The following is a 51,719-nucleotide window of genomic DNA, read 5'->3' on the forward strand; positions in this document are numbered from 1 at the left end:
TGGGCATCGCCGCCGCCCGCAATGACCACGCGCAGACCGTCACAGTCACCCTGCGCCGCGCCGTCTTCCTGCTGGTGCTGGGTTTGTGCAATATGCTGCTGTTCGAGGCTGACATCCTGCACTACTACGCCTTCTACTTCCTGTTCGGCGCATTGCTGCTGAGCTTGTCATGGCAGGCGCTGGCGGCCTGCATCGTCGCCCTGGACCTGCTGTTCGTCGGACTGGTGCTGACGCAGAACTACAGCGCCGGCTGGGATTGGCGCACCTACACCTACAGCGGCTTCTGGACGCCGTCCGGCTTCGGCCGCAACCTGCTGTTCAACGGCTGGCATCCGGTGTTGCCGTGGCTGGGTTTTCTGCTGCTGGGGATGTTGCTGGGACGGCTGCCGTTGGCGCAGCGCGCGGTCCAGCACCGGCTGATCTGCTGGGGCACCGCAATCCTGCTGACGGCGGAAGGCGCCAGCCTGCTGCTGCGCGCCGCCCTGCCCGAGTTGTCCGAACTGTTGACGACCAAGCCGATACCGCCGATGCCTTTATATATGCTGGCCAGTTCCGGCGGCGCCGTGCTGGTGATCGGCCTGTGCCTGCGCAGCGCCGCCTGGCTGCAGCGCAAGCGCGTGCTGCAGCTGGCCATACCGGCGGGCCGCCAGACGCTGACGCTGTACATCGCGCACGTGTTGCTTGGAATGGGAGCGTTGGAAGCCCTGGGCCTGCTCAGCGGCCAGGGCGTGGCGACGGCGGTGACGGCCGCGCTGTTGTTCTGCGTGGCCGCCAGCGCCTATGCCTGGTGGTGGTCGCGCCATTTCCAGCGCGGCCCGGTCGAAGCGCTGATGCGCAAGCTGGCCGGCTGAAGCCTTAGCCGACGATGCGCAAGGAGTAATCCGTTGCGCGCACATCCTTGGTCAGGCTGCCGATCGAAATACGGTCCACGCCGGTCTCGGCGATGGCGCGCACGGTATCGAAGTTGATGCCGCCGGAAGCTTCCAGCAAGGCGCGGCCGGCGTTGAGCCGCACCGCATCGCGCATCATGTCGAGGCTGAAGTTATCCAGCAGGATCGAGCTGGCGTCGGCCGCCAGCGCCTCCTCCAGTTCGGCGATGCTTTCCACTTCCACCTGGATCGACACGCCCTTCTCCAACCGCTTGGCCGCCAGCACCGCAGCGGTGATGCCGCCGGCCGCCGCGATATGGTTTTCCTTGATCAGGATACCGTCGTACAGCGCCAGGCGCTGGTTCTGGCCGCCGCCCACGCGCACCGCGTACTTCTGCGCCAGGCGCAGGCCCGGCATGGTCTTGCGGGTATCGAGGATGGCCGCGCGGGTGCCGGCGATGACGTCGACATACTTGCGGGTGGCGGTCGCCACGCCCGACAGCAGCTGCAGGAAATTCAGCGAAGCGCGTTCCGCCGTCAGCAGCGCGCGCGCCGGGCCTTGAATCGTGCAGACCAGGCTGTCGGCCTTCATCAGATCGCCTTCGGCATATTGCCAGTCGATCTCGATGCCAGCCTGCATGCAGTTCATGATGCCTTCGAACCAGGGCGCGCCGCACAGCACCGCGTCCTCGCGCACGATCACGCGCGCGGTGGCGCGGCCGCCGTCCGGCACCAGCAGGCCGGTCAGGTCGCCGCTGCCCACGTCTTCCAGCAGGGCCGCCAGCATATTGCCTTCAAAGGCGGTCTTCAACGCATCGTCGAAAGGTGCAAAGGTGTTGACTAAGGTACTCATGCCGGACCGATTCCCGAAAACAGTTTAGCTTCTTTTGCCAGGTCAGCGCCCGGCTGCACCTTGGCCTTCTTGGCCGCCGCGAAATCGAGCATGCGGTTGATGGAGGTCACCGCCTGCTTGCCGATTTCCGGATCGACGTGGATCTCGTGGTCGGTGTTGTTGTCCATGTTTTCCAGCACGTCGGCCAGGTTTTGCAGGCCGTTCATCGCCATCCACGGGCAATGCGCGCAGCTCTTGCAGCTGGCGCTGTTGCCGGCGGTCGGCGCTTCGATGAAGCGCTTGCCCGGCGCGGCGGCGCGCATCTTGTGCAGGATGCCGTTGTCGGTGGCGACGATGAAGGTATCGGCGTCCAATTCGACGGCGGCGTTGATGATTTGCGTGGTCGAGCCGACCACGTCCGCCAGCGCCACCACATTGGCCGGCGATTCAGGGTGCACCAGCACCTTGGCGTTCGGATATTCGGCCTTCAGCAGATCGAGCTCGATGCCCTTGAACTCGTCGTGCACCAGGCAGGAGCCCTGCCACAACAGCATGTCGGCGCCGGTCTGCTTCTGGATGTAGGAGCCCAGGTGCTTGTCCGGCGCCCACAGGATTTTCTTGCCCTGCTCGTGCAGGTGCTTGACGATGTCCAGGCCGATCGACGAGGTCACCATCCAGTCGGCGCGCGCCTTGACGGCGGCGCTGGTGTTGGCGTACACCACCACGGTGCGGTCCGGATGGGCGTCGCAGAAGGCGGTGAATTCATCGACCGGGCAGCCCAGGTCCAGCGAGCAGGTCGCGTCCAGGTCCGGCATCAGGATGCGTTTTTCCGGGCTGAGGATCTTGGCGGTCTCGCCCATGAAGCGCACGCCGGCCACCACCAGCGTCTTGGCCGGGTGGTCGCGGCCGAAGCGCGCCATCTCCAGCGAATCGGAGACGCAGCCGCCGGTTTCTTCGGCCAGGTCTTGCAGATCGGCGTCAACGTAATAGTGGGAAACGAGCACGGCCTGCTTTTCTTTCAGCAGGCGCTTGATGCGCTCCTTGAGTTCAACGCGTTGTTCAGGCGATGGAGTCGCTGGCGTGCGCGCCCAGGCGTGGGCGGTGCAGCTGGCTCCGTCTTGTGGATGCTCGTACTCGACGGATTTGATGTCTATGGTTTGCATGGTGTTCGGTGACGTGATGCGAAGAACTACACTATCGCACATTGCAAAAAACCTTGCCGACGCCGCGTCATTCCCGCGCACGCGGGAATCCATAGAACGCCGGCCAGGATGCTCAGTATGGGTTCCCGCTTGCGCGGGAACGACCGCTTATCAGTCGATGCCCTGGCTGGTCAGGTAGTCCTCGTAGTTGCCGCGGAAATCGACGATCTCGTTTTCCTTGATCTCGATGATGCGGTTGGCCAGCGACGACACGAATTCGCGGTCGTGCGAGACGAAGATCAGCGTGCCGGCATATTTTTCCAGCGCGATGTTCAGCGACTCGATCGACTCCATGTCCATGTGGTTGGTCGGTTCATCGAGCAGCAGCACGTTGTGGCGGCCCAGCATCAGCTTGCCGTACATCATGCGGCCCTTCTCGCCGCCGGACAGCACCTTGACCGATTTCTTCACCTCGTCGCCGCCGAACAGCAGGCGGCCCAGGATCGAGCGCACGGCCTGGTCGTCGTCGCCTTCCTGGGTCCAGTCGCCCATCCAGTCGGTCAGCGTGATGTCCTTGGCGAACTCTTCGGTCGGATCCTGCGGCATGTAGCCGACGTTGGCGTTCTCGGCCCACTTGACCATGCCGTGATCGGCGTGCAGGTGAGCGATGTCGTCGCCGCCGATGCAACGCAGCAGCGTGGTCTTGCCGGCGCCGTTGGCGCCGATGATGGCGATGCGTTCGCCCGCTTCAACCATGATGCTGAAGTTGTTGAACAGCTGGCGATCGTATTTCTTCGCGATCGAATCGACCTCGACGGCCAAACGGTGCAGCTTCTTCTCGCCGTCGAAACGCACGAACGGATAGGCGCGCGACGATGGCTTGATGTCGTCGACCTTGATCTTCTCGATCTGCTTGGCACGCGAGGTGGCCTGGCGTGCCTTGGACTTGTTGGCGGCGAAGCGGCGCACGAAGTCCTGCAGTTCGGCGACCTTGTCCTTGGCCTTGGCGTTGTTGGCCAGTTGCTGGTTGCGCGCCTGGGTCGAGGCGAACATGTACTCGTCGTAATTGCCCGGGTAGATCTTCAGCGTGCCGTAGTCCATGTCGGCCACGTGGGTGCAGACCTGGTTCAGGAAGTGGCGATCGTGGGAAATGATGATCATGGTGGAGTTGCGGTCGTTCAGCACGTCCTCCAGCCAGCGGATCGTATTGATATCCAGGTTGTTGGTCGGTTCGTCGAGCAGCAGGATGTCCGGATTCGAGAACAGTGCCTGCGCCAGCAGCACGCGCAGCTTCCAGCCCGGCGACACATTGCTCATCGGACCCTTGTGCAGGTCGATGGCCACGCCGGCGCCCAGCAGCAGTTCGCCCGCGCGCGATTCGGCGGTGTAGCCGTCGTACTCGGAGACTTTGCCTTCCAGCTCGGCGGCCTTCATGTAGTCGTCGTCGGTGGCTTCCGGGTTGGCGTAGATCGCATCGCGTTCCTGCATCGCCGCCCACATTTCGGTGTGGCCCATCATCACCACGTCCAGCACGCGCATTTCTTCATAGGCGAACTGGTCCTGGCGCAGCTTGCCCAGGCGCTCGTTCGTATCCAGCATCACGTTGCCGCCCGACGGATCCAGATCGCCGCCCAGGATTTTCATGAAGGTGGACTTGCCGCAACCGTTGGCGCCGATCAGGCCATAGCGGTTGCCATCGCCGAATTTGACGGAAATATTTTCGAACAGCGGCTTGGCGCCGAATTGCATGGTGATGTTTGCTGTGGATAGCACGGATAAGGCCCTTAATGCATGGATTTGATTAACCGGGCATTTTACCACTAGCCGGGCCAGGCTGGGAAACGCAGTGCACCGGACGCCAGGATTGCCGCCAGAGCGGAAAGTTCGCCCCACACTGCTGAGGCAACTCAAGCGTGCGGTGTTGGCAAATATCTAAAATTTATCGGCCTCTCGCCTGAATAACGTCAAGAGACAAAAACATGATATTTAGGGAGGGTGTGACGATGGTCTTCAGCTTGCGCGCGGTGCCGCTGGTGTTTTTCATGGTCAGCACCGCCATCATGGCCGAGCAGACAGCGATGACCACGGCGGGCCAATTCTGGGTCGATACGATGGGGCGCGCTAACTACAAGGTCCCGATACAAATTCCTCCCGGCACTGCCGGACTGGCGCCGGCCATCGCAATCAGCTACAGCAGTCATAACGTAAACGGCATGGTCGGCATCGGTGGCGCCATCACCGGCGTATCCACCATCTTCCGCTGCCCCAAGACCAAGGCGCAGGATGGCCAGCAGTCCTCCATGAACTTTTCCGGCAACGACGCATTTTGCCTGAACGGCAGCAGACTGGTGCCGGTCGATGGCACTGTGGACGGTGAATCCTATGCCGAATACCGGACGGAACGAACCGACTTTACCAAGGTGATCTCTTATGGATCGCGCCACCCCTGCGTCAGGAATGCGGACACCGGGGCCACCTCCTGCGGAACCGATCCCGGCTGGTTCAAGGCCTGGACCAAGGACGGTCAAATCCTGGAATTCGGCAATACCGGCGATTCCCGCATCGCTATGCAAAACCTCCCTTTGGGACGGGTGTGGGCACTCAACAAGATGCTGGACGTCAGCGGAAATTATTACACGATCAGCTATACCAAGGACGCCAGCGACGGCGACTTCTACGTCCGGCGCATTGACTACAGCGGTAACAGCGCCACCGGCAAGCCAGCGGACAATTTCATCCAGTTTGTGTACGAAGCTCGCCCCGATCCAGTGATCGTCCACACCTCGCTATCCAAAATCGAAACCAAGCTCCGGTTGCAGCGCGTAGCGACCTTTGCCGGCGCGGCTCCGGTGAGGGAATATCGTCTTGCCTACGCCGTCAGCCCCCAAAGCGCCCGTTCCGTGCTGAAGAGCGTTACGGAATGCGAAATGCAAGGCGGGACATGCATGCCGCCGACCTCTTTCGACTGGGAGTTCCAGGCTGCCGGGCTCAGCACGCAACGCTGGGAGACCCGGGCCGGCGCATATTCGGAAGCACAGCAATGGTTCGTGGCCGACGTTGACGGCGACGGCAAAACCGACTTCATCAACGTATCCGACGATGTCAATCACACGTTGAGTGTCGACGTCCATCTCAGCAGCGGCAACGGCTACACGATGCAACGCTGGGCCACCCAGATCGGCGCCGACCGCGAAAATGTCAAGCTGTTCGCGGCAGATCTCAACGGCGACGGCAAAGCCGACCTGCTGCGGCTTACGCGCGTGGGGAACAGCATCTACGCCGAGTCGCTACTGAGCACCGGACACAGTTTTTCGGCTCCGGCCGGTAGCGACTGGCTTACCGACAGCGACGCGAAGCGGTTGTGGTTTGTCGCCGACATCGATGGCGACGGACGTCAGGACATCGCCAGCGTCGGCACCGACTCCGCGCCGAGTCATCTGGGCGTGGCATTTTCCAGAGATGGCGCGACCGCCGGCAGCGTTGCGTTCGGGGCGCTGGTTGGTCGCGACGTCCCCCAGGGCGCAGCCGCCGAAGCCCGGCACTGGTTCGTGGCAGACGTCAACGGCGATGGCCGCGCCGACTTTGTCTGCGTGCGCAACGACAACGGCAGCGCGACGACCGATGTTTTTCTCAGCAATGGCACGACTCTGACCCCGGCCATAACCTGGGAGACCCGGGGCGGCGGTTTCTGGAGTACGCAAAAGTGGATGCTGGCCGACGTCACCGGCGATGGCCGCCCCGACCTGATCAATGTTTTCGCCGAAGACGGATTGACCACCGTCGACGTGCACGTCAATGTCGGTGGCGGCTTTCGCCTCAATCGCTGGCAAACCAAGACCGGCGCCTTCGTCGATACGCAAAAATGGCTGGTGGCCGACCTGAACGGCGACGGCCGTGCCGATCTGGTCAGTATCCGCGACGATGACGGCCTGGCCACCATCGACGTGCAGAAAAGCAGCGGCACCGCATTTCAGTGGCAGAACTGGGAAACCCGCAGCGGCGGCTACCAGGACACGCAACGCTGGTTCGTCGCCGACAGCATGGGCCAGGCCAGCCCACATCTGGTCCATGTGTTCAACGATAACGACAGCGTCTCCATCGACGCACACCTGTCCAACCGCGTGGGCGACCGCCTGACCAATATCATCACCGGTCTGGGCGCAGTCTACGTCATCAACTATAGTCCCCTGACCGACGGCGCCGTGCACGCGGCCGACGCCGACGCCATCTACCCGCTGATGGACGTGCGCTGGCCTTTGTACGTGGTGTCCGCGCTGACCGCGCCGGACTGGGTGGTCGGCACGCGCATTACCAAGTATCGCTACGGCGGCCTGAAAGCCGAACTGAACGGACGCGGCCTGCTGGGTTTCCGATGGATACAGTCGAACGATCTCGGCAGCGGGGTCGCCGTAAGAACCGACTACCAGCTCGACTGGCCATACACCGGCAGCGTCAATCAGGTCACTACCTCGATCGTCGGCGGCGGCAACGACGGCCTGTTGAAGCGGCAGCGCAACACTCACGGCTGTGTCCTGCTGGGCGCACATGCGGCAACCAGCTGCAAGCCGGTGGCCGGTGGCGTCTATTTTATCTACGACAGCGACAATGTCAGCGAGAGCTGGGACGGGAATGGCGTCGAGCTGAAGACCATCACCAGAACCACCCAATACGACAACTGGGGTAATCCCACCCTGCTCCGTCAAAGCGACGCGGGTGGCTCGGTACTGCAGGTCAGCACCAACTACCTGAACGACACCGACCGCTGGATCATAGGCCGCCCGACGCAGCGCGCCACCGCGAGCCGCACCACGGTCTACCAGTACGACACCGCCACCGGGCTGCTGCTCAAGGAAATCGTCGAGCCGGGCAACGCCACGTTGCGTGCGGAAACGGCCTACGCCTATGACGCGTTCGGCAACATCACGACCACCACACTGTCCTCGCCGGCGGCCACCAAGACCGTCGGCGTAACGTATGACAGCCGGGGCCGCTTCCCCGTCGCGACCAGCAACGCCCTGGGCCAGCGTGCCAGCATGATGATCGAGGGGCGCTATGGCAACGTCACCTCGATGACCGACGAGAATGGTCTAAGTTACAGTTGGCAATATGACGGTTTCGGCCGCCGGCGCCGGGTCATCCGGTCGGACGGCGCCCAGAACGACTGGGACTATCTGTACTGCGTCGGCGTGGCGGAAGGCACAGCCAGTTGCCCACCCGACGCAAAGTACCTGATCCAGCAACGCGCGCTGGCGGCCGATGGCACCACCGCAAACGGCCCGTGGATCAAGCATTATTTCAACCTGCTGGACCGGGAAATCGCCACTGAAACAGCCATTTTCTCCGGGACGGGCGGACGGGAATGAGCAGCTGACATTTCAGCGCGGCCAGGTGCGCTCACGCGTCGTCGATGGCCCTATTACTCCGCCACTGGTATTTCATGAAATTGTCACATTTCACACAACCACCGACACATTTGACATCGATCAAGGAGCGCATTTCATGGCGTTTTAGCATCATGTCTCCACACCAATAACCGTAAGGGGAACTTAATGAAGAAAGCAGTTATCGCCGCGGCAGCCGCCGTCGCCTGTTTCGCCAGCACCGCCGCCAACGCCGACACCTATGCCCGCGCGTACAATGAAATCACCAACCTGGTTATCACGTCCAACAACGGCGCCGGCGCCGGCCTGTCGGTCAATAGCTCCTTCGCCACCGCATGCCTGCCCAACAGCAATTGCGTATCGAGCGGCGGCGCCGGCGTGACCGACAGCGCGCCTGCCCAACTGGGCTGGGCTGGCTATGTCAACAACAGCTATGCCAGCAATGCGGCATCCGGCACCTCGTTCGCCGTGGCCGATGCCTCCATCGACCAACTGCAATTGAATGGCGCCCCGTTCACCCGCGCCCGCAACTTCGCCGAAGGCAAACTGATCGGCAACGGCACGGCCAACGCGGTCGCCGGCAACTCGTCCTCGACCCTGCTGACCACCACCGTCGTTGCCGGCGCCGGCGACAAGCTGAGCTTCCACTTCGACGCCCTGCCCTACATCCAGGCTTACCTGAGCGGCAATGCGATCGCGCCGTCGCAAGCGCAGGGATCGATCGGCCTGAACTTCAACCTGATCGACAACTCCGGCAACATCGTATTCAACTGGGCGCCGGACGGCATCGCCGGCGGTATCCAGGGCGGCACCGAAACGGCCGACGCCTTCACGCTCAACACCTCGTTGACCGCGCTGAACGGCAACGGCGGCCCGCTGACTTTCGCACCGACCAGCTGCACCGTCGGCGGCGCAGGTTGCTTCAGCGCCTCGACCAACGCACTGGCGGCCGGCGTCTACACGTTGAACCTGACGATGCATGAAAACGTCTCGCTGCAATCGGCCGTGCCCGAGGCCGATACCTACGCCATGCTGCTGGCCGGCCTTGGCATCTTGGGCGTGGTAGCACGCCGCCGCAACAGCTAAGCGCGGCGCGCTCCTGGTCCGCCCACGTCGCCGCCTTGCGGCGCGTGGGGGATTTACCACGACAAAATATCATATTGGACATTAAGTCATCATTGAGATTATTATGGCAACTCTTTTGCAATAATAATACCAAGGGATGTCATTAATGAAGAAATTAGCAATCGCCGTAATCCTGGCCGCCAGCACCCTGTCGGCACAAGCCGCCACCGAACTGGTTGTCAACGGAAATTTCGAAACCGGCACCTTCGCCGGCTGGACCAAGTCGGGAAATACGTCCCTGTCGGACATCATTTCCAACACCGTCACCTCCAACCACACCTATGTTTGGCGCAGCGGCGCGACCGGTTCGCCGGCCTACATCAGCCAGAGCCTGGCGACTTCGGCGGGTTCGACCTATACGCTGAGCTTTGATGTGTTCAATTCCGCCACCAGCAACACCAGCTTTGAAGCCGATTTCAACGGCGCCAAGATCTATGGCTTCTCAAATGAAGTGCGCAACTGGACCCACGTCACGCTGAGCGGACTCGTGGCCACCAGCGCGGCGACCGAACTCAAATTTGGTGCGCGCAACGATCCGAGCTTCCTCCGCCTGGACAACGTCAGCGTGACCGTGTCGGCCGTGCCTGAGCCGGAAACCTACGCCATGCTGATGGCGGGCCTGGGCTTGGTGGGCTTCGCCGCCCGCCGCCGTCAGCGTCCTAACGTCGGATAATCGCTGATCGTCAGATCGAACCCGCGTTCGGTCGACACCAGATGCGCCATGCCGCCGTAAGGCAGCGTGGCGCGTTCTTTTATGTGGCCGAATGGCAGGCCGGTCAGCACCGGCATCGGCAGACGTTCGCGCAGGTAAGCCAGCATGGTCTCAAAATCATAGCCGTTGTCGAAGGCGCTGAGCTTGTAGCCGGAGAAGTCGCCCAGCACCAGCGCCCGCTGGCCTTCCAGCGCGCCGGCGTACAGCAGTTGCAGCACCATGCGCTCGACCCGGTAAGGATGCTCGCTGATATCTTCCAGGAACAGAATGCCGTCCGGCTGGGACGAGAAATACGGCGTGCCCAGCAGGCTGACCATCATCGCCAGGTTGCCGCCCCACAGCTTGCCGCTGACATCGACCAGCGGATTGTCCGAGCCGCCCTCCGCCACCGCCCCGCGCACCGCGTGCACCGGACCCCGCAGGCAATCCCAGAACTGCCGCATGGTGTAGTCGACCGGCGTCTCGCGGATAAAATCGTCGCACATCATCGGGCCGCCGAAGCTGATGCGGCCGGTCTGCTTCATCAACGCCATCTGGAACGCCGTGAAATCGCTGTAGCCGACGAACAGTTTGCCACTGTCCGCCATCGCCCGAAAATCAATCGACGGCAGCAAACGGCTCATGCCATAAGAGCCGCGCAGCGCGATCACCACCTGCACATCGGGATCGGCGGCGGCCGCGCTCAGCTGCGCCAGGCGACCGGCGTCGGTGCCGGCGAAGCGCTGGAATTTTTTATCGTCGTCGTAATAGTTGTGAACCAGATGACCTTGCTGACGCAAGCGTTCGATGCCGTTTTGCAGTGCTGCGTGATCCGGCGCGTAGCCGCCCGTGGCCGCGATCGCGATGCCGATAGTGGATGTGCTCAAAGTGTCTCTGTCAGTGATGGGTGCCGCTGCCGGCCCGGCGGGGCGTCAACGGAGGAATGTCCGGCGACATATTACCGCGCAGGTGTTGCTCAAGCAAGGCAAGCAGGCGCTCGATCAATTGCGGCGGCAAGTCGTGGCCCATGCCTTCGATCACGTGCAGGCGGGCGTTGGGAATCGCGGCCGCCGTGTCGGCGCCGCAAGCCAGCGGCACCAGCGGATCGGCGGCGCCGTGGATCACCACGGTTGGACAACTGATCTTGCGCAGCAGCGGCGTGCGGTCGCCGGACGCGACGATGGCCACCATCTGCCGCGCCATGCCGGCCGGATAGACGCTGCGGTCCAACGCGCGTTCGATGTTGTCGCGCAGCTGCCGCTCCGGCGTCGGGAACGACGGGCTGCCGATGATGCGGTACACCTGCACCATGCGGTCGACCACCTCGCGCCGGTTGTGCGGGCTGGCGGGCGCGCGCATCAGCGCGTTGCGCGCGGCCGGGGTCGGTCCCGGCAGGCCGCGCCGGCCGCTGCTGGACATGATGGAGCTCAAGCTCAGGGTGCGTTTGCCGAAACGCGCGGCGAAGATCTGGGCGATCATGCCGCCCATCGACACGCCGACCACGTGCGCGCGGGCGATGCCCAGCGCGTCGAGCAGGCCGAGCGCGTCGTCGGCCATGTCGTTCAAAGTGTAGGCCGGCGCCTGCCTCCATCCCACCAGCGATTTCAGGTAGGCCAGCATCAGATTGGGTTGCTTGAGATGTTCGAACTTGCTGGACAGGCCGATATCGCGGTTGTCGTAGCGAATCACGTAATAGCCCTGCTCGACCAAGCCGTCGACCAGGTCCTGCGGCCAGGCCACCAGTTGCATGCCGAGGCCCATGATCAGCAGCACCGGCGGGTCCAGCGGATTGCCGCTGGCCTCGTAAGCAATCGTTATTCCGTTAGCTTGTGCAGTAGCCAAAACGACCTCCCTCGATGGTGCCAGTATCAGTGCCGGTATCAGTAGCTTGAGCATACCATTTTTACCGGACCGGCGAACCGCTGCTATTCTGAGGTGTTGCGCTTTGCGGCAGCTGCCGCTGCGCGGCGTGCCGCAAAGAAGGATTTCAGCATGGCGCCGCACTCATCGGCCATGACGCCGCCGGCGATCGCGGTGTGATGATTGAGCTGCTCCTGCTCGAACAGATTCAGTACCGAGCCACAGGCGCCGGTCTTGGGGTCGGTGGCGCCGTACACCACCTTGGCCAGGCGCGCGTGCATCATCGCGCCGGAGCACATCACGCACGGCTCGAGCGTCACATACAACTCGCAACCCGGCAGACGATAATTGCCCAGCGCCTCGGCGGCCGCCCGCAGCGCGACGATCTCTGCGTGCGCGGTCGGATCATGCTGGCCGATTGGCTGGTTGTAGCCGCGCGCGATCACCACGCCGTCCTTGACGACGACCGCGCCGACCGGCACCTCGCCCAGGTCCCATGCGTGCTGGGCCTGTTCGAGCGCCTGCCGCATAAAATCCTCGTCAGGCATCGGTGATTTCTGCCCAGCAGTTAGGGGTTTCGTGCAGCACCAGCTTGTGCAGGTGCAGGCCGGTGCCGTAGCGGTCCTTGTAGGCCGCCTTCAGGATGCCGAAAGCCACGTGGGCCAGGTTTTCCACAGTCGGAATACGGTCGATCACCACGGTCTTGTGGCCCGGCAGCGTGGCCAGGAAGTCGCGCACCGCGACATCCTTCTCGTAGACGATGAAGGAATGGTCCCAGACGTCGACCAGATGTTCCTTGGCCAGCGCCTTGATGTCGGAAAAGTCCATGATCATGCCGTTGTCGGAATTGCCTTCGGCCGTGATGATGTTGCCGGTCAGCGTGATTTCCAGCGTGTAGCGGTGACCATGCAGGTTGCGGCACTGGCTCTTGTGATCGGGAATGCGGTGGCCGGCGTCGAACTCCAGCTTGCGGGTAATGGTCAGCATGATTAGGGTATCTGTAAAAGTTTATGGGTTTGCAAGCTCAGCTTCCATTTCGGATTGCGCTTGCAGGTTTCGATCGCCAGTTTGATATTGAACTCGGCCAGCGGGCCATCCATCGCCTGCACAAAGAAATTCTCGAAGTCCAAATGCTCGTAGGCGCTCAGGTCCTGGCCGGTTTGCGGGATCACCACCTTGATTTCGCTGCCCTTGGTCACCACCAGCTTGGAACCCATTTTGGGGCTGACGCAGATCCAGTCCACGCCCTCGGGCACCGGCAGCGTGCCGTTGGTTTCAATCGCGATCGTAAAGCCGACCGCATGCATCGCGGCGATCAGCGCGGTATCGAGCTGCAGCAGCGGCTCGCCGCCGGTGAACACCACGTATTTGCTGGCGGTGTAACTCTCGGGCCACAGCGCGTTGATGGTGGCGGCCAGGGCTTCCGGCGTGCTGAACTTGCCGCCGCCCTCGCCGTCGGTGCCGACAAAGTCGGTATCGCAGAACTGGCAGACGGCGCTGGCGCGGTCGCTCTCGCGTCCGGTCCACAGATTGCAGCCGGAAAAACGGCAGAACACGGCGGGACGCCCGGCGTGGGCGCCCTCACCTTGCAGCGTGTAAAAAATCTCTTTGATGCTGTACGTCACGGCAGTTCCCAATAGGACAACCCTCAATTATATCTTACGCTACACTTTTCGGTCTATGCCGGTGGAAGTTGACATTTCACAATGCTACCGCACAGCAACCACGATATGTTGGTCTGGTGGACGCTAACTGGGGAAGATCTATCATGCGCTACGCTCAACCGTTGCTGGAAATCGATGTCATCATTGCCGGCGCCGTCGTGCTTGCCGGCATAGCCCTGTTGCTGCTGTGGCGGCAGCGGCGCCTGCACAACACCCGGGTCCGGCTGGAAAGCAAGCTGGACGAAGAGCGCGGCCGCCGCGAGCTGGCCGAACAGGCGCTGGGCGATACCCGCCTGCAAGTGTCGCGCCTCAGCGCCAGCCAGCAGTCGCTGCGCGACGCCGAGCGCCGCCGCATCGCCCGCGACCTGCACGACGACATGGGCCAACATCTGCTGGCCATATCTTTCGACATCGCCGACCTGGCACAGCGCCACGAAAACCTGGCCGAGCCGCTGGCCCAGGTCGAGGCCAGGCTGCAAGCGGCCACCCGCGCCCTGCGCACCATTGTGCGCGATTTACAGCCGGAACAGCTGGAAAGCGGCCTGCAAGGCGCGGTCCAGCAACAGGTGGAACAATTTTCGCGGCTCAGCGGCATACCCTGCCGCCTGGAGGCCGAGCCCGCCGCCTTCAGCATCCCCGCCGACGACCTGATGGACGCCGTGGTGTTCCGCATCCTGCAAGAATCGCTGAGCAATATTGCACGCCACGCCCAGGCGTCCGAAGTGTGCATCGGCCTGTTCCGGGTTGCCGACAGCCTGAGCCTGACAGTGCGCGACAACGGCGTCGGCCTGCCCGACCCGCCGGCCCGGCGCGGCTGCGGCCTGCGCGGCATCGCCCAGCGCGTGGCCGAGGCCGGCGGCCGTTTCGATATCTCGAGCCAGCCCGGCCACGGTACGGCGCTGACCATGTCTTTCCCGCTTCAATAAACAAACCGACAACGGGGACCACCCATGCCCACTCAAAAAATCCAGCACCTGATGGAGTACCCGCAAGCCGATATGCAACACGGCTTCGCGCTGAAACTGATGGAATTGCTGGTCATCCCGACCTTCGTGATCGACATCCACGGCAAGGTCATCATCTGGAACCGCGCCTGCGAGCGCCTGACCGGCGTCGACGCCTGGGAAGTGCTGGGCACCGCCGACCACTGGAAGAGCTTCTACCACGAGCAGAGGCCGACGCTGGCCGACCTGGTGATCCAGGGCCGCGACGCCGACGTCCAGACCCTGTACCACCAGCACGCCCGGCGCAACGACAACGACAGCGGCCTGCGCGCGGAAAACTGGTGCGATATGCCGCGCGTGGGACGGCGGCGCTACCTGGCGGCGGACGCCAGCCCCATCCTGGACGCCGACGGCAAGCTGGTGGCGGTCGCCGAAACGCTGCGCGACGTCACCGACGAGAAGCGCGCGCAAGTGGCGCTGGAGCAGCTGGCCACGCGCGACGGCCTGACCGGCCTGGCCAATCGCCGCTGCTTCGACGACACCCTGCAAGCCGAGTGGCAACGCGCGCTACGCCAGCAGCAGCCACTGTCGCTGCTGATGGTCGACGTCGACAACTTCAAGCAGTACAACGACGCCTACGGCCACCTGGGCGGTGACGAATGCCTGCAAAGAATTGCCTGTGCGGTGTCGAGCGAAATGCGCGCCAACGACCTGGTGGCGCGCTACGGCGGCGAGGAGTTCGCCGTGATCCTGCCCAACCAATCGCTGAAAGGCGCGGCCATCGTGGCCGAACGCATCCGTTGCAGGGTCGAGCAGCTGCACCTGCCCAACCTGGGCAGCGCGCAACATGTGGTGACGGTGAGCATAGGCGCGGCCACCGCGCTGGCGGCGCCGGGCAGCGACCCCAGCCAGCTGGTGGCCACGGCCGACTCGGCGCTGTACCGCGCCAAGCACATGGGCCGCAACCGCATCAGCCTGCCGGAACAGCCCTAGGGATTAACCAGGTATTCGAAGCCGTTGACGATGGACCCGACCACATGGGCGACATTCTCCGGCGATTCGGAAATGTCGGCCAACACCGCCGCCCGCGACGCCGCGCCGATGGCGATGTTATGCACGTAGAACTGCGCGCCGCCGGCGTCCGGCTCGCGGTCCAGCACGTTGCGATACACCTGGTTGACGAATTCCGTATCGGTCAGGCTGGCGCCGTAAGTGCGAATGAACTCCTCGCTGGCCATGAAGTAGCCCGCCACCTGGGTCAGCGTGTAGCCGACATCGAGCGCCTTGATCCAGAAGCCCAGGCCGCCGGCGTCCGGCGCCCGATGGAATGCCGCCTGGTATAAGCGATATGCTTCGCCGCCAACCTGGTAGCGGCCGATATCCAGTCCGATCGCGTTGCCGCTGTCAAAGTAAAGCCGCTCGACGCCGGTCAAGGTATCCTGTCCGCCCGAACCGGTGTTATCGGTCACGATAAAATCGTTGCCACTGGCCACGACCGTGTAGTTGCTGTGGGTCCCAGTATAGTTGACGCTATCGCTGCCCGCGCCGCCGTTGATGACGTCGTTGCCAGCGCCGGCAACCAGCTTGTCGTTTGCGGCGCTGCCGTTTAAAAACTGGCCGCCGTTGGACAAATCAATGGTTCTATCGCTGAACTGCAACACTTCCACGCCACTCAGCCGGTCCGTGCCGTCGCCGCTCACCACCAGGGCCGCGGCATTCCCGGACAGGGTGTAATGCGCGTACGCACCCGAAAACACCACCGTGTCCCTGCCGCCGCTGCCGGCGATCGTATCGCTGCCGGCGCCTTCGTAGACGACGTCCGCGCCGGCGCCGCCGGTAATCACATTGCCGCTGCCATTGGCATAAATCGTCGAACCGCCCGAGCCGGCAACCGCCCCTTCGATCGTCACGTTGTAGGCGATCGAGATATTGTTATAACCGGGCGCGGTCGAACTGAAGCTGCCGGCGTTGAGGTTGATGGTCACGGCGCCGGTGCAGCCGGCGAAATTGAACGTATCCGCGCCACCCGCATCCCAGATGCACTGCAATGGCGAGCTTTGCACAAAGCTGTAGCTGTCGTTGCCGGTATGGTAAGTCATGTTGGCGCCGTACAGATACTGCATCGCCTGGATATCGTAGAGCGCAGGGGTAATGCCGTACTGATGATTCAACTGGTAGCCGGAGCCGGTGTTGTAGGACATCTGGCTGTAATCCAGGTTGTCCGTCGCCGCCGGCAAGAATGGCCCGTCGATATCGCCACCGGTGGAGTTGTAGTTGCCCGGATGTTTCAAGCCCAGCGTATGACCCAGCTCATGAATCAGCACCGACGGGCCGAAGCTGCCTGGTGTCAGGACGCTATTGTTGCTGTCGGCATTGTTAGTGAACAGATAGGTGGGATCGCTACCGTTCGGCAGATACGCATAGCCACTGCTCTGGTTGCCCTGGTTGTTGGTCCCCAGCTGAATATCCCCGCCCGAAAACACTTCGGTGAATTTGATATTGGCGACAGCCGCCCAACTCGCCAGCGCCGTGCGCACCGCCACTTGCTGCAGGGTCGACATTGGCGCAAAACCGTTGACGTCGTCGGCGCTGCCGTCGCTCGGCGCCGCATTCATGAAGCTATAGCTCAATGAAATGGCCTTGCCGGGACTGTTGGCCCAGCTGCTGTAGACCAGCGCGTCAATCGAATTATTACCTGTCGTGAAGAAAGTCATGATGTAGCCGAGGCGAAGTATTACGATTGCATCATAGTATCACCGGTACCCACCTAGTCAAAGGGATTCGGCACCGTTACACGTGGGGCCGGCGGCAACTTGGCGGGCAATTTCTGCGCCTCCAGCCGCGCCACCACGTCGCCCAACAAGGCATGCAGCGCGCGGGCGTCGGCCAGCCCGGCCTGGTCGGCTGTCAGGTCGACATCGCCGTTGAGGGTGATGCGGTCCAGCCGGTTCTCGATCGACAGCTGGCCGATGTTCAATACGTCCGATTCATTGGCGTAGGGTACAAATTTACTCATGACAGGCTCCGGGATTTACGTGGTTTGATCTTCGGCAGGCGCAACATCGTCTCTTTCTGGTTCGCCGGCAGCGACGGCAGCAGGTTGATGCCGACCCGCGCCTCCAGCTGCGCCACGCTCAGTGTTTCATATTCCGCATCGGCGCGGTTTTCGATAAAGAACGCAGCCCCCGCGCGCTGGCGCGGGCTGTACACCAGCTTGTACAAATGGCTGGGCACCAGCACATTGCCGGCCTTCTGCAAATTGCCGCCGATGAAGGCCGGGCCGGTGATCACGTACAGGTCGCCCTCCTTCTGCGCCAGCTTGCGCACGGCGCCTTCGATGCCGGCCCAGACGTGACGGTTATTATCCGCGTCCTGCGGCACCATGTTCGCCAGCGTGAAGCTTTCGTGCTGGGTCTCGCGGTCCGGCATATCGCCGTTCGGCGCCATGTGGCCGCGATCGTAGCCGCTGCGGGCGTAGTCAGACAGCTCGGCGCGCAGGCTGGCGGGCAACTGCTGTTCGGTATGGAAGGAGTTCTCGCGCGACAGGGTCTTGGCGGCATCGATGTTGTCGGCGGTCAGGTGCTCGGCCGACCACAGCGGCGTGCGCGTGATCCCCGAATGCATGACGCCGAACACGCCGTAGCACAGCTCGGTGGTGGCGGCGGTCATCTTGGCGTTACGGATTTCCGGCAGGCGGCCATCGACATAATGCGCGGGACAGTTGCCGGCCCAGGCCAGGCTGGCGCCCAACAGCCCGCAAGCGAGCGCCGCCGCAGCGACCGATCGTTGAATCAAGTGCATAGTTCCTTCGGATAATTTGTCGTGGCGGCATTCTAGCGGAGCTTGGCCGCCCGCAACAAGCGCTCGGCAACGGTGTGCAGCTCGTCGCGCAAGGCGGCCGGCTCCAGCACCGTGAACGGGAACGGCGCCGCCGCCAGCTGCCGCGCCAGCCAGCCCAGTTCGTCGGACTGGTTATGCAGCACGATGCCGTCCGCCGTTTGCTCGAACAGGCCGATGGTGTCGATGAAGGCGCGGCGCGCGCTGGCCAGGTCGGTCTCCAGCAAGATCGTGGCGGCGAACTTGCGCGGCAGCGAAGCCACCGACTGCCGCAGATGCTCGAGCGCGTCGAAACCGGCCGGCAGCTGGAAATTGCCACACGCCGGCGCCACCTGCAGCACGCGGTCCAGGCGGAAGGTGCGGATGCCGGCGCGCAAATAGCAATGGCCGACGGCGTACCAGAAGCCGCCGTAGTACACCAGGCCGTAGGTATCCACATCGCGTTCGCTGTCGACGCCGCCGGCGCGGTAGTGCAGATGCACGCGCCGGCGCGACTTGGCGGCCAGGCTGAGCGCGGTCAGCGCCGCATTATCCTGCGGCACCGCGGACGACTCGGCGATGGAGCGCAAATCCAGCCGCACCGTCTCGTCGATGGCGTCCACGCGCTGCCGCAAGCCGTCCGGCATGATGCGCCCCAGCTTGGCCTGCGCGCTGGCAACCGCCGGCGCCGCCTCGGCCAGCCCCAGTCCGCGCGCCGCCAGCAAGCCCAGCGACAAGGCCAGCGCCTCGTCGTCGGTGAACATCATGGGCGGCAGCTTAAAGCCGGGCATCAGCGCATAACCGCCGTGGCGGCCGCGCTCGGCCGTGATCGGTATGCCGATATCCTCCAGCATGACGATGTAGCGGCGCAAGGTGCGGCCGTCGACGCCCAGCCGGCTGGCCAGGTCGGCGCCGCTCAGGCGGCCATGGGTTTGCAGCAGCTCCAGCACTGCCAGCACGCGGGTGGTTGGATGGTACATGCCGCAAAGATAGCAGATTTATAGGGCCAAATCCGTCCTATTTAATCACTAGACTGGTGCAAACACACCAACAAAGGAGCAAGACATGAGTCAAACCGCCAACCTGGGCCTGTATTTTGTCGTGGTATTCGGGGTGGTTGCCCTGCCCGGCCTGGACATGGCCTTCGTCATGGGCAGTTCGATGCTGGGTGGGCGCCGCTCGGGAATGGCGGCGGTGGGTGGCATCATCGCCGGCGGCTTCTGCCACCTGTGCATGGGCGCCTTGGGCGTGGCGGTGGTGCTGCAATGCTGGCCGCCGCTGTTCAAGATCATGCTGCTGGCGGGTGCGGTCTACATCGCCTGGATGGGCTACAGCCTGCTGCGCAGCGACAGCATCTTCCACCCGACGCCGGGGGCCGAAGCGATGGCCGATGCCGTCATCTTCCGCCGCGCGCTGACCACCAGCCTGCTCAACCCCAAGGCCTACATCTTCATGCTGGCGATCTTCCCGCAATTCCTCAAGCCGGGCCAGGGGCCGCTGTGGGTGCAGTCCGGTGTGCTGGGCGGCATCACCGCGCTGACCCAGCTGGGGGTCTACGGCGCCTTGGCCTACGCCGCCAGCGGCGCCAGCGGCTGGTTCGCCAGCCATCCGGCAGCCGCCACGGTCGTCGCCCGCATCATGGGCGCGCTGCTGATACTGACCGCCGTGCTCAGCGCCAGCCAGGCCTGGGCCTAAGCCTGGGCCTGAATGCAAAAAGGGCCGGAACCTCGACGGTTCCAGCCCTTCCAAACATCCGCCCTACCAGAGGCTCAGTTTTATTTCAATAGCGACAACTCTGCTTACTATTTTACATCGTTTTGCCGTAAATGGGTAGAAGTTATGGTCAAGACGGCTTGTTGCGGCGCGCGGTCCGCGTGGTATTGGCGCGCCGGTGCCCGGTGCCGCCACGGGGAGCCGGCGGCTTGCTGTCCTTGGTCTCGCCGGCCTCGGCCCGCTGCTTGTTGACGATGCGGGCCGCCACCTCCTCCTCGCGGCCCGGATAGCGGCCTTCCTCCTCGAACTTGTGCTCCAGTTCCTTGTACTCGCGCTCGCGCTTGGGACTCGCTCCTTTAGGCATGATCGGCTCCTTCACTCTGGTTTGCAGGACCATGCTACCGAAAGCGCAACACTGTCGTCGCACGGCAGCGGAATATTGCTAAAAGTTATAGATTCGCACGACCGTTCGCTGATACACTTTCCGTTCCCCGGAGCAAATACCGGGTTTTACAAATATCATTACAAACATAAAAAAACACGAGACATGAAGATAGCCGATATCAAGATAGGCCACCGCCTGACAATTGCCTTTTCACTAACAACGCTGATGCTCGCCGTGGTGGTCGCGGTGGGCACGCTGGGCCTGCGCGCCACCAGCCTGGAGCACGCTGCCGGCAACGCCCAGCAGATCGCCTCGTTCTACAGCACGCTGATGATCGCCCTCGGCCTGGCCGGCGGCGTGATGAGCCTGTTCACCGCCTGGTTCATCACGCGCGGCATCGTCGGCCCGATCCGCCATGCGGTGCGGGTGGCGCGCACCGTGGCTGGCGGCGACCTCAGCTCCAACATCGAAATCCGCTCGCGCGACGAGATCGGCCAGTTGTCGGCCGCGCTGAAGGAAATGAACGCCAGCCTGATCGGCATCGTTTCCGAAGTGCGCGGCGGTACCGAGGCCATCAGCACCGCGTCGGCCGAAATCGCCGCCGGCAATATGGACCTGTCGGAGCGCACCGAGCGCCAGGCCGGTTCTCTGGAAGAAACCGCCTCGTCGATGGAGGAGCTCACTTCCACCGTCAAGCAGAACGCCGCCAATGCCCAGCAGGCCAACCAGCTGGCGGTGTCGGCCTCCGCCGTCGCCGGCCAGGGCGGCGCGGTGGTGGCGCAGGTGGTGGAGACCATGGCCTCGATCAACACCTCCGCGCGCAAGATCGTCGACATCATCGCCGTCATCGACGGCATCGCCTTCCAGACCAATATCCTGGCGCTGAACGCCGCAGTCGAAGCGGCGCGCGCCGGCGAACAGGGACGCGGCTTTGCCGTGGTGGCCAGCGAAGTGCGCAGCCTGGCGCAGCGCTCCGCCGCAGCGGCGCGTGAAATCAAAGGCCTGATCGGCGATTCGGTCGACCAGGTCGATGCCGGCGCGCGGCTGGTCGACCAGGCCGGCGTGACGATGACCGAGATCGTCGCCAGCGTGCGCCGCGTCACCGACATCATGAGCGACATCGCGGCCGCCAGCCAGGAGCAGCTATCCGGCATTGAACACATCAACGGCGCCATCGTTGAAATGGACCAGACCACGCAGCAGAACGCCGCGCTGGTGGAGCAAGCCTCGGCGGCCGCGGCCACCATGCGCGAGCAGGCCGCGCACCTGCAAGGCGCGGTGGGCGTGTTCAAGCTCAGTGGCGATGGCGCTGCAAGAAAGAGCGCCAGCATCAAGCCACTCAAGGCGGCGCGCCGCGCCGACGCGCATCCGTCGGAGCACTTCGCCGAGCTGGAAGCGCCGCAGGCGCGCCGCGCGTAGGCCCGCTAGGCGGCGATCAGCAGCTCGATCTCGGCCAGCAGTTGCGGCATGGTGTCGACCACGCGCCAGGCGCCGGGGAAGTCATGGCCGCGCGTGAGCGCGTTGCGCAGGATGATGCAGCGGATGCCGGCCGCCGTCGCAGCTTGCAGGCCGCGCGGCGAGTCTTCCACCACCAGGCAGTCGCTGGCCGGCATGTCCAGCCGCTCAAGGCCCAGCAGGTAAGGCTCCGGCGACGGCTTGCTGGTCGCGTAGGATTCATGCGTCAGCACGAATTCAAAATGCGGCAGCAGATCCAGGCGCTGGTGGATGATCTCGAAATGCTCGCGATTGGAACTGGTGACCACGCCCATGCGCAGGCGCGGCGACAGGCTGGCCAGCACGGCGCCCACGCCTTCTATGGCGGGTATGTGTTCGGAAGCCAGCGTGGCGGCATAGCGGCGATTGCGCTCGCTGCGCCAGGCGTCCATCCCGGCTTCGTCCACCTGGGGATCGAGCAGGTGCCACGCGCCGCAGTTGTCGGCCAGGTACCAGTCGAAGAAGTGCTGCTCGCTCAGCTCCAGCCCAAGCGGCAGGAACAGCTCCCGGTTCGCCTCGTAAAACAGGCGTTCGGTGTCCACCAGCACGCCATCGTTATCCCACAAAATCGCCCGCAGCATCGTCACTGTCCCGTGTAAATCGTCACAGTCGGCATTGTACCCGCTGGCCTTGCACGGCCGGGTATGTAATACTCCGTTCAACATACTAAAAACAGAGCAACATGGCCGGTTTAGCACTGCTGCCACGCAGCCTCAAATTCCGCATGACGGCGGTGGTCGTCATGCTGGTGCTGGTTGCCACAGTCATCGTCACCTGGGTAGCGCTGGTGCTGGCCGAACGCGATATGAAAAGCGTGATCGGCAACCAGCAATACGCCCTGCTGTCCTCCGCCGCCGCGCAGGTGGACGCCCAGATCACCGCTAAGAAAGCCCTGCTGGCCAGCCTGGCCGACGCCATGCCGCCCGATGCCGGACAAGACCCCGAGCGCATGAGCGCCTTCGTCGCCCGCCATCCGGCCGTGCGCAAGGAGTTCCTCAACCTGCATATCTTCAACCGCAACGGCGTGCTGATACACACCGAGGGCGAAGGCGCCGCCGTGCTGGCGCTGGACGAACGGCCGCGCGTCTACATGCAAAAGGTGCTGGCCGGCGGCCGCGTGGTGGTGTCGCCGCCGTTCAAGAGCATCCTGTCCGGCCGTCCCGCCATCATGATCATTCATCCGGTGCTGGACGCCCAGGGCAAGGCGGTGATGCTGCTGGGCGGCAGCATCGACCTGATCAACTCCGATTTCCTGGCGCAGATCGCCGAGCAGAAGCCGGGCAAGACCGGCTACGTGTTCATCATGACCACCGGCGGCATCCTGCTGCACCACCCCAATCCCAAGCGGCTGCTGGAGCACATCAATACTCGGCCCGGCTACAACCGCGCCACCGAAATGGCGCTGCAAGGCTTCGAGGGCTGGACCGAGGCAACCAACAAGGACGGCAGCGAAGGCATCTACTCGTACAAGCACCTGTCCACGACCAACTGGATCATCGGCGCCCGCTTCCCGGTCGACGAGGCGTTCGCGCCGATGATCGAAATGCGCCGCCACGCGATGCTGGCGGCGGGCGCCTTCGCCGCGCTGGCCGGCCTGATGGCGTGGCTGGCGATCCAGACCCTGCTCAAGCCCCTGGGCCGACTGCGCCGCAACATCAGCGACATCCGCAGCGGCGACGTCAGCATCGGCGTGCTGCAACGGCGCCGCCGCGACGAAATCGGCGAATTAAGCAGCGCCTTCCACGAGCTGATGGCGGAGCGCGAACAGGCGCAGGAAGCGATACGCGACAGCGAAGCGCTGATCGCCGCCAGCGAAAAGCGCCTGCGCATGATCGCCGACAGCATCCCCGCCATCGTCGCCTACATCGACCGCGACAACCGCTACCACTTCACCAACGAATACTTCCGCACCATGCTGGGCCTCGATCCGCAGGCGATGATAGGCAGGACCATGTCCGAAGTGCTGGGCAAGGATTTCGTCGCCTCGATCGCGCCGTTCCACGATGCGGCGATGCGCGGCGACCGTATGCACTACGAGCGCGAAGGCCGCAAGGATGGCCTGCCGCAGCAGGTGATGGGCGACCTGATACCGGACATCGCCGCCGACGGCAGCGTCGCCGGCGTCTACCTGATGGCGGTCGACATCACCGAACGCAAGAGCGCAGAACTGCGCCAGGCCGCCAGCGAAAAACGTCTGAAACTCCTGACCGATAACCTGCCGGTGTTGATCTGCTACCTGGACGACAAACGCCGCATCCAATTCCTCAACGCCACCTTCTTCCAGTGGTTCGGCGTGGAGCCGGGCAAGCTGATAGGACGCCACCTGGTCGACGGCATAGGCCGCGACCACTACGAGCACGCGGAGGCGCACCTGGAGCAGGCCTATCACGGCCAGAACGTGACCTACGAACTCAAAGCGCAGATCGACGGCAGCCTGCACACGCTGGAAACCACCTTCGTGCCGGAGCTCGCAGCCGATGGCACGGTGGTCGGCATCTACTCGCTGACGCACGACACCACGCGCATGAAGGAAATCGAAGAGCGCCTGACGCAGCTGGCCCGCATCGACTCCTTGACCGGCATCGCCAACCGCCTGATGTTCGAAGAGATCCTGCAACTGGCGGTGGTGCGGTCCAAGCGCAATCGCCGGCCGCTGGCGCTGGCCTACCTGGACATCGACCACTTCAAGGGCATCAATGACACATTGGGCCACGGCGCCGGCGATGCCGTCTTGAAGGAGTTCGCTTCGCGGCTGGTGGGCAATGTGCGCGCCTCGGATACGGTGGCGCGCCTGGCGGGGGATGAATTCGTGATCGTGTTCGAACAGGTGGACGGTCCCGGCGAGTGCGCGCGGCTGGCGGCCAAGATCATCGAATCGGTGCGGCGGCCGTTCGACGTCGCCGGCAAGCCGATGCTGATCACCACCAGCATCGGCATCGCGCTGCACGCGCGCGATGCCGAAACCCCAGCCGAACTGGTGGCCCGCGCCGACTGCGCGCTGTACGCGGCCAAGCGCAATGGCCGCGACGGCTACGCGCTCGCCGACTGACGTCATTCCCGCGAAAGCGGGAACCCATACTTCGCGTGGTCGGTGGCGAAGTATGGATTCCCGCCTGCGCGGGAATGACGAGCTATATCAGGCAGCGATGCCGCTCGCCTGTGGATTCGGCAGCGGCTCGGACACCTTGAACAACAGGTTGCGGTCGACGTGGTGGAACGGTTCTTCCTGGCCGCGTATCATCATCACGGTATCTTCCTCGTAGCCCCAGCTGCCGTCGTCGTTGATGGTGACCTTGATGCGGTACTCGACGGTCTTGAAGCCGTATTCCAGGAATGGGTTGGAACGGATGCCGTAGGTATCGGACTCCAGCCGCGCCACCAGTTCAAATTCCTTCGCGTCCGGCGCCACCACGGCCGACGCCATGGCGATCTGGCCGCGCGGGATGCCCAGCGTCTGGATCACTGTGCTGGTGGCCGGCTCCCACAACCAGTAGCCAACCTGCTCGTGGTAGGTCTTGGCCTGGCCAGGCTTGTTGATGATGATCAGGTAGCGCAGGCCGTAGAACAGCTGCGGACCATTGGTGACCGGATCGATGGGATACAACTCGATGCGCTCGACGTAGGCCTGCTTGCGCGGACCGTCCGCTTTCGGCTTGATATCGAGGCCGCGTTCGCCCTTCCAGATACCCGCCATCGGCGCCAGCGGGCCGAGGTTGTTCAGGGTGTTGATGTCGATCGGGGTTGGCTCGGTATAGATATCGCTGGAAAACTCGCTCATGCATAAATCCTGGTGGTTGGTGATAGCCACTATTGTAAGGCGATCTCGATGCGGTTGCGTCCTTCATGATAGCGATAGGCCACCGCGCTTCCCAACTGGCGTATCAGCAGCAGCCCGACGCCGCCCACTCCCTGCTCCTCGATGGACCGCGCCGGATCGGGCGCCGGCGGGCCTTGCGCGAGCGGATTGAAGGCCGGCGCTTCATCCTCGTACACCAGGAGCGCGCCATCCACGCCGACCCACACCGAATGGGCGCTGTCGCCGCCGTGGCCATGCAGGATGCTGTTGCGCAGCAGCTCCTCCAGTATCAGTTCGGCGCGCGCGACCACGCCAGGCCCAAGGCCGGTCTGTTGCAGCGCCATCGCGGCAAACGACATCGCGCCGGCGACCGCATCCAGCCGCGCCGGAAACCGCAACAGGTGCGCAATACCGGTTTCTTTTCTGTCCATTCGAGCATATTATCGGAATGCTCATCTCAGGAGAAGAATCATGCACAACTTAAAAGCCGCCCTTGCCACAGTGGCCGCCGTCCTCGCGATGGGCGGCGCCTGCGCCGCCGAACAACCGGCGGGCATGGTCAAGACCACCAAGGGCGCGGCCTCCATAGAGCACGCCGGCAAACAGACCCCTGCCACCGCAGGTGCCGCGCTGATGGCCAGCGACCGCGTGGTCACCGGCGCCGATGGCAGCGTCGGCATCACGCTGCGCGACGAGACGCTGCTGGCCGTGGGCCCGAACAGCAATGTGTGGCTTGAAAAATACGCTTTCGATCCGACCTCGCACGAAGGCGTGTTGAATGCCACCGTCAAGCGCGGCACGCTGGGCGTCATCTCCGGCAAGCTCTCCAAGCAATCGCCGGGCGCGGTGCAGTTCCGCACCCCGACTTCCATCCTGGGAGTGCGCGGCACCGAATTCGTCATCGATGTCAAAGATGGAGAGTAAAGCATGGGCATGCTGATCTGGATCGTCTGCCTGCTGGCCGCCGTCTCGCAACAACAACGCGGCCCGACCGAGCAAGTCACGCTACTCCCCAGCCAGGACGGCAAGGCCAGCGCGGTGATCATCACCACCGCCGGCGTCGATACGGTGCTCGACCAACCCTACCAGACCGCTGCGATCGACAGCAAGGGCGCCACCGTCAGCGCCAGCAACGGCACCGAAGTCGGCAACCGCTATGCAAGCACGCTGACCGCGATGCCACAACGGGCCGCGGTGTTCACGCTGTACTTCGTCACCGACACCGACACACTGGTGCCGGAATCGGCGGCGCGGCTGGCGGACATCAAGGCGCAACTGACATCGCGTCCCGCTCCCGAGATCATCGTCATCGGCCATACCGACACCGTCGCCAAGCAGGATTACAACGACCAGCTGTCGCTGCGGCGCGCGGCCACCGTCAAGCGCATACTGGTGGAAGTGGGCATCGACGCCGACCGCATCGCCGTGCAGGGACGCGGCGAACGTGAGCCGCTGGTGCCTACCGCCGACGGCGTGGACGAGCCGCGCAACCGCCGCGTCGAAATCCGCGTGCGCTGATCGATCAACCCGCGCCATCCCAGCGCAGCACCAGCAAAGTCAGGTCGTCCGAAGGCTCGGCCTGGCCCACGTGCAGGCGCACATCGTCGCGCACCGCCTGCACCACCGCAGCGGGCGTGGCTGCCGCCGTTGAAGGCAGCGCGGCCAGCAGACGATCCAGCCGCTCGTTGCCATACAAGTCCCCTGCTTCGTTCATGGCTTCGTTGATGCCGTCGGTGGTCAGGCACAGGCACTCGCCGGCCTGCAGCTGGTAGCGCTGCACCGGATATTCGAAATCGTCCAACACGCACAGCGGCGGGCCGTCGGCCGCTTGCAGGTGCTCGACGCGGCCGTCCACAGTCAGGCGGCGCGGGGCATCATGGCCGGCGTTGCACAGGAAGACCTGGCCGTTCGACGCGTCCAATATGCCGGCCACGCTGGTCACGAACAGCATCTCCGGATTCTCGCGGGTCAGCTCGCGGTTGGCGCCGTTCATGATGGCGGCCATCTCGGACGGTCCGCGCAGCGCGATGCTCTTGGAGAGCGCCTTCGCCACCACCATGAACAGGCTGGCCGGCAGCCCCTTGCCCGATACATCGCCGACCATGAAGAACACGCGGTCGCGATCCAGCATGAAGAAGTCATACAGGTCGCCGCCTACTTCGCGCGCGGGTTCCAGCAAGGCCTCCAGCGAGAAGCGCTGCTCGCCGGGGAAAGACAGCGCGGCCTGCGGCAGCGTCGCCATCTGGATGCGGCGCGCCGCGCCCAGTTCACCGGCGGTCTTGGCGGCCGAGACGCGGGCCACCTGCAAGGCGCGGTCGCTGTGCTTGCGGTCGCGCACCGCCGCCGCCAGCATGCTGGTCAACAGGCTTAGACCGACCAGCACGACGGCGCACACCACACTGGTCGCATCGAACAGCAAACCGACCCGCGCGAACAGCAACGCACCACCGCCGTACACACCCAGCACCAACGCACCACCCAGCGGCACAGCCACCAGCAGGCGCAGCTTGGGCAGCAACCAGACCAGCAGCAGGCTGCAAGCGCCGAACGTCGCCACCTCGGCCCAGCGCATCCATCCGGGGCGGCGCAGGAAGGTACCGTCGAAGAAGCTTTCTATCATCTGCGCATGCGTGTCCACGCCGGGCATGAAGTCGCCGCGCGCATTGGTCTTGTAGTCGGTCAGGCCCAAGCCGGTCATGGCGACGATGACGATCTTGTTTTGCAGCGCGCCGTCGGCCAGCCGGCCGCGCATCACGTCCAACGCCGAGACGTAGCGGTCCATCGCGGGCGCCGAGAAGTTGACCCACACCGTGCCATCCGGCGCGGTCGGCACATGCAGGTCGCCGACCGACACGCTGTGGACACCGTCGGCATCGGCCTCGATCTCCAGCGCCGAACTGCCGGTGGCCACGCGCAGCAATTCCATCGACAGCGCCGGCGCCAGCGTCTCGCCGATCGCGCCCACCAGCGGCGCGCGCCGCACGATGCCTTTTTCGAGATTCACCGACAACAGGCCCTGCCCCTTGGAAGCCGCCTGCAGCAAGGGCAAACTGGACATCGCCTGCGGGAAGCGCATCACCGGCAGCGACGACGCCGGCCATTTCACATGCACCGGCCATAGACGCAGCGCATCGCTGGTGCCGGCTTCGGGATGGGCAAAACCCGCAGCCCCCAGCACCATCGGCGCGCGCCGCATGGCCGCCGCCAGCACGTCGTCGTACGCGGGCAGCGCCGCCAGGCTGTCGCGCAGCGGACCGGCAGGCAGCCGGGCCGCCAGCGCCTCGGGCGAGGTGGTGTCCGGCTCCGGCATCAGGATATCCAGGCCGATGGCCAGCGGCTGCTGGGCGTTGATGTGCTCTATCAGCTCGGTCAACCGGGTGCGCGGCCAAGGCCACTGGCCGAACTCCTTCAGCGAGGCTTCGTCGATGGCGATGATCTGGACCGGCCCCGATGCGCGCTGACGCGGAAAGTGGACCTGGTAGGCATTGAACAAGGCTAGCCGCAGCTGCGGCAGCAGACCGTCGCCGCCGACAGTCAGCGCCACGGCCAGCAAGGCGGCCAGCACCAGCGCCAGCGGCCTGCCCTGGCCTGCGCGTACGCCGCCCAGGGCCTGGGTTTGCAAGCGAAGCAGCATGGCCGCGCTTACAGTTCGATTTCCATGCCGTCGTAGGCCGAGACGATGTCCAGCGGTGCTTCGCCGGTGATCTCGGCATAGCGCCGCGTTTCGGTCAGCACGCGGGCGATCTGCGCGTCGTCGTAAATGGGTTCGTGGTGGAACAGGCAAAGCTGGTGGACCCCGGCCAGTTGGCACAGTTCAACGCCGACCACATTGCTGGAGTGGCCCCAATCGGCCTTCACCGAAATCGAATCGGCCAGCGAATACATGGCGTCGAAGATCACCAGGTCGGCGTCGCGGAAAAATTCGACGAAGGCAAGGCGTTCGGCGGCGTTATCCAGCTTGTGCTCGGAGTCGGTGCTGTAGATCATGGTCTTGCCGCCATGCTCCAGGCGGTAGCCGTAGGAGTCGCCCGCATGCAGTTGCAGCTTGGCCGTCACGGTCACGTCGTGCAGCTGCAGCGGAACGCCAGGCTCCATCTGCACGAACTCGATGGTCGCGCCCAGCTGCTGGAAGCCGACCGGGAAGCTAATCGGCTCCTGCTGGCGGCGGAAGGCCGTCTCCAGCTCCTGGTGGCAGCCGTAGATGACGATGCGGTTGCCCGGTATGTAGGCCGGCGTGAAGAACGGGAAGCCCATGATGTGATCCCAATGGAGATGGGACATGAACACATGGTAGGTCTGCGGCTTGGCCGGGCCATAGCGCGCCAGCTTGGCGCCGGCCAGCGCGCGCACGCCCGAGCCCAGGTCGAGGATGATGTGTTCGTGCACGGTGTCCGGGTTCCACACTTCGACTTCCACGCAGCTGGAATTGCCGCCGTAGGTGCCGCGCACATCGAAGCCCAGGTCGTTGTCGATATACGACGCCACCTTTTCCGGCGTATCGAGGTTGCGGCCGATGGCGCCTTCGAGCGCCGTCACCAGCTTGGAGCGGATCTGCTTGTGGTTCAGCGCCACCGGCAGCGAGCCGCGCGCGCCCCAGATGCGGGCTTTCATGAAGCGCCACCGACGGCAGCCAGCGCGCCGGCGCGGTCCGGGAAGATCTCGAACAGCATGTCGAAGCGGCTGATGGTGAACACCTCCAGCACCAGCGGTTGCAAGGCCGCCAGCACCATGCGCCCGCCCTGCGCCTTGACCTGCTTAATCGCCAGCATCAGCGCGCGCAAGCCTATGCTGCTGATGTAGTTGACGTTGCTGAAATCGAGCACCAGCGCGGCGCCATCCTTGCTACAGTCGCGCAGGTGCGGGTCGAGTGCTAGCTTGAAGGCGTCGGCATGGGTATGATCGATACGACCGGCCGGGCTGAGCACCACGGTGCTGCCGGATTGCTGTGGCTGAAGTTCCATAATGGTGCCCTGTGCGCTGTGCGGGTGGAGATGGCGGTATTTTTCATTTTTACATCTTTTTGTGCAAGAAGCAATTCCGAGGAGAATCGCCTGCACATGATATTCTTCGGCCTCGACGCAACCAGGGAGAACGCACATGTCGCCGCTCGACAAATTTTTCAAGCTCACTGAGCATGGCAGCAACGTTCGGACCGAAGTGGTTGCGGGCATCACCACCTTCCTGACGATGGCTTACATCATCTTCGTCAACCCGGCCATCCTCGGCGATGCCGGGGTGCCGAAGGACGCCGTGTTCGTCGCCACCTGCCTGGCGGCCGCGCTGGGCACCATCATCATGGGCCTGTACGCCAACTACCCGATCGGCATGGCGCCGGGCATGGGCCTGAACGCCTACTTCGCCTATGCCGTGGTGCTGGGCATGGGCGTGCCCTGGCAATCGGCGCTGGGCGCGGTGTTCATCTCCGGCTGCCTGTTCATCCTGGTGAGCGTGTTCAAGGTACGGGAAGTGATCGTCAACGGCATACCACACTCGTTGCGGGTGGCCATCACGGTGGGCCTGGGCTTGTTCCTGGCGCTGATCGCGATGAAGAGCGCCGGCCTGGTGGTCGCCAGCCCCGAAACGCTGGTGCGCGTGGGCGATATGCACAAGCCGCAGACCATCATGGCCGTCTTCGGCTTCCTGCTGATCGTCACGCTGGACCGCCTGCGGGTGCCGGGCGCGCTGTTGATCGGCATTGTGGTGGTGACCATCATGAGCTTCTTCTTCGGCGGCAACACCTTCCACGGCTTCATGTCGCTGCCGCCATCGCTGGCGCCGACGCTGTTCCAGTTCGACCTGAAAGGCGCCGCCTCGATGGGATTGTTCAACGTGGTGCTGGTGTTCTTCCTGGTTGAACTGTTCGACGCCACCGGCACGCTGATGGGCGTGGCCAGCCGCGGCGGCCTACTGGTCGACGGCAAGATGAAGCGCCTGAACAAGGCGCTGCTGGCCGACAGCTGCGCCATCGTGGCCGGCTCCATGCTCGGCACTTCCAGCACCACGGCCTACCTGGAAAGCGCGGCCGGCGTGCAGGCCGGCGGCCGCACTGGCCTGACCGCGCTGGTGGTGGCGCTGATGTTCCTGGCGGCTTTGTTCTTCGCGCCGATCGCCGGCGTGGTGCCGGCCTACGCCACCGCACCGGCGCTGCTGTTCGTCGCCTGCCTGATGCTGCGCGACCTGGTCGAGGTCGACTGGAGCGACACCACCGAAAGCGTGCCTGCCGCCATCACCGCGCTGGTGATCCCGTTCACCTACTCCATCGCCCACGGCATCGCCTTCGGCTTCATCACCTACGCCGGCCTGAAGCTGCTGACCGGCCAGGCGCGCCAGGTCAAGCCCGTGGTGTGGGTGATCGCCGCGCTGTTCCTGTTCAAGTACACCTACATAGCGGGCTAAGCGCGGCTAGCCTCGCGCCGCCAGCCGTTCCGGGGATGCCACCAGCGTCGGCATTTCCCGCACCGCCAGGATGCCGACCACGTTGTTGAGCCGCATGCGGCACAAGGTCAACGGATCTTCGTCCTCGGCCGCCAGCCGTATCTGCACGTCCACCCCTTGCGGATGCGTGGTCGTGCGCAGGCTGCGCAACTCCAGTCCCAACCGGCGCACGATCGCCAGCACCGCTTCCAGCGTGGCGATGGGATCGTCCGGCTCTATGCAAAATCGGTAGCTTTTTTGTGTGGTATTCATGCAACCAGAATATCCGGTAGTCGGCAAAATAGGCTTCCTTGTTTTGCTCGATATCCAGCCAAATGAAGAAGATCATCCCGTCCGATGTAAAATCATAGGAATAATCATCTGTTACGGATCTACCACATGGAAATCGACGAACTGGACCGCCGCATTTTGCGCGAACTGCGCCGTGACGGCCGCCTGAGCAACACCAAACTGGCCGAAAAGGTCGGCCTGTCCACCACGCCGTGCTGGAACCGCGTGCGCGCCCTCGAAGAAGGCGGCCTGATCGAGGGCTACACGGCGCTGCTCAGCCAGCAGGCGCTGGGTTACCCGGACACCGTCATCATCGAGGTCACGCTGGACCGCCACGACGACGACATCTTCGAGAAATTCGGCCAGGCGCTGGCCGACCTGCCGGAAGTGATGGAAGCCTACCTGCTGACCGGCGAATACGATTACCTGATCAAGGTGGCGGTGGCCGGCACGGCCGGCTACGAGGAATTCCTGCGCCGCAAACTGTACAAACTACCCGGCCTGCGCCACAGCCGCTCCACTTTCGTGTTGCGCTGCCTGAAACGCGCGCATTCGGTCGAACCTTGATGCGGCTATGTTGTCAACCGCACAGATGGCGCGCCGGAAGCGGCGCATTGTGCAGGTGCTCGAACAACTACTATAAAAAGGATGAACATGAACAAGCCCCTCAAACTCGCCATCGCGGTTGCCGCAATGACACTGGCGTCGCAAGCCATGGCGCAAATTACCTTCTACGAACATGACGGCTGGCGCGGTCGCACCTTCACCGCCAACGCCAACCGCCCAGTCAACGACTTCTCTCGCACCGGTTTCAACGACCGCGCCTCCTCGGTGGTGGTCGAACGCGGCCAGTGGGAGGTCTGCGACGACGCCAACTTCCGCGGCCACTGCATGGTGCTGCGCCGCGGCAGTTACGAGTCTCTGGCCGGCATGGGCATGAACGACCGCATCTCCTCGGTACGTTCGGTAGGCCGTCGCGACCGTTATGAAAACGAAGCGCCGGAGCCGCTGCCGCAACCGACCTATGAATACCGCCGCCGTCCGAGCGAGCGCGTAATTGAAGTGCCGATCACCTCGGCGCGCGCCGTGGTGGGTACTCCGGAACAGCGCTGCTGGGTCGAACGCCAGCAAGTGACTGAACCGGCCCGCAGCGGCAACAACGTCGGCGGCGTCATTGCCGGCGCGCTGATCGGCGGCATCCTGGGTCACCAGGTGGGCGGCGGTACGGGACGCGATGTAGCCACAGCCGGCGGCGCAGTAGCCGGCGCGGCCATCGGCAACAACATGGCCAACAACAGCAACTCGCAGAACTATTCCCGCGACGTACGCCGCTGCGAAAACGTCAGCAACCCGACGCCTGAATACTGGGACGTGACGTATAACTATCGCGGCCAACAACACCGCGTGCAGATGAGCACCGCCCCCGGCCAGACCATCGCCGTCAACGCCAAGTCCGGCGAACCACGCATGTAATGCTGGAATTTGCCCACATTTCCCAAATTATTTGGGATGTGGGCAAGCCAGCAAGTATACTCAAGCCCCCAAATGGGCCGGCCCTGAGACTGCATGCGTAATCTACTCCCCTATTCCTACTACGGCGGCGACACCGACGAGCAGCAGCAGTTCTACTCCGAACTGCGGCCGGTCGCCATCATTTCGCAAAGCGTCGGACTGGTGAGCTGGCTGACAGCCGCCATCTTGCTGGCCTCCAGCGGGCAGTCGCTGCACGCCAGCCTGCTGTTCGGCGTGCCCGGCATGCTGCTCAGCCTTGCCATCTCGCTCAGTGCACGCTCCGTCAAGGCGCTGGTCGTTTCCGGCATCATCGGCACCACCGCCACCGCCTTCGCCTTTCGCCTGCTGATGGCCTACTGCCCCGACCCGACCTTTTGGGTGCTGCCGGTCGGCACCGTGCTGACCTTGTCGGCCGCGCCCATCTTCGGCGGCATGATCAATTACATCACCGCCGCCGTCGCCGTGTGGCTGATACTCACGGTCGGCAATTTCCCCGCGCAGCCGGGACAGCTCACGTTCAATCTGGCGCTGTTGGTCATGGGCAGCAGTTTCGCGATGGCGATCTATTTGCACGCCTATTTCCTGAACCTGCGGGTGCGCAGCCACCGCGCGCGGCGGGAACTGGCGGAAATGGCCTTCAAGGATCTGGTCACCGGCTTGAACAATCGTCGCAAATTCACGCTGGAAGTGCGCCGCGTGCAATCGCAGCCGCCGCAGTCGCCGCTGTTTTTCCTGATGATAGACATCGACGACTTCAAGAAGATCAACGACACGCTGGGTCACGACGCTGGTGACGAAGTGCTGATCCACACGGCGCAGGTCATCGGCAAGCTGGGTGCGGGTCACCTGTGCGGGCGTCTGGGTGGCGAGGAATTCGGCGTCTTGTTCCAGGGCGAGGCTGTGGACGCATTGGATTTTGCCGCCGCGCTGCTGGACGGCGTGCGCGCGGCGACGCATCCACCGCGCACGGTCAGCATCGGCATTGCCGAATTCGACAGGGACAGCGACCCGTCGGTCAGCTACAAGCGTGCCGACGAGGCGCTGTATCTCGCCAAGCGGCACGGCAAGAACCGCTACATGCTGGCGGAGCGCATGCCGGCCGCCGCCTGAGCCGGCGAGCGGATCGCCGGCATCCACTTCATCACAAACGGCGACGGTTGGCGCCGATCAAGCCAAGCAAGCCTGCGCCCAGCAGCAACAGGGTGCCCGGCTCCGGTATCGCTTGCAGCACTGGCAAGCCGCCAGGACCAATCACCGGAATCACCGTTACCGCACCGTTGGAGGTCAGGGTAAAGATCGCCGAACCGACCACGATGGTCGGACGCCCCGCCCCACCCACCGAACCGGACCAGAATGCCGGGTCAGTTTTGTACAAGCCGTCCGGCGCCAGCGCCGCGAACGGAGAAGCGCCTGCGGTGGTGTCGATGGAAAGGTCAAACTCAATGATCAGGTGCGGATCGGCATAGTTCGGGCTGGAGCCGATGCTGGCGCCGGCATGGAACTTCGCCAGCGCCAGTTCGTCGGCGTCGAGCAGCGACCACACAGGCGAACTCAGATCGAAACCGCCCGCCGCATCAACCGGCGACCGCACATCGTGGTCTTTTTCAAACGCCTGGATGCCGCTTTCGGTGATATGCACGACATAATCGTCTGCGCCGTTCTGGAAGAACACGTCCGTGAACAGCCCGGCCGTCCCGCCCGGCTTGAAGCTTCCCAGGTCGTACATCAAGTTCAGCGTATGGCCCAGCGTGCTACCCGGCGCGCCGCCGGTCGATTGCTCCACGTAGAAGCGGGTGCCGCCTGGCGAGCCGACGTTGAAGCTGGCGGAACTGACGGTGGACCGGGCCGGCGCGCCGTTCGTCGCCGAGACGGTCCACTCTTCCAGGCCGAAAAGGCCGTCGGTCACATGAATCGGAGCCGCCTGTGCCGCGCCGGCAAAGCCGATGCCGGCCAGCGCCATGAGGAAAGCGCCACGCATCGCGCCGCGCTTCAGGGAAAACAACTTCGTTAGGGAATGTTTCATGAGTATCTCCTGGTTGTGTATGCTGCGTACCAGAAGATGCAATTTCGGTTCCAAGCGCTTTGGCTACTGCTGTGCCATGGTTGTCGTGCTCGCGGAGATGGTGCACTGTAAGCTCAGCCGACAGCAATTCTCCTGGGCCTCACGCAACGCCTCTGCCTGCCCCCTGTCTCCCCACCCAATCCTCGATGCACCTATTTCTGCTACTGCTGTTCATTTTTGTCTGGATCACTCTTGCACGTCAGAGCTCGCCGAAATCTGATCGATACCGACGCCAACCGGCCCGGCTCCGCCCTCGATCGCGACGCAAGCCCGCGTGGGTCAGACACGAAATCATCCGCCTCAAAGCGCTCAGCGACCTGAGTTGCTACAAATTGGCTGATACCTTCAACCGCATGTACGCCGCGCAGCGGCATGTCACTGTCGGCAAGACTTGGGTGGCGGACGTGGTGCGGACACATCGCTATGAGATCGCCGAACTGAGACGACACTACAAACGCCGTGTGCCACCTCAACAGCGTATCAACACCACCTGGGGCCTGGACTTCACAGGCAAGGCCGATACAGTGAAAACTGTTTATCCCATTTTTGGCGTTCTCGATCATGGCAGCAGAATGGCCTTGTGCTTGCAGCCGCTGGCCAATCGCACGGCCGTCACAACGCTCAAGGCGCTGCTGGCGGTCATCGAAACATATGGAACACCGCGCATCGTCCGCACCGATAACGATGCTGTTTTTACGTCGCGCCTGTTCCGCTTCGGCTTGCGCTGGCTGGGTATACGGCATCGCCTGTCCGCACCAGGTTCACCTTGGCAAAACGGCCGTATCGAGCGGCTGTTCGGCACATTGAAGGAAAAGCTCAACCATCTGGCCGTGCTCGATCTCAATGATCTTGATCGCGCAATCGGGCAATTCCGATTCTGGTACAACGCGGTCCGACCACATCAGCATCTGTATGGCTGGACGCCCTTGAACGCTTGGCAAGGCCAAGATCCATATGGCAAGGCGCCAAAATCGGCGCAACGATTTGATGCGTGGGAGGGACTATTGACGGGAGTGTATTTGCGCTGGTAGGCGGACAGCAGTGAAACGTGGCGCGATATGGATGCTTGTCCGGGGAGAGTCACGTCCGAAGCACGGATTCAGGCAATAGGAATCTGAAAGCTGAGAAAATTCATGCTTCGAAAAACAAAAACAGCCGACGACTCGCCTAAAAAATAGACAAATCGACGACTGTTTTTTCAAATTTCCATCTCAATCAATGACGCCAACCCATTGCGGACAAGCGGACGGGGCACCGGTCGCCGATGGGATACGACAGGATACGAACAGGATACAAGTAGCCTACGAGTATCGAGCCGCGCCTTCCAACCCATCTAAAATTGTCCGATTTGAAGCAAATAGAATCCACTCCGTGCTGTCGATTGCACGAATGGCGATCTCGCATTCTTGAAAGTCGTCGGCCAATAGCTTATTGACCTCCAACCGTTCAATACGCGATACGGCAACGATTAAACAATCGATCGTGTATTCAACTGCTTCTGCAAATCTTAAGATTTCGCTCCATGTCAGAACTAAGCCGAGAGGCTGCTGGCGCACCCTCTTCTGAAACTCAAGGACCGAGTCATTGGCGGGCATCTGGCCAACGCCATCAAATTCAATAATGCTCCAGGCCCAGTCATTTGCTGGCACCTTCGCCAGCAAATCCACCAGTTGAACGCGAGTCCCATTTTCTCGATACATCGGCACTTCAAGCATACTCATATTCCCACCTCAGTTTTGCAATGGTCGTGCAGGACCGTGCTGTGGCGTGCCACCAGTTGGATTCGGCAAATAAGGATGCTCATGCGGATTCGTGTGGTTCTGAGGCCGTCCGTGATCCGTAAAATCAATGTCCTTAACAGGGCGTCCATTGGCATCCCATTCCCGTCCTTGGTCGTACTTACCACGACGGCCTTCTTTTTGACCAAGTTGAGTATGCGCTCCCTCAGCCTCAGGATCTCGAACTGGATTGCCATTCGGGTCTCGCGGCAATTCGCGGTCGGGGAAGCCGTTTCCTTCGCGGTCTCCTTTCTTCCCTTCGCTGTTTGTACCATCGGGTTTATTCGAAAGCGCATCACTCGGAGTCGTATCGCCATTGGCAATCGCGTTCGCCCGCTTATCCTTATTTCCCTTCCACACCTTATACCCAACAACTGCAGCAGCTACGACCGCAATTTTTGCAGGTAAAGGGGCTGCAATAAACGCAGTAACCGCAGCAGGAACAGCCACACGTCCTGCGGGATGGGTTATGGTCGTAAGGCCAAGTATAGCGACACTTGCATTTTTCGCCGACACCTTAGGTTGTGGCGGCTCTACCTTCTTTTCCTTTTGACCTGTGATGGTGACCTTCTGCGGCTCGGGTTCTGGTGCGCATACTTTCTTGTCGTCGCACACGGCCACGAAGCCTGTCGGATCGGTCAGATTCGTCGGGTTGTTCAGCACATAGCTGTACCGATTAAAGCTCTGACCATTAAATGGATCTTGGATGATCGGATCGGCGCTGATGAACCTCGCCACCAACGGATCATATACACGCCCGTTCATGTGCACCAGATCCACTTGATCGAGCATCTCGTGGCCAGTGTAGCCCTTGTTGTCGATCACCCCATCCAGGTTGTCCGGCGTCGCGCTGCCATCGGGTATGCGGCGCTTGCCCCAGGCGTCGTAGGCCAACTGCTCCTGCACCACACCGGTCTCTCCGCTAATCGCCACCGGACTGCCCAGTCGGTCACGGTGCAACCAGTGCAGCTCGGTCGCGGTCGCATTCGCCTTGTCGATCTCCACACCCAGCCCCATCGGCCAGTAGGTTTTCACCGACGCCAACTTGCCCTGACTGTCCAACTCCACTTCCTGCGCGCCGCCGTACACCGTCATGGTGCCGTCCTCGCGCGTCTGCCGCGTGCGCTGATGCTCCGCGCCGTAGACGAAAGTACTCGACTTGCCGCCTTTGGTGATCCTGATCGGCATGTCGAAGTTATTCCACGTCGCCGTGTGCCATGGATCGCTCAGCAGATTGCCGTTGTTGTCGTAGCTGAAGCTGCCAGCCTTACCGGTGATGCTCAACACCGCGTGCGGCCGCACTGCCCCCGCCCCTTGCGGCGGATAAATGTAGTCGCCCGTACCGACATCGGTCTTCGACGTCAGATTGCCAGCGTCATCATAGGTGAATACCTTGTCCGAACCGATCGTGCTTTTCGTCAGGCGGTTCAGTTCGTCGTACTCGAACAATTCCATGAACCCAGCCTTTTCCCAGTGCTGCGTACGCTGCGAAACATTGCCGATCTTGTCGAAGATATAGCTTTCCTTCAGCCGCTCCACGGTGCCCGCAGTGGTGGCACTTCCTGCTAGGCGCCCACTGTGCGCGTTGTAGTCGTCGGTCTGCACCAGGCCGTTGCCCAACGTGGCGCTGGCGACCCGATGCGACGCATCCTGCCCGGTCGCTTTCCACAGTACCAACCCCTCTCGCTCCATCCGCGACAGGTAGCCATAGTTGTTGTAGCGCTGCGCGAACACCTTCAGCGCGTCCTTTGCGTGGCCATACGACACTGTGACCACCCTGCCCCAGGCATCGTATTTCGGCGTGCTCACATAGTCGCCGTCAAACAGCGTTTGCGTCGTGCTCAACGGACGGCCACGATCGTCATACGTATGCACGCGGCGGTAATCCGGTGAGGCCTGGACGCCCGTGTACGCCTGCGCCAGCTGGCCGATGCCGTTGGCTGCCGTATCGTAGATCCAGTAGCTCTTCAAGTCGTCCTCGGTGCGCTCGACCATCCGATTCAGCGCATCGAACTTCATCTTGGTGTACGGCGCCGGCGGTGGCGTCGGCAAAGCCGCCTTGGCGCGCTGCACCGGACTGACCTGCTTCCACGTCAAGCCCAGCGGATTGACCGAGTAGTCGATCTGACCCAGGTCCGGGTCCTGCAACTGGATCTTGCGGCCCAAGGTGTCGTACTTGACCGTGATGACATTTTTGTTCGGATCAATCGTGGTCGCCAGATTGCCCCAGGCGTCATAGCCGAAGCGCGTGGTCAGCGTTTTCTTCGTTGGCGTGGTCAACAGGTTTTCCACGTACGACGTCAAGCCCAGCACGTCCTTGTGTTCGACCCGCACCTGCCCCTTGCCATTGGTTAGCGTGACTTTCAGGCCGTCATAGTCGGTAGCGGTGTCGACGTTGCCGCCATCCTCGCCGAAGGTGCGCAACAGTATGGGGCGACGCAAGGCGTCGTATTCGCGGTGCACTGCCGGCACGCCGCTGTTGCCATAATGCGGCATGTCCTCGTCCAGCGGCAGGCCGGCGGCATCGTAGGTTTTGTTGGTCGTGATCTTGCTGCCGTCGAAGCCCCAGGTCAGCGCGCGTACCACACGCCCCATGTTGTCCAGGTACGCCACCTGCGGCACCGCGATACGGTCGACACCGTGGAACTGCTCGGTGATCGCCACCGCCACCTCCGAACCCAGGCAATCACTGGCACATTGCTTCATATAACTCTGCGATGCGTTGCCGTCGGCGCGCAGTTCGCGCGTCACGCGGCCGAAACCGTTCACTTCCCACACCGTCGACAGACCGTTCGGTCCGGTCAGCTTGGTACGCGCGCCGGTACCGGCGTTGTACGCATGGGTCTCCAAATGCTCGAGCGCGTTCTTGACGGTCGCGGGGAAGCGCGCTTTGGCATCGTAGGTCATCGTGGCTTCGACACGGGAGATCTCTTTTGCGGTGTCCGGATCGAACCAGTTGAGCTGCTTGGTGAGCAGTACCCCGAAGGTGCTATCGTACGTGAAGCTGGTCTTGAGCTTGAGCGCCGGGGCATCCGGTTCCACTGTCTGGCTTTTAATCTTGCCGCTACTCTCATACTCCATCGCCACCTTGCGCGCGACCGCCGTGCCACCGTCGCCGTTGTGCGACTTCGTCACCGTCACCGAGTCGGGTAAGCCCAGGTACAGGCGCTCGGTATCGGTGGTAGTGTAGGTGTTCACCGTGTCGGTGGTGTGGGCGAAGTCCGGGTTGGCGCCGCTGACCACCACGCGCGAGGACAGCACGTTCCCGTACGTGTCGTAGGCGATACTGGAATCGCCGCCCGTCAGACCGCTGGTGGTGGTGGTGCCCATTTCGGCGCCGCTCAAATCCCAGCGCTGGACCACGCTGTTGACCACAGCTGGGAACCAAGTATGTCCGCCGTTAGCCTGCGCCAACATCGTCAACGCCAGCGTGTTATCGGTCTGCGACAGCGTCGTACCGCCGTGGCTGACTACTTCCTTGCGCACCATGCCCGTCAACGGCCACTTGATGCCGAAATCGGTGTCGGTCTGCACCTGGCTCTGCTCGTCCTTGATCGTCACGTGGGCGAAGCCCAGCGAACCGCGTCCGTTCACGTCGATCACCGGATCCTGGAAGCGGTACGTGCGCACCAGGTTGCCGCTGCCGCCGTTGGCGGTGCTCAGCGTGGTCGCGTACTTGCCCACGCCGCTGGACAGGTGCTGCGGATAGGCCAGCGCCAGCGTGCCGCTGTGCGTGACGGTGCCGTCCACCAGGCCGTCCGTGTAGGTGACCGTCGCAGTGGCAGGCGGGTCGCTCTTGAGGGCATCCCTCATCCCGTTGGTGACCGCATAAATCCGATCCAGCGCCTGGCCGGCGACGGCGAGGTCGGTCGGCTTGGACACGGCCCAGCTGTAGCTGATGTTGTTCGGGTCGCTGGCCTGCCAGTCTTCATGGTAATTCACCAGCTGCATGCGGCCGGTACCCAACACATCCATAAAGAAGGTATGGTCGCCCGTCCCCTCGCCCAGCACCTTGGCGCGGGACCACGGATCGCAGGCGATATTGCTGTCGTCCGAACCGTCTTCCTTGGTCGAGACATCGTCGCCCATCACGCGGCACATATAGAGTTTCGTCGTCGGGAACGGACCAACGTCATTCGGCACCATCGACTCGGCCAGAATGCTCGGCTGACCGTCACCAATGAAATTGCCGACGCCGCGCACCGCGAGATACTGCATGCGGTTCGGCGTGCCTGCGCCGTCGAAAGCGGCAAGCGTGGAACCACTGTATTTTTTCCGGACGTGGCAGTCGAGCGAACGCCCGGTCGACAGGCATAAGGTCATCTCGGCCTTGCCATAGGTGAACGACGCGACGTCCCAGCTATATTCAAGGAAGCCATACGCCAGGCTGGAGTAGCCGCTGCCGTTGAAGTCGCCGTCCCGTCCCATCCCGGGATAGTTCGAGTCAAACGAATACGGTACGCGCGCGCTGACATTCGGCCAGGCCGCTCCGAGCGGAGCGTACTTGCGGTATCGGTAGCCCGTCATCGGCGCGGCGCTCACCGTCGTACCCGGTTCGGGCACGGTCAGTATGCTGATGGTCGGAGTCATGTTGACCCACAACCTGACTTCTTTAGGCGTGTCATCGTAGGACAATTGACTGACGAAATGCGGCATGGTGAATCGCGTATCGAAGGGCTTGCCTACACCAGCGTAGTCGACCATCGCCGAATACTCAGAATAGTCGTGGCGATAGAACTCAGGCGAACCATCGGCGGCGTAACCAAAGCCTACGATCTCTCCCGGCGGGTCTGGCACCTCCTGACACGCCATCTGCATACACACCGTGCTCGGCGCGCTGCCATAGAGAATACGGCCATACAGTCCGGCCCGTCCATCGCCGCGGATATCCGCCACATAAGGGGTCTCGTTAGCGGCGGCGCTGCCGGTCGTGGGCATATTGGCACTGCAATCGAACACGATAGGTACGCTCACATCGCCCGGGGCCTTGCCGTTACCGAGCGGGGACAGGCAGATCTTCAAGCCCTGGCCAGCAGAGACCAACAGATCCGGTGCGCCATCGCCGTTGAAGTCGGCGGTATCAAGCACGCCAAAGGCCTCGCCCGTGCTGATGGTGTAGCGGTACTCGGTATAGCCCTTGCCGGCATTGTTGTGGTAGTAGCGATAGGACGTCTTCAACGACCGGTCGGCATACAGCTGGAGATCGGTCTTCGGTACATCCAGCGGCGCCACGCTCTTCTCCAGGATATCGGTGAAGCCATGATTCTCGAAGTCCGCGAAAGCGAACAGGTTCGCGTGGATCTGGTTGCCAACCGGGTTGTACGTCGTCAATTGCGACAGACGTGGACCGCCGGGGAATACCACGGGCGCATCAAAGCCGGCCTGCTTCGTCGTGTCCGGCTTGCCCCAACTGAAGGTGGTTACCGGCAGCGCGTCGTCCACCTCGGTCTGCGGATTGCGCGCGGCCACGTTGATCATGTTGAGCAGGCTGCGGCCGCTGGTCGGGCTGCGCTCATATGTCAGCGTGTACGAACGTATCCGCGTGCCGGCGGTCGCGTCGGCGCTGAGGTCGTCGCCCACATAGGTGGAAATGTTGTTCACGCGGCTGCGCAAGTCGTTGCGCGCGTCGTCGATGTAGCGCGTCCAGGCGTCCGGACGCTTGGTGTCGCTGGTGAACACCACCGATGCGTGCGGCGCCAGCCCGTTGCCGCCGTAACGGATATCGGCCAACACGTGTTCGCCCGTTGTGGCGCTCTGCGTGTAGTTATAGTTGATGTAGTTGCCGTAACGGTCCTTGACGCTGTCCAGCGCCCAGCCTATCGGGCCGTTCTTCTCGGCCGGTTTGCACGGTGTCGCTTCACTGCATGTGTAGTCGGAATTGATATTCTGGACGATCGCCTTGACCACGCTCGACGCGGTGCCGCCGTAGGTCATGATGCGGCCATCCTTGCTCTTGACCTGGAAGCTGCGGCCAGCCAGGTTGCCACCGGTCGTCACGCCCTGAGCCGTGATACGGCTGAAGCCATCATGCTCGGTGCGGTATTCCGCCGTGTCGGCCCAGTAGTTCAGATCGCTCATCGCTAGGTTCACCAGCACCAGGCGCCGGCCGTCCAGGCACAGCCGGTCGGTTAGGCTGAAATTGATGCGCGAGTTAACGCCGTCCTGGTCTATCGTCATGCCGCAGCGCGCGATGCGCGACATGCCGCTGATGCTCCATCCCAGACCGACGATGCTGTTGCCGCCCTGGCTGTTGTAGTCAAGAGAAATCGACGGCTGCAAGCCAGCCGTCCCCGGTGGGACCACGATCGGCATGCCGTAGGTGGCCGCGCCGGCATTGTTAATGCCCAGTTCACCCGGCAAGGTGCCGGCATCCGCATTGATCAGGTGCGGGGTATTGATCTTCACCGCCAGCGGTGTATCGGAGCTGTTAGCCGGGGGCTCGGCGCCGTTGTTCGGCGCGGTCGCAGTCACCGCTACCGCTGGCGTCTGTGCCAGCAGCGCACCGCTGCCGTCGAACGCCGATGCCTTGACCTGATAACTACCGCTTACGATGTTGCTCCAAACTGCGGACCATGTGCTTCCGGATCGTGTCGCGGTGGCCACCGAGTTTCCATTGGCATAGAACTTCAGCGATGCCACTGCGGCATTGCCTGAGGTAGTCGCGGTCAACGTCATCGATCCACCACTCGCTACCGATGCACCGCTGACAGGGTTCGACAGCGTCACCTGGACCTCAAGCGCTGGGTCCACGGTGATCATGTTCACCGCCGAATATATTGTGGAATTTCCTTGGCGAACACGCGCCTGGATCGCATAGGGTGCAGCACGGACAGGCAACGAAGCCGAGGTGAGCGAATATGCATCCGCCGCGCCGTCGGGATTCGCAGTGGTCCATATGCCGTCCACACCGATCGCAACCTCGTCGTAGGAACCGGCACCGCCACTTAGCACTGTTTTCACAAAGATGCTGGACGCCCCGTTGTAATGCTGGCCGTTCGCAGGCACGCTTAGCGCAATACGCAGGCTATCCGGGATCGTGCACGAATTTTCGGCGCACGGCAGCACCACATCGGTGCCGCCGCCGGCAACATAGCCCTGCACGTAAATCGCGCGCCCCGGATACTGAGTCGAATAGGCACTCAGATCGATGTTGAAATGATGGCCGGCTCCCGGCGTCTGGCACGCGGCCTGTACCGCGGCGTTGTCCGGCTCGGTGCTGACGTTGGCCACGCCCGTACCCAGCAAGGTACCGCCGGACGCTTCGGAAGGCGCATCCAGATAGATGTTCAGGCTCAACGGCTGGCTGACTCCTGGTTGGCAGGTCCAGCCGTACAGTTGCGGTTTGTTGTCGCGGTCAATGCGTACGCCAGAGACCAAGCCCAATAAAGGACTATTGGTGATGCTGACCACCACCGGCGCCGACTCGGTCTGGACACCCAGGTCATTGGTGCTGCGTAGCTTGAATCGATAGATGCCGGCACTGAACGGCCACGCAGTGTTCAGGTCAAGTGTACTGCTGTTGCCGGAGTTCCCCGCCAACCGTATATCGACGTTATTGCCATTACCTAACTGGAACAGTTCGAGCTTGCTGACGGTGTGACCGGATTCTGTACTGTTTCCGGTGAAGTTCACGAAAGTCTGTTCATCAGCGGTGACACGTGATTTGATCGGCGTTGCCGACAGCGTCACTTTTGCCGGCGGCACGTTGCCCATATAAATCTGGGCCCGTGTGCTATTCAGCGTGACGTTCCCTTTGCGGACACGTGCATAAATTGTATGCGTTGTGGCGGGATCAAAGCTGGTAGTCACCGCATATGTGCCGTCAACGTCCTTGGCAAGCGGCGCCCAGCCCCCATCGATATTCACATCGACGCCGTCGTACGGGTCGGAGCCGTTGAGTATCTTGGCGCGGATGGTTACCTTCGACGGGGTGGACGGATAGCTGCTGCCATCGGCCGGAGACATCAATACAAGTCGAAGGCCGCCTGGCAGCGTGCATGCGCCCGCGTCACAAGGCAGAACTTGAAATGCACTACCATCGTTTGGCTGCGCTTGTACTATCAACCGCCCTTCGCTGTAATAGTCAGCGCCTTGGTTGAGTTCAACGACGAAATGATGTGCGCTGCCCGGACTATGGCACTTTGCCTGCACCACAGAATTGCCGGGCTCGGTACTGACATTCGCAAGGCCGGAGCCAAGAACCGCCCCCCCTGGGGAATTGACGGGCTGATTTGCCGTCACTTGAACACGTAGCGCCTGACTCACATTGTCCTGGCATACCCAACCCACCACCTCAGTTTTTCCCGATGCGCCGCTCCGCACCTCTGTGACGGCGCCAAGCAATGCTCCCTGACGCACCGAAAAATTGAGTGGTTTGCTCTCGCCGACCAGGCCGTTGTTGTCGGTAGCACGCAGCCGCAAAGCGTAATCGCCAACACGTAACGAGACCGTGGTATTCATGGCAGGGCCAACCGCCCGCTCAATCACATTGCCGTCCTGGACCAGTTCGAGCCGGGCCACGGTACCACTGGCGGTAGATGCGGAGCCGACAATCGGCACCTGCCCGTATAGCGCGTTCGGGGACAAAATGGTCGAGCCGTTAGAAGGGGTGCTGAAAACTACCACCGGGGGTAATGTTTTATCGACGACAGTGATTGTATAAGCTAACGTATCGTAATAAACCTTAGGGTAGTAGGTGTACAGACGCATGTACACCTTGTGCACGCCGACAGCAAAGTTACTGAGCAAGGTCATACTGCGGGTGCTGTTTTTCAACCGCCCATCGCTACCGATCTCAACCCGAAATTGCTGCTTCTCTAAGACTATATTGCCTTCACGTAGTTCGGCCGACATCACCGCATCGACTGCGTCTTCGGGCAACCTGTAAGGCGAAACAGTGGCCCGAACATAAAGGCCGGCCTGAAAAGTCCCACCTGGATCTACCGCGCCACCGGGAGAAGTCTGCCCCATAACCGAATACGAAATATATTCGCCGCTAGGCAGAACCGTTACACTGATCGCATTGCTTAGCAATCCAACGCCCCCTGAATTATCGATTGGGCGAAGTTGAAGGAGATGCGTACCGACCGGCAATTGAACGTCTGCGGCAAATTGCGGTCCTGACGTCGAGGCACGAACAACGCCGTTGTCCAGCAATTCCAGTGTCTGAATCGTCCCTCCATCAATATCGGCAGCCCATCCAGTAACATTGACGGCGGCAGTCGCTCCATTCTCAACGACATATACCGTATTGGTGTTTGGAGTACTCAGCGTTGCCGTCGGCAATATGTTGGCGCTGGTGACCTTGACGGTAATCGGATCGCTGAACACATTATATTTTTCGTTGCTCACCTGCGACCGCAGGGTGTGTACGCCAATTGGTAACTTGACGATAGCACTTGCAACATTTCCACCAAGGAGGCGAACCGGCCGGTCTCCGTCATACACGTACATCAAGTTGATAGTGTTACCGTCGGTTGAAGCCGTTGCTACGACCGGGACATCGGCTGTGCCTCCTTCCGGCGCCAAAAAAGTGGCATTGTTTTTGGGATAGGTAAGTGCGGTGATGAGAGAGCCAACGCTGGAATTGGAATGCCCGTAAACTGTTATTGCTGGACTGAGCGCCACTCCACCCGAACTATCAGTCGCCCTCACCTGAATTGAATTTTCTCCGTCGTTAAGGCCACCGCCAACCCCAAAGGTCGTCTTGTCAATCGCCGACGTGCTGCCGATGACCTTGGTCCCCGCCAACAAGTCCACTTTGACAACGGAGGTGCCGGCGCGCGGTGTAGCGTGACCCGTCACCCATGTGGAAATCCCTGCTCCGCTTGAAGTGTAGTGTTGTCCATCAGCCGGACTATCGATCGAGACCATGGTTTTTGTCGGCGCGACGACATTGATGGCCAAGTTCGTACTCGGCTCGCCTATCCACGAATTCCCGCAGTTCACCTGCCACTGGAAGTTATAGACGCCAGGCGTCGACGGCGCAACGACATCGAAAACAAATGCCATCAACTGGCCGGGAAAGCCCGAAGTCGTAGAACGCGCTATGCCCCAGGTCATGTTGTTTATGGGATTTACAGGGCCAATGGCACACTTGTCCTCGGCGAGCCAGCCGTCTGCCGAGAAGAAATTCATGGCGACGTTATACCTCTGACCCGCGATCATCGTCGTTGGCACGGATTGATTTGAGAACTTCGTTCGCTGCGCAAACGCCGGAGTCAACGTCACCATAAGGCCCAGCAAAACAAACAACAGCTTTTTGAGCACGCCAAACACCATTTGCGCGGCACTAACTTGGGAACCTCTGAGAATTTTTCGCATACTTTATTCTTACTAACGGGCCAGCGCAGCGTGCAGGGAACGCAGCGACAGATAAAAAGACAGCACTTCGCCGCAGTCGTAAGCGGGAAAGTAGTCAATACGGGGAAGTTCGATGGGGTCTATGGCGACGGAGAAATTAAATATCCCCAACGGAAACAGTGGGCGAAATAATAACACAAAACAACAACAAATTTCAAATTGAAAACTTTAATGCTTCTCTAATAACAAAACTTTGATTGGTGAGCGCGCTGCCTCCCCCCCAAAAAAACAATGCGGCGATGAAAAGCCTACGTCCCATACCTCCTGTCCACCAAATGAAAAAAGGCAGCCTCACGGCTGCCTCTCGGTAGTTCAACTACGGATAACTTAGAAGTGGTACTCAGCCCGGATCATCGGCGTCTTCGCCACATAACCCTGGCCGCCGGTGGTGGCCGAGGTGTTGCCGAACTTGTTGCGCCAGTACTGGTACTCGACGCCGACGCGGAAGGTGTTCTTCGCGTGGCCCATCGCGGCGCCCGCGTCAAACATCAGCTGCATGTCGATATTGGTCTCGGCGCCGGTATCGTTGCCCGTTTCGTCCTTGCCCTTCGATGCGATAAAGTTCGCATAGCCCTCGAAGGCCCACAGCGAACCCAGCGGGATGCCCCAGTCCGACGACAGCATCGCATGCGTCTTGTAGGTATAGTGTTCGTTTGCGAGCTAATTTGACCCGGTTCGATTGACCCGGCTACTTCAGCTTTGGGGGGGGCTCCAGCAAGCCTAAGGAGGAGAGGTTTACGCTCCAAGAAATGGGGCAACCAACGATGCAAATCTAAGCCTGAGCTCGGGTCAAAATCTCATGCAAATTTACATTATCGGCTAATCCGTACGACCATTGAGACAAATTCCCGTATAGAAAATTCCCGGTTTCCTCTTTCTTCTGTAAGAAATGCTCTCCCAGCAAATCCAAATGATATGACACGTCGTAGCCAAAATCTTTCCGCCGGTTTGGATGTGTTGCAACGAATTCTGGCTCAGTATTTGTGTTTGCCGAATTGAACAAAAAACCTATTGGACTTCAAAATTCGACAACCCCTCCGGCCATAAAATTACATAATCGTCCTTCATAACCTCTCTATACGCAACTCTAACTCCTAACAACGCATCTTGCCCCTTTAGTATTTTCATAGACTCATTAAATGCATCAATGGGAAATTGAGTCAGCACAAAAATATTGGCTTCACCAACGCCCATATCATGACCGTCAACAGAATGTTTCTTTTGCAAATTTTTCCGCAAAATTGATTCCGTATCGATTATTGAATCAAAATGCTTGATTGTTGAAGCATCCCACTGGAAAATAAGTTGGTATTCTTTTTTCATTTATAAGGAGGAGGCAGTAAGCCTTTATCAGTTTGCATTTGAATGTAGAACTTTTGAAATTCTTCTGGGCCAATAGGAAGTGTCTCATGCAGATCACGTTCCAGTTTTAGCATATCTTCACTGGTGCCCTGGGCTAATATTTTCAGTCGCCCGCCATTTAACTGCTTTGCAGAATATCTAGTCGTAGGATTTATTGTCGTTCCATATTTAAGATGTTGCCCACCCGCATCCACTTTTTGATATAAATACATATCTTTAGACAGAGGAGCCGAGAAAATACTCATAACCTCATGAGTTATTTCCTTAACCAAACCCTTTGCCTTACCTGTAATTTTTACAACTGGAATTTCTGAAGCAATTCCAATCATGCCGGCAACAATCTTTCCATCGTGCAGATCGGAGATTCCATCAACCGTGCTGTTCCCAGGAATAAAGCTCTTTCCAAAATCTCCGGATGCAGTTTGCGCTTGGCGAATTTCACCTAATGTTCGCCCAGGAGCAATAGCCGATTCAAGTGTATCAAGATGAGCTTGATAAGTGGCCCCATTAACAGTCGCATTGTTTGCCGATTTGGCATCAACTTTTGTTCCGGAAGGACCTTGTATCGGTCGGGTCGATGGCGTTGTCCCGGATATTTCCGCCACGGCTGCCTTGACACCACTGATCAGGGCCCCATAGGCACCGGCTAGGTAATGCTCAAAATCACCGCCCGCTCTTCTCACGGCAGTGCACTCTGAGAACGAAACGGTCGAACTACAACTTGCAAAACCTGTTGGATCCGTCAAGTTGGTTGGGTTGTTCAACACATAGCTGTACCGATTATAGCTCTGCCCATTCTTCGGATCCTGAACCAGTGGATCTGCCGATAAGAATCTCCCGATCAAAGGATCGTATACCCGTCCATTCATGTGCACCAGATCAACCGTATCAAGCATCTCGTGACCGGTGTAGCCCTTGTTATCGAGTTTGCCGTCGATGTTGTCGTCAGTGGCCTGCGTGGTCAACGCCCGGCGCTTACCCCAAGCATCATAGGCCAGCGATTCCTGCACATCACCGTTCTGGTCACTCAACGCCGCCGGACTGCCGAGCCTGTCAGCATGCGTCCAGTACAACGCAATTGCTTTATTCGGCTCATCAATTTCCACGCCCACGCCCTGCGGCCAATAGGTCTTCACCTTGATACCGGCAGCGGTATTCTCCACCTCCTGCGCTCCCGCATACACGGTGTACTCTGCGCCCCGGACCTGGCGCGTACGCTGGTGTTCCGGGCCGTAGACGAAACCGACAACAGTGCCGCCTTTGTTGATGCTCAGCGGCATATCGAAGCTGGTCCAGCTGACAGTACGACTCATCCCGGTCAGCAGGTTGCCGTTCTTGTCGTATGTGAAGCTTACCGGGCTACCCTCGAAGCCCTGCACCGCATGCGGCTGCGCCGGATTGGTCCCTGTGGGATAGCTGTAGTCGGCCGTATTGACGTTGGACTTGTTCTTGATGCTGCCGTCGGCGAAATACGTAAATGTCTGCGTCGCCGAACCGATCGTGCTGGTCTTCAAACGCCCCAGCTCGTCATAGCGGAAGTCCTCGATGAAGTTGCTGCCCTTCCAGCCCTGGGTGCGCTGCAGTACACTGCCCACCGCGTCATAGGCATAGCCCTCGTCGAGTCGCGGCGACAGATCAGCCGTCGTCAGCTGCTTGCCAGTGAGACGTGCACTGAAAAGATCGAACTTGATGGTCTGCACCAAGGCGTTGCCTAGGCTGACGGATGTTGATCGGCCGGCAGCGTCCTGGGACGTCACCTTCCACAACACCAAATTGCCGCGCTCGATCGTAGCCAGGTAGCCCTTGTCGTTATAGCGCAAGGCGAAACTCTTGGCAGCGTCGGTGCCCCGCTGATAGGTCTGCCCACTCACGCGTGACCATGCGTCGTAGCTTGGCGTCGCTTTGTAGGTGGCGTCGAACAGCACCTGGCTGGTGGTGGATGGACGCCCCAGGCTGTCGTAGGTGTGTATCCGCTGATAGTCCTTGCTGCCGTCGGCCAGCGTGGTGTAAGCCGTGGCCAGTTGCCCCTTGCCTTTGGCCGCCGTATCATATTCCCACGCACTGGTCAGATCAGGCTCCGCGCGCGACGTCATCCGGTCCAGCTCATCGTAGCCCATCTTTCCTGCCTGCGACTTGGCGCGCAGCTCCGGCGTACTCTGCGCCACCACCCGACCAAGCGGATCCGGCGTGTATTGGACAACACCCAGGTCGGGATCGCTCAGCTTG

41 protein-coding genes and 1 pseudogene (1 of these 42 running past the window's edge) are annotated in these 51,719 nt (G+C 61.8%); 16 read left to right on the forward strand and 26 right to left on the reverse strand.

Going from position 1 to position 51,719, the window contains the following annotated elements; all coding sequences use genetic code 11:
• Positions 1-851 carry the 3' portion of a DUF418 domain-containing protein gene (locus tag V6M89_RS06095; protein ID WP_332852364.1) on the forward strand. The gene continues 187 nt to the left of window position 1, outside the view, so the window shows 851 of its 1,038 coding nt (coding positions 188-1,038); the start codon falls outside the window, past its left edge; it ends in the stop codon at positions 849-851.
• A 4-nt stretch (positions 852-855) separates the two neighbouring features.
• Here the strand turns inward: V6M89_RS06095 and nadC are convergent, their stop codons facing one another.
• From nadC to V6M89_RS06110, 3 genes are all read right to left on the reverse strand, one after another.
• On the reverse strand, positions 856-1,722 hold the full coding sequence (gene nadC, locus V6M89_RS06100; protein ID WP_332852365.1) for a carboxylating nicotinate-nucleotide diphosphorylase: 867 nt from the start codon (positions 1,720-1,722) through the stop codon (positions 856-858).
• Positions 1,719-2,864, reverse strand: a complete 1,146-nt coding sequence (nadA, locus tag V6M89_RS06105; protein ID WP_332852366.1) for a quinolinate synthase NadA — start codon at positions 2,862-2,864, stop codon at positions 1,719-1,721. The genes nadC and nadA overlap by 4 nt, the downstream gene beginning before the upstream one ends.
• Positions 2,865-3,014: 150 nt before the next feature.
• Complete coding sequence (locus V6M89_RS06110) at positions 3,015-4,616, reverse strand: ABC-F family ATPase (RefSeq protein WP_116989193.1); 1,602 nt, start codon at positions 4,614-4,616, stop codon at positions 3,015-3,017.
• A 230-nt stretch (positions 4,617-4,846) separates the two neighbouring features.
• On the opposite strand from V6M89_RS06110, the gene V6M89_RS06115 reads away from it, so the two are divergent.
• The 3 genes from V6M89_RS06115 to V6M89_RS06125 all read left to right on the forward strand — a co-directional run bounded on the left by V6M89_RS06115 (position 4,847) and on the right by V6M89_RS06125 (position 10,022).
• Positions 4,847-8,206 carry an FG-GAP-like repeat-containing protein gene (locus V6M89_RS06115; RefSeq protein ID WP_332852367.1) on the forward strand — a complete coding sequence of 1,120 codons (3,360 nt, stop codon included), beginning with the start codon at positions 4,847-4,849 and terminating at the stop codon, positions 8,204-8,206.
• Between the two features lie 186 nt (positions 8,207-8,392).
• Positions 8,393-9,310: an EDSAP-1 family PEP-CTERM protein gene (locus tag V6M89_RS06120; protein WP_332852368.1), complete on the forward strand. Its 918-nt coding sequence runs from the start codon at positions 8,393-8,395 to the stop codon at positions 9,308-9,310.
• Between the two features lie 145 nt (positions 9,311-9,455).
• Positions 9,456-10,022, forward strand: coding sequence for a PEP-CTERM sorting domain-containing protein (locus V6M89_RS06125; RefSeq protein WP_332852369.1), 567 nt, complete (start codon positions 9,456-9,458; stop codon positions 10,020-10,022).
• Here V6M89_RS06125 and ldcA read toward each other — a convergent pair.
• The 5 genes from ldcA to queE all read right to left on the reverse strand — a co-directional run bounded on the left by ldcA (position 10,001) and on the right by queE (position 13,525).
• Positions 10,001-10,927: a muramoyltetrapeptide carboxypeptidase gene (gene ldcA, locus V6M89_RS06130; protein WP_332852370.1), complete on the reverse strand. Its 927-nt coding sequence runs from the start codon at positions 10,925-10,927 to the stop codon at positions 10,001-10,003. The genes V6M89_RS06125 and ldcA overlap by 22 nt on opposite strands.
• A 10-nt stretch (positions 10,928-10,937) precedes the next feature.
• A complete protein-coding gene (locus tag V6M89_RS06135; protein ID WP_332852371.1) occupies positions 10,938-11,882 on the reverse strand; it encodes an alpha/beta fold hydrolase in 945 nt (314 codons plus the stop codon).
• 83 nt (positions 11,883-11,965) lie between these two features.
• On the reverse strand, positions 11,966-12,448 hold the full coding sequence (gene tadA / locus V6M89_RS06140) for a tRNA adenosine(34) deaminase TadA (protein WP_332852372.1): 483 nt from the start codon (positions 12,446-12,448) through the stop codon (positions 11,966-11,968).
• Positions 12,441-12,887 (reverse strand): 6-carboxytetrahydropterin synthase QueD, encoded by a 447-nt coding sequence (gene queD / locus V6M89_RS06145; protein WP_332852373.1) that lies wholly within the window; start codon positions 12,885-12,887, stop codon positions 12,441-12,443. The genes tadA and queD overlap by 8 nt, the downstream gene beginning before the upstream one ends.
• Before the next feature lie 2 nt (positions 12,888-12,889).
• A complete protein-coding gene (gene queE, locus V6M89_RS06150; RefSeq protein WP_332852374.1) occupies positions 12,890-13,525 on the reverse strand; it encodes a 7-carboxy-7-deazaguanine synthase in 636 nt (211 codons plus the stop codon).
• Between the two features lie 143 nt (positions 13,526-13,668).
• Between queE and V6M89_RS06155 the strand changes: the two genes are divergently transcribed.
• Both V6M89_RS06155 and V6M89_RS06160 read left to right on the forward strand, forming a co-directional pair.
• Positions 13,669-14,490 (forward strand): sensor histidine kinase, encoded by an 822-nt coding sequence (locus V6M89_RS06155; RefSeq protein ID WP_332852375.1) that lies wholly within the window; start codon positions 13,669-13,671, stop codon positions 14,488-14,490.
• Positions 14,491-14,514: 24 nt separating this feature from the next.
• Positions 14,515-15,501 (forward strand): sensor domain-containing diguanylate cyclase, encoded by a 987-nt coding sequence (locus V6M89_RS06160; protein WP_332852376.1) that lies wholly within the window; start codon positions 14,515-14,517, stop codon positions 15,499-15,501.
• On the opposite strand, the gene V6M89_RS06165 is transcribed toward V6M89_RS06160, so the two are convergent.
• From V6M89_RS06165 to V6M89_RS06180, 4 genes are read right to left on the reverse strand one after another with little or no spacing between them, the layout of a single operon-like run.
• The gene (locus tag V6M89_RS06165) at positions 15,498-17,222 is read right to left on the reverse strand and encodes a DUF4214 domain-containing protein (RefSeq protein WP_332852377.1); all 1,725 of its coding nucleotides are present in this window, start codon (positions 17,220-17,222) and stop codon (positions 15,498-15,500) included. The two genes, V6M89_RS06160 and V6M89_RS06165, sit on opposite strands and share 4 nt — an antisense overlap.
• 53 nt (positions 17,223-17,275) lie before the next feature.
• A complete protein-coding gene (locus V6M89_RS06170; protein ID WP_332852378.1) occupies positions 17,276-17,524 on the reverse strand; it encodes a hypothetical protein in 249 nt (82 codons plus the stop codon).
• A complete protein-coding gene (locus V6M89_RS06175; RefSeq protein ID WP_332852379.1) occupies positions 17,521-18,309 on the reverse strand; it encodes a DNA/RNA non-specific endonuclease in 789 nt (262 codons plus the stop codon). The genes V6M89_RS06170 and V6M89_RS06175 overlap by 4 nt, the downstream gene beginning before the upstream one ends.
• A gap of 32 nt (positions 18,310-18,341) precedes the next feature.
• Entirely contained in the window at positions 18,342-19,304 is a 963-nt protein-coding gene (locus tag V6M89_RS06180; RefSeq protein ID WP_332852380.1) for a helix-turn-helix transcriptional regulator, read from the reverse strand.
• An 85-nt stretch (positions 19,305-19,389) separates the two neighbouring features.
• Here V6M89_RS06180 and V6M89_RS06185 point away from each other — a divergent pair, with 85 nt between their 5' ends.
• A complete protein-coding gene (locus tag V6M89_RS06185; protein ID WP_332852381.1) occupies positions 19,390-20,019 on the forward strand; it encodes a LysE family translocator in 630 nt (209 codons plus the stop codon).
• Between the two features lie 148 nt (positions 20,020-20,167).
• Here V6M89_RS06185 and V6M89_RS06190 read toward each other — a convergent pair whose 3' ends face one another.
• Positions 20,168-20,401 carry a hypothetical protein gene (locus tag V6M89_RS06190; protein ID WP_332852382.1) on the reverse strand — a complete coding sequence of 78 codons (234 nt, stop codon included), beginning with the start codon at positions 20,399-20,401 and terminating at the stop codon, positions 20,168-20,170.
• Positions 20,402-20,584: 183 nt separating this feature from the next.
• Between V6M89_RS06190 and V6M89_RS06195 the strand changes: the two genes are divergently transcribed.
• On the forward strand, positions 20,585-21,841 hold the full coding sequence (locus tag V6M89_RS06195) for a methyl-accepting chemotaxis protein (RefSeq protein ID WP_442881953.1): 1,257 nt from the start codon (positions 20,585-20,587) through the stop codon (positions 21,839-21,841).
• Positions 21,842-21,846: 5 nt separating this feature from the next.
• Here V6M89_RS06195 and V6M89_RS06200 read toward each other — a convergent pair whose 3' ends face one another.
• Entirely contained in the window at positions 21,847-22,497 is a 651-nt protein-coding gene (locus V6M89_RS06200; RefSeq protein ID WP_332852383.1) for an HAD family hydrolase, read from the reverse strand.
• Positions 22,498-22,598: 101 nt separating this feature from the next.
• On the opposite strand from V6M89_RS06200, the gene V6M89_RS06205 reads away from it, so the two are divergent.
• On the forward strand, positions 22,599-24,965 hold the full coding sequence (locus V6M89_RS06205; protein WP_332852384.1) for a diguanylate cyclase domain-containing protein: 2,367 nt from the start codon (positions 22,599-22,601) through the stop codon (positions 24,963-24,965).
• A gap of 87 nt (positions 24,966-25,052) precedes the next feature.
• Here V6M89_RS06205 and V6M89_RS06210 read toward each other — a convergent pair whose 3' ends face one another.
• Complete coding sequence (locus V6M89_RS06210; RefSeq protein WP_332852385.1) at positions 25,053-25,694, reverse strand: FABP family protein; 642 nt, start codon at positions 25,692-25,694, stop codon at positions 25,053-25,055.
• 29 nt (positions 25,695-25,723) lie between these two features.
• Positions 25,724-26,143: an ATP-binding protein gene (locus V6M89_RS06215; RefSeq protein ID WP_332852386.1), complete on the reverse strand. Its 420-nt coding sequence runs from the start codon at positions 26,141-26,143 to the stop codon at positions 25,724-25,726.
• A 40-nt stretch (positions 26,144-26,183) separates the two neighbouring features.
• Here V6M89_RS06215 and V6M89_RS06220 point away from each other — a divergent pair, with 40 nt between their 5' ends.
• Together V6M89_RS06220 and V6M89_RS06225 are read left to right on the forward strand one after the other, a co-directional pair.
• Entirely contained in the window at positions 26,184-26,636 is a 453-nt protein-coding gene (locus tag V6M89_RS06220) for a FecR family protein (protein WP_332852387.1), read from the forward strand.
• 3 nt (positions 26,637-26,639) lie between these two features.
• Complete coding sequence (locus V6M89_RS06225) at positions 26,640-27,230, forward strand: OmpA family protein (protein WP_332852388.1); 591 nt, start codon at positions 26,640-26,642, stop codon at positions 27,228-27,230.
• 4 nt (positions 27,231-27,234) lie between these two features.
• On the opposite strand, the gene V6M89_RS06230 is transcribed toward V6M89_RS06225, so the two are convergent.
• Genes V6M89_RS06230 through V6M89_RS06240 form a run of 3 tightly spaced genes read right to left on the reverse strand, consistent with a single transcriptional unit; the run spans position 27,235 to position 30,673 of the window.
• Positions 27,235-29,346, reverse strand: a complete 2,112-nt coding sequence (locus V6M89_RS06230; RefSeq protein ID WP_332852389.1) for a CHASE2 domain-containing protein — start codon at positions 29,344-29,346, stop codon at positions 27,235-27,237.
• An 8-nt stretch (positions 29,347-29,354) separates the two neighbouring features.
• Positions 29,355-30,323, reverse strand: a complete 969-nt coding sequence (locus V6M89_RS06235) for an MBL fold metallo-hydrolase (protein WP_332852390.1) — start codon at positions 30,321-30,323, stop codon at positions 29,355-29,357.
• Positions 30,320-30,673 (reverse strand): STAS domain-containing protein, encoded by a 354-nt coding sequence (locus V6M89_RS06240; RefSeq protein ID WP_332852391.1) that lies wholly within the window; start codon positions 30,671-30,673, stop codon positions 30,320-30,322. The genes V6M89_RS06235 and V6M89_RS06240 overlap by 4 nt, the downstream gene beginning before the upstream one ends.
• A 136-nt stretch (positions 30,674-30,809) precedes the next feature.
• On the opposite strand from V6M89_RS06240, the gene V6M89_RS06245 reads away from it, so the two are divergent.
• On the forward strand, positions 30,810-32,108 hold the full coding sequence (locus V6M89_RS06245; protein ID WP_332852392.1) for an NCS2 family permease: 1,299 nt from the start codon (positions 30,810-30,812) through the stop codon (positions 32,106-32,108).
• A gap of 6 nt (positions 32,109-32,114) precedes the next feature.
• Here the strand turns inward: V6M89_RS06245 and V6M89_RS06250 are convergent, their stop codons facing one another.
• Positions 32,115-32,399, reverse strand: coding sequence for a hypothetical protein (locus V6M89_RS06250; protein WP_332852393.1), 285 nt, complete (start codon positions 32,397-32,399; stop codon positions 32,115-32,117).
• Positions 32,400-32,525: 126 nt separating this feature from the next.
• Here V6M89_RS06250 and V6M89_RS06255 point away from each other — a divergent pair, with 126 nt between their 5' ends.
• From V6M89_RS06255 to V6M89_RS06265, 3 genes are all read left to right on the forward strand, one after another.
• The gene (locus V6M89_RS06255) at positions 32,526-32,984 is read left to right on the forward strand and encodes an Lrp/AsnC family transcriptional regulator (protein ID WP_116989168.1); all 459 of its coding nucleotides are present in this window, start codon (positions 32,526-32,528) and stop codon (positions 32,982-32,984) included.
• Positions 32,985-33,071: 87 nt separating this feature from the next.
• The gene (locus V6M89_RS06260) at positions 33,072-33,890 is read left to right on the forward strand and encodes a beta/gamma crystallin-related protein (protein WP_332852394.1); all 819 of its coding nucleotides are present in this window, start codon (positions 33,072-33,074) and stop codon (positions 33,888-33,890) included.
• A gap of 93 nt (positions 33,891-33,983) precedes the next feature.
• Entirely contained in the window at positions 33,984-35,039 is a 1,056-nt protein-coding gene (locus V6M89_RS06265; RefSeq protein WP_332852395.1) for a GGDEF domain-containing protein, read from the forward strand.
• A gap of 31 nt (positions 35,040-35,070) precedes the next feature.
• Here V6M89_RS06265 and V6M89_RS06270 read toward each other — a convergent pair whose 3' ends face one another.
• A complete protein-coding gene (locus tag V6M89_RS06270) occupies positions 35,071-35,952 on the reverse strand; it encodes a PEP-CTERM sorting domain-containing protein (RefSeq protein ID WP_332852396.1) in 882 nt (293 codons plus the stop codon).
• Positions 35,953-36,323: 371 nt separating this feature from the next.
• On the opposite strand from V6M89_RS06270, the gene V6M89_RS06275 reads away from it, so the two are divergent.
• Positions 36,324-37,022, forward strand: a complete 699-nt coding sequence (locus V6M89_RS06275) for an integrase core domain-containing protein (protein ID WP_332852397.1) — start codon at positions 36,324-36,326, stop codon at positions 37,020-37,022.
• Between the two features lie 270 nt (positions 37,023-37,292).
• Here the strand turns inward: V6M89_RS06275 and V6M89_RS06280 are convergent, their stop codons facing one another.
• The 5 genes and pseudogenes from V6M89_RS06280 to V6M89_RS06300 all read right to left on the reverse strand — a co-directional run.
• Positions 37,293-37,712, reverse strand: coding sequence for a hypothetical protein (locus tag V6M89_RS06280; protein WP_332852398.1), 420 nt, complete (start codon positions 37,710-37,712; stop codon positions 37,293-37,295).
• Between the two features lie 9 nt (positions 37,713-37,721).
• Complete coding sequence (locus tag V6M89_RS06285) at positions 37,722-48,092, reverse strand: Ig-like domain-containing protein (protein ID WP_332852399.1); 10,371 nt, start codon at positions 48,090-48,092, stop codon at positions 37,722-37,724.
• Between the two features lie 366 nt (positions 48,093-48,458).
• Positions 48,459-48,776, reverse strand: a pseudogene (locus tag V6M89_RS06290) (outer envelope protein); the annotation flags it as partial.
• A gap of 363 nt (positions 48,777-49,139) precedes the next feature.
• A complete protein-coding gene (locus tag V6M89_RS06295) occupies positions 49,140-49,454 on the reverse strand; it encodes a hypothetical protein (RefSeq protein WP_332852400.1) in 315 nt (104 codons plus the stop codon).
• On the reverse strand, positions 49,451-51,719 hold a 2,269-nt coding region (locus V6M89_RS06300; RefSeq protein ID WP_332852401.1), incomplete at its 5' end, for an RHS repeat domain-containing protein. The genes V6M89_RS06295 and V6M89_RS06300, both read right to left, overlap by 4 nt.

The sequence above is a fragment of the Duganella sp. S19_KUP01_CR8 genome (assembly GCF_036688705.1).
Taxonomy (GTDB): domain Bacteria; phylum Pseudomonadota; class Gammaproteobacteria; order Burkholderiales; family Burkholderiaceae_D; genus Rugamonas.

What these genes read in the sequence shown, in the direction of transcription:
- V6M89_RS06255 (WP_116989168.1), top strand. Translation starts at nt 32,526, where the DNA reads ATGGAAATCGACGAACTGGACCGCCGCATTTTGCGCGAACTGCGCCGT.
- V6M89_RS06170 (WP_332852378.1), bottom strand. Translation starts at nt 17,524, where the DNA reads ATGAGTAAATTTGTACCCTACGCCAATGAATCGGACGTATTGAACATC.
- V6M89_RS06215 (WP_332852386.1), bottom strand. Translation starts at nt 26,143, where the DNA reads ATGGACAGAAAAGAAACCGGTATTGCGCACCTGTTGCGGTTTCCGGCG.
- V6M89_RS06155 (WP_332852375.1), top strand. Translation starts at nt 13,669, where the DNA reads ATGCGCTACGCTCAACCGTTGCTGGAAATCGATGTCATCATTGCCGGC.
- V6M89_RS06115 (WP_332852367.1), top strand. Translation starts at nt 4,847, where the DNA reads ATGGTCTTCAGCTTGCGCGCGGTGCCGCTGGTGTTTTTCATGGTCAGC.
- V6M89_RS06225 (WP_332852388.1), top strand. Translation starts at nt 26,640, where the DNA reads ATGGGCATGCTGATCTGGATCGTCTGCCTGCTGGCCGCCGTCTCGCAA.
- V6M89_RS06175 (WP_332852379.1), bottom strand. Translation starts at nt 18,309, where the DNA reads ATGCACTTGATTCAACGATCGGTCGCTGCGGCGGCGCTCGCTTGCGGG.
- V6M89_RS06180 (WP_332852380.1), bottom strand. Translation starts at nt 19,304, where the DNA reads ATGTACCATCCAACCACCCGCGTGCTGGCAGTGCTGGAGCTGCTGCAA.
- nadC (WP_332852365.1), bottom strand. Translation starts at nt 1,722, where the DNA reads ATGAGTACCTTAGTCAACACCTTTGCACCTTTCGACGATGCGTTGAAG.
- V6M89_RS06245 (WP_332852392.1), top strand. Translation starts at nt 30,810, where the DNA reads ATGTCGCCGCTCGACAAATTTTTCAAGCTCACTGAGCATGGCAGCAAC.
- V6M89_RS06270 (WP_332852396.1), bottom strand. Translation starts at nt 35,952, where the DNA reads ATGAAACATTCCCTAACGAAGTTGTTTTCCCTGAAGCGCGGCGCGATG.
- V6M89_RS06210 (WP_332852385.1), bottom strand. Translation starts at nt 25,694, where the DNA reads ATGAGCGAGTTTTCCAGCGATATCTATACCGAGCCAACCCCGATCGAC.
- nadA (WP_332852366.1), bottom strand. Translation starts at nt 2,864, where the DNA reads ATGCAAACCATAGACATCAAATCCGTCGAGTACGAGCATCCACAAGAC.
- V6M89_RS06260 (WP_332852394.1), top strand. Translation starts at nt 33,072, where the DNA reads ATGAACAAGCCCCTCAAACTCGCCATCGCGGTTGCCGCAATGACACTG.
- V6M89_RS06240 (WP_332852391.1), bottom strand. Translation starts at nt 30,673, where the DNA reads ATGGAACTTCAGCCACAGCAATCCGGCAGCACCGTGGTGCTCAGCCCG.
- V6M89_RS06235 (WP_332852390.1), bottom strand. Translation starts at nt 30,323, where the DNA reads ATGAAAGCCCGCATCTGGGGCGCGCGCGGCTCGCTGCCGGTGGCGCTG.
- V6M89_RS06205 (WP_332852384.1), top strand. Translation starts at nt 22,599, where the DNA reads ATGGCCGGTTTAGCACTGCTGCCACGCAGCCTCAAATTCCGCATGACG.
- V6M89_RS06220 (WP_332852387.1), top strand. Translation starts at nt 26,184, where the DNA reads ATGCACAACTTAAAAGCCGCCCTTGCCACAGTGGCCGCCGTCCTCGCG.
- V6M89_RS06185 (WP_332852381.1), top strand. Translation starts at nt 19,390, where the DNA reads ATGAGTCAAACCGCCAACCTGGGCCTGTATTTTGTCGTGGTATTCGGG.
- V6M89_RS06250 (WP_332852393.1), bottom strand. Translation starts at nt 32,399, where the DNA reads ATGAATACCACACAAAAAAGCTACCGATTTTGCATAGAGCCGGACGAT.
- V6M89_RS06280 (WP_332852398.1), bottom strand. Translation starts at nt 37,712, where the DNA reads ATGAGTATGCTTGAAGTGCCGATGTATCGAGAAAATGGGACTCGCGTT.
- tadA (WP_332852372.1), bottom strand. Translation starts at nt 12,448, where the DNA reads ATGCCTGACGAGGATTTTATGCGGCAGGCGCTCGAACAGGCCCAGCAC.
- V6M89_RS06120 (WP_332852368.1), top strand. Translation starts at nt 8,393, where the DNA reads ATGAAGAAAGCAGTTATCGCCGCGGCAGCCGCCGTCGCCTGTTTCGCC.
- V6M89_RS06160 (WP_332852376.1), top strand. Translation starts at nt 14,515, where the DNA reads ATGCCCACTCAAAAAATCCAGCACCTGATGGAGTACCCGCAAGCCGAT.
- V6M89_RS06190 (WP_332852382.1), bottom strand. Translation starts at nt 20,401, where the DNA reads ATGCCTAAAGGAGCGAGTCCCAAGCGCGAGCGCGAGTACAAGGAACTG.
- V6M89_RS06165 (WP_332852377.1), bottom strand. Translation starts at nt 17,222, where the DNA reads ATGACTTTCTTCACGACAGGTAATAATTCGATTGACGCGCTGGTCTAC.
- V6M89_RS06230 (WP_332852389.1), bottom strand. Translation starts at nt 29,346, where the DNA reads ATGCTGCTTCGCTTGCAAACCCAGGCCCTGGGCGGCGTACGCGCAGGC.
- V6M89_RS06295 (WP_332852400.1), bottom strand. Translation starts at nt 49,454, where the DNA reads ATGAAAAAAGAATACCAACTTATTTTCCAGTGGGATGCTTCAACAATC.
- V6M89_RS06125 (WP_332852369.1), top strand. Translation starts at nt 9,456, where the DNA reads ATGAAGAAATTAGCAATCGCCGTAATCCTGGCCGCCAGCACCCTGTCG.
- V6M89_RS06265 (WP_332852395.1), top strand. Translation starts at nt 33,984, where the DNA reads ATGCGTAATCTACTCCCCTATTCCTACTACGGCGGCGACACCGACGAG.
- V6M89_RS06200 (WP_332852383.1), bottom strand. Translation starts at nt 22,497, where the DNA reads ATGCTGCGGGCGATTTTGTGGGATAACGATGGCGTGCTGGTGGACACC.
- V6M89_RS06195 (WP_442881953.1), top strand. Translation starts at nt 20,585, where the DNA reads ATGAAGATAGCCGATATCAAGATAGGCCACCGCCTGACAATTGCCTTT.
- V6M89_RS06285 (WP_332852399.1), bottom strand. Translation starts at nt 48,092, where the DNA reads ATGCGAAAAATTCTCAGAGGTTCCCAAGTTAGTGCCGCGCAAATGGTG.
- queD (WP_332852373.1), bottom strand. Translation starts at nt 12,887, where the DNA reads ATGCTGACCATTACCCGCAAGCTGGAGTTCGACGCCGGCCACCGCATT.